Here is a 53849-nt window from a genome sequence, read left to right on the forward strand (position 1 = left end):
GCAGACGTGCGTGCTGGCGAGCGAGGGGCGGACCTGGGGCCGGAGCTACTACCGCAACACCAGCGGCCGCGCGCTGGACGCAGTGCTGACGGTGATGGGGCCGGCGGGGCGGACGGTGCAGATCCGCTGCGCGGTGGCCGCGGGGGACGAGCCGGGGCTGTGCGAGACGCCGCGCGGGGAGTCGGCGGGGGCGCCGGACGCCTACTCGGCCGTAGCGGAATTTGCAGTTCCGGACGATGAAGGGCGGCTGCTGCTGCGGTCCGGGAGCAACTCACCGGCGCCTGCGGACGGTTGAACGCCGTCGAAAGACAGAGGCCCGGTCGCTGGCGACGGGGGATGCACCAGCGACCGGGCTACAAGAACGGTAACAAGAGATCGCCTGTTCGCAAATTCGATCTCTGATATTCAGACATCGATTTGCAGGCGATTAGCGGGAGTTGTGACACCGGTCACCGGGCCCGCGCGGGGCTGCGTGCCGCGCGCGGGCCATGAGGACGCCGAGTGGGCGTCAGCTCAGCGTCACCTGGCGGTTGGTGAGTCCGCCGCGCGCCCGGCGCTCCTCCGTGGTCAGCGGGGCGTCGGTGGCCAGGGCCGTGGCCAGGCGCTCCGCGAGCTCGGCGGCGGGCTTCTCGACGTCCTCGGCGGTGACCCCGGTGGGCAGGTCCCAGACGGGGACCATCAGGCCGTGGGCGCGGAAGGAGCCGACGAGCTTGGTGCCCTCACCGAGGGAGGAGGTGCCCGCCGCGTGCAGCCGCGCGAGGGCGTCGAGCAGCTTCTCCTCGGGGTGCGGCATGACCCAGCGCAGGTGGTTCTTGTCCGGGGTCTCGCACCAGTAGGCCGCGTCCACGCCCGTCAGCTTGACGGTCGGGATGGCGGCGGCGTTGGCGCGCTCCAGCGAGGCGGCGATCTCCGGGGAGGCGTTCTGGGCGGCTTCCGCGTCCGGAATCCAGAATTCGAAGCCGGTGTGCACAACCGGCTCGAAAACGCCGTCCAGGTCGAGGAGATCCTGAAGTCGGGGACCCTCGGCCGGCACGCGGCGGGCCGGCACCGGGTTGCCCGGTTCGGCGGTGAGCGCGCGCTCCAGGGTGTCGGCCATGTCGCGGGCCAGGTCGCCGGAGGTCGACTCGTTCTGCAGGCCGAGCAGGACGGAGCCGTCCTCGCGCCGCAGGGCCGGCCAGGCCATGGGCAGCACGGTCACCAGCGTGACGGACGGGACGCCCTCGGGCAGGCCGCCCTTGAGGGTCAGCGGGACGGTGGCCGCGGGGACGAGCTCGCGCAGCGCCACCCAGTCGCACTCGCCCGGCAGTCCCTCGAAGGGGCGCCGCACGTGCTCGGTGACGGCGTGGGCGGCGGCCGCGCCGTGGCAGGCCTTGTAACGGCGCCCGGAGCCGCAGGGGCAGGGCTCGCGCGCGCCCACCACCGGGATCTCCCCGTTGTCGAGCTGCGGCTTCGCGGTCTTCGCGGCGGGGCGCTTCTTGGCCATCGTGGGTGTCTCCCGGTTGCGGCGGTACGGCGGTGTCTCTGGGCGCGAGCCTAGCCGTTCGTACCGCCGGAACCGGTGGGGTGCGGCCGGGGGCACGTCGGCGTGCGCTCCCGGACTGCCGCCCGTGCGGATGGCCGGTGTTGAGAGTCGGTGGTGCGGGTCGGTGGTGCCGGCCGGGACGTCAGGCGTCGAGATCGTCGAAGGCGGCGGCGAAGTCGATCGCCGGGGGAGCGACGCGCGTAGCGAAATCGTCGTGCCGCTGCCCTCGGGCGACGATCACCCACACGGTGACCTCACCCGCCGCCCCGTCGCGGACGCCCCAGTCCTGGGCCAGGGCGCTGATGATGTTCAGCCCGCGGCCCCCGTGCGCGGTGACCGAGGGCGTGGCCGGGACCGGACGGGTCGGGCCGCCGCCGTCCGTGACCTCGACCGTCAGCCGGCCCGCCTTGTCGACGCGCCACGCGGCGCGTATCTCGCCGTCACCGACGTCCCGGGCACCCAGCGGTCTGCCGTGTCGGCAGGCGTTGCTGAGGAGTTCGGAAAGGATCAGTACGGCGTCGTCCACGACCGATTCGGACAGGCCGCTGATGCGCAGCTGTTCGCGCATCCGGTGCCTCGCCTCGCCCACGCCCGCAGGACCATGGCGAATGTCCATGCACGACGACGTGGGCACTTCCTGTGCCATCACCAACGCCACCCCCGGAACCTCCTTAGCCCCACGCCATGGTCTGGATGCCCCAATGGCCTGGACCGGAAACCGCCGTCACACACCCCTCTGACGCATTCATGACCAACGAATGCGGAGCGGATGCGCCGGTGCACACCCTGTCACTGGCGAGGTGTCTGTGACGGGTGCGCAAAAGGGGACGTCAGCGCCTGAGCTGTGACAGAACCTGCCGCGGCCTGTTCGTGATGATCGCTTCTACGCCCAGATCAGCGCACAGCTGAACGTCTTCCGGATCGTTCACGGTCCACACGTGGACGGAGTGCCCGGCGGTCTGCAGCTTGCGGACGAAGCCGGGATGGCTGCGGACGATGCGCATCGACGGCCCGGCGATCCGCACGCCCGCGGGCAGGCGCCCGTCGCGCATCCGGGGTGACACGAACTGCATCAGGTAGACGGTCGGGACCGTCGGGGCGGCCGCGCGCACCCGGTGCAGGGAGCGGGCGGAGAAGCTCATGACCCGTACGGGGTGGGGGCCCTCGGCCGGCGGGGCGTCCAGTCCGAAGCGCTTGAGGAGGAAGAGCAGGCGCTCCTCCACCTGTCCGGCCCAGCGGGTGGGGTGCTTCGTCTCGATCGCGAGCTGAACGGGCCGGCCGGCGTCGGCCACCAGCTCCAGCAGCCGCTCCAGGGTGAGCACGGAGGTGCGCTCCGGGTCCGCGTCCCAGTCGGGGGATTCCTCGCGGTCCTTCCAGGAGCCGAAGTCGAGGGCGGCCAGATCGGCCAGCTCCAGGGCGGAAACGGCGCCCCGGCCGTTGGAGGTGCGGTTCACGCGGCGGTCGTGGACGAGGACCAGGTGGCCGTCGGCGGTCAGCCGGATGTCGCATTCGAGGGCGTCGGCGCCGTCCTCGATGGCCTTGCGGTAGGCGGCCAGGGTGTGCTCGGGGGCATCCTCCGAGGCACCGCGGTGGGCGACGACCTGGATGGGGCGCGGCGTTGCGTGGGTCACCCGGCCATGGTGCCACCGAGGGACCCCCGTATGGCGGGGTGACTCCTGGAGGTGCGTCCGATATGTCGGATATAAAGGAAGGCGGCAGACGCACAGGTCCGGCTTACAGTGCTCTGACGGGTCATGGGAAAGGCTTCGCCCTGGAACTTCTGCGGTGCATCGAACGTTCAGTCGGACCGATGCCCGGAGGGTGTCGGGTCGATATCGCCTGATTTTCCCGGCAGCAGTATTGGCCACCAAGCCGTGTGTGACGAGGAGAGAGCGCTGTGAGCACCGAGAACGAGGGCACCGCGGCCCCGACGCCCCCCGCGGCCCCGTCCGCACCCCCCGTGCCGGTGGCCGCCTCCACCCCCGACCCGGGCGCTCCCGCCGCCCCGGCGCCCCAGGACGTCCCGGCCGGGGCCCCCGCCCCGGCTCCCGGCGCCGAGCAGACCCAGCAGCTCCCGCCCACCCCGTCAGTGCCCCCCGCCGGGCCCCCGGCGTACGGCCACCAGCAGGGCCCGGCCGCCCAGCCGGCGGAGCCCGTCACGACGGTGTACGCCGCCGAGGCGTGGCCCCCGCCGCCGCCGGCGGTCCCCGCGTACGGTGCGGGTGGCGGCCAGGGCGGCGGCGCCTGGGGCGTACCGTTCACCGCCGACGGCACCCCGCAGCCCAAGCCGAAGGGCCGGGGCGGTCTGATCGCGGCGGTCCTGGTGGCGGCCCTGCTCGCGGGCGGCGTGGGCGGCGGCATCGGCTACTGGGCGGCCCAGCGCGACCACGACGGTGTCGGCTCCACCACCATCAGTGCGGCCAACACCCCGAAGGACCTCAAGCGGGACGCCGGCTCCGTCGCGGGCCTCGCCGCCTCCGCGCTGCCCAGCGTCGTCACCATCGAGGCCTCGGCCGGGGACGGCGAGGGCGGCACCGGCACCGGCTTCATCTACGACGAGCAGGGCCACATCCTGACCAACAACCACGTGGTGGCCTCCGCCGCGAACGGCGGCAAGCTCACCGCCACCTTCTCCAACGGCAAGAAGTACGAGGCCGAGGTCATGGGCCGGGCCCAGGGCTACGACGTGGCCGTCATCAAGCTGAAGAACCCGCCCGCGGGCCTCAAGCCGCTGGCGCTCGGCGACTCCGACAAGGTCGCGGTCGGCGACCCGACCATCGCGATCGGCGCCCCCTTCGGCCTGTCCAACACGGTCACCACCGGCATCATCAGCGCGAAGAACCGCCCGGTGGCCTCCGGCGACGGCTCCGGTGGCAAGAACTCGTACATGAGCGCGCTCCAGACGGACGCCTCCATCAACCCGGGCAACTCCGGCGGCCCGCTGCTCGACGGCCGCGGCGCGGTGATCGGCATCAACTCCGCTATCCAGTCCGCGGGCAACGGCGGCTTCGGCGGCGGCCAGGCCGGCTCGATCGGCCTCGGCTTCGCCATCCCGATCAACCAGGCCAAGAACGTCGCCCAGTCGCTGATCAACACGGGCAAGCCGGTCTACCCGGTGATCTCGGTCTCCGTGGACCTCCAGGCCAAGACGGACGGCGCCAAGATCTCTGAGCAGGGCGCCCCCGCCAACGAGCTGGTCGACCCCAACGGGCCGGCCGGCAAGGCGGGCCTCAAGCCCGGCGACATCATCACCGAGTTCGGCGGCAAGCAGGTCGACAGCGGCCCGACCCTGATCAGCCTGATCTGGACCTACAAGCCGGGCGACACCGTGAAGCTGACCTACCTGCGCGGCGGCAAGCCGACCACGGTCGACATCACGCTCGGCTCGCGCGTCGGCGACAAGTAGCCGCGCGGCCGCGCGCGGCGGGTACGCACCGCCGCTCGACGGTGGCTTGATGGGAGGGGCCGTGGCCGGGAATCCGCCTACGGCCCCTCCCAATATCTGCTTATGCTTCCCTGGTGTTCGATTCACGGCACATACGGACATTCCATGAAGTGGTCGCCGCAGGCTCGTACTCGGCCGCCGCTCGCGTTCTGGGCTACACCCAGCCCGCCATCACCCAGCAGATGAAGGCGCTCGAACGCGCTGTCGGCACACCGCTGTTCACCCGCGTGGGCCGGAAGATGAAGCTCACCGAGGCCGGTGAGTCCCTGGCCCGGCACGCCGAGTCCATCCTCGGCAGCCTCTCGGCCGCCGAGGCCCAGCTCAAGGCGTACACCCGGCTGCGCACCGGCCGGGTCCGGGTCTGCGGGTTCCCCAGCGCCAACGTCACCCTCGTCCCGGAGGCCCTCAGCGGCCTGGCCAAGGACCATCCCGGGGTGCAGGTCGAGCTGCTGGAAGGGGAGCCCCCGGAGTCCCTGCGCAGGCTCCAGCGCGGCGAGTGCGACATCACCCTGGCCTTCACGTATCCGGGGCTGCACGAGGAGATCCCCGAGGAGGTCGCCGAGGTCAGGCTGCTGGAGGACCAGCTGACGGTGCTGCTGCCGACCGGCCACCCGCTCGCCCGCCGCAGGGCCGTGCACCTGGCCGACCTCGCCGAGGAGCAGTGGATCGCAGGCTGCCCGCGCTGCCGGGCGAATCTGCTGCACGAGTGCGCCGAGCTGGGCTTCGTCCCCGACATCCGGTTCGCCACCGACGACAACCTGGTGGTGCAGAGCCTGGTCGGGCAGGGGCTGGGGGTGGCGATGATGCCGGCACTGGTCCTGCCCTCGCTCTCGCTGAGCCGGGTCTGCGGCCGGGTGCTGGAGCCCGCCGCCCGCCGTCACATCGCCGCGTACGTCTACCGCGACCACCTGCGGATCCCGGCGACGGCCGTGGTGCTGGACGAGCTGAAGCGGGTGGCGTCGAACCGGGTCGGCTGCTGACCTCCGGCAGCCGCCCGCAGCTCCCCATCCATAAGCAGAGTTTGGGATTTCAGGTCATAACTGTCGTTGGACGTGATGGATCCCCCGACGGACGCTGCTTGCATGACCACCACCACGCCGGCCCGTACGACCACGAGGATGGCCGCCCTCGTCCGTGAGATCCGCACGGTCGTCGACCGGGGGCTGGCCCCCGACCTGACCGCCTACCTCGTCGGTGAGCGCCTCGCCCCGCACCTGGGCACCGCCGACCTGCTGACCGCGGAGCAGCAGGAGGGCGACCCGGAGCGCTACCGGCAGCACATCCTGCACGCAGAGCCCGACGGCGGTTTCTCGGTCGTGGCCCTCGTCTGGATGCCCGGCCAGGAGACCTGTATCCACGACCACGTGTCGTGGTGCGTGGCCGGCGTGCACCAGGGCGAGGAGAGCGAGCGCCGCTACCGGCTCGCCCCCGGCGCCGACGCCGCCCGTCTGGTCGCCACCGAGGACGTGGTCAACGCCCAGGGCGAGGTCTGCGGATTCGCCCCGCCCGGGGACATCCACAAGGTGCGCAACTCCTGTACCGACAAGGCGATATCGATCCACGTCTACGGAGCCGACGTCTCCCGGCTGGGCAGCAGCATCCGCCGCGTCTACACGCTTCCCGTCGACTGATGGCCCTCCTCCACCGCCCCCGCAGCGAGGCGGACTCCCACGTTTCACGTGAAACACCCAAGCCCAAGCCCACGCCCACGTCCTGGCCCGGCCTGGGCCTGGCCGCCGCCGGCGCCCTGGTGGCCTGGGGCGTGCACCGGCTCGTCCCGGGCGTGCCGATGCTGACCGCCTCGGTGGTGCTCGGGATCGCGGTGGCCCACCTGCCCGGCGTACGGAGCATCGTCCGCGGACCGGCCCGCCCGGGCCTGTCCCTGGCCGGGAAGCGGCTGATGCGGATCGGCATCGTCCTGCTGGGCCTCGGGCTCGGCCTGGACCAGGTGCTCCGGTTGGGCTGGGCCACGGTGGCCATGGTGAGCGCCGTGGTGGCCGCCACCTTCTTCGGTACCGTCTGGCTGGGCCGCCGCCTCGGACTCCCGGGCGACCAGCCCCTGCTGATCGCCACCGGCTACTCCATCTGCGGCGCCTCGGCCATCGGCGCGGTGAGCGAGGTCTCCGGCAGCGACGAGGAAGACGTGGCGGCCTCGGTGGCCCTGGTGACCCTCTGCGGAACCCTCGCCATCGCCGTACTCCCGCTCCTCCAGGGCCCGTTGGGGCTCTCCGACCTGTCCTTCGGGCGCTGGGTGGGCGCGAGCGTCCACGACGTCGGCCAGGTGGTGGCGACGGCCCAGACCGCCGGCCCTGGCGCGCTCGGTGAGGCGGTGCTGGTCAAGCTGATGCGGGTGGCCCTGCTGGCCCCGCTGGTGGCGGCCGTGGCCTTCTCGATGCGGGCCCGGCGGCGCGGCGTGCGCACCTCCTCGGGGAAGCGTCCGGCCCCGGTGCCCCTGTTCGTCGTCGGCTTCCTGGCGGCGGCCGGGCTGCGCGCGACGGGCCTGCTGCCCCATGCGGCACTGGACTGGGCGCACACCGCGCAGGAGGCGCTGCTGGCGGCGGCCCTGTTCGGGCTGGGCAGCGCCGTGCACCTGCCGACCCTGGCCCGCACCGGCGGGCGTGCCGCACTGCTGGGCCTCGGGGCCTGGGTGGTGGTGGCCGGGGTGTCCTATGCCGGGGTGCTCGTGACCACATGACGGTTGGACACAGGGGGAGTTGGCCATTTCCTGGCCGGAACCGACCGAACGTCCGGACTCGCCCCTGACATCTCGGGGCCCTCGTGCGACTCTGCCCCCGCAAGCCGAACAGCCGATCCGCACCGACAGCTCTTCACCCCACCCTGCCCGGCTCCGACCGGTCCGGGCACGGCAGAAGGAGTCCTGCGTGAATCGTCATCGCACGGCGGCATCTGTCCTCCTCGCCGCGGGCGCCCTGCTCGCGGGCGCCCTGACGGCGGCCTCCCCCTCGGCGGCCGCGGAGTCGCCCTCCTCGTTCCGGCCGCTGCACACCCCCGGCTTCTGGACGGCCGAGCGGATGCGCCAGGCCACCCCGCTCGACGTGACGGCGGCCCCGGGCGGAGCCCGTACGGCGCCCTCCGCGACGGCCCTGCCCACGCGGGTGCCCCCGACCTCCCCCACGGCGTTCCCGCAGGCCGGCGGGGCCTGGACGGGCGGCGGGGCGGTCGTGAAGACCTCGGGCCGGGTGTTCTTCACCTTCCAGGGCCGCACGGCCTCCTGCTCGGGCGACTCCATCACCAGCCAGAACGGCAGCACGGTCATCACGGCCGGGCACTGCGTGAAGTACCAGGGAGCCTGGCACACCGACTGGATCTTCGTGCCGGGGTACGACAACGGCAACGCCCCGTACGGCCAGTGGCCGGCGACCAAGACCTTCGCCACCGACCGGTGGGCGGCGAGCGAGGACATGAACATGGACGTCGGCCTCGCCGTCGTCGCCCCGCTGAACGGACAGAAGCTCAGCCAGGTCGTCGGGGCCCAGGGCATCCAGTTCAACGGCGGCTACAACAAGAAGATGTACTCCTTCGGCTTCCCGGCGGCCGCACCCTACGACGGCACCAAGCTCATCTACTGCAGCGCCAATACGGGCAAGGACTTCCTGCTCACCAAGGACCACAGCATGTCCTGCAACATGACCGGCGGCTCCAGCGGCGGGCCCTGGTTCCAGGACTTCAACGAGTCGACGGGCCTGGGCACGCAGGTGTCGGTGAACAGCTTCGGGTACAACTTCCTGCCCAACACGATGTTCGGGCCGTACTTCGGCAACGAGGCCAAGGCGGCCTACGACAAGGCCCAGACCTCCTGACCCCGCCACCGGCAACGCCCACCCCAACCGCCCCCACATCCCGGTACTCTGTACCGGCCAGGTGGGTTGCCCGAGCGGCCTAAGGGAACGGTCTTGAAAACCGTCGTGGCGCGAGTCACCGTGGGTTCAAATCCCACACCCACCGCTGTGGAGAGGCCCCTGACCAGGATTCTGGTCAGGGGCCTCTCTGTCTGCCGGCGCTCTCGCGGACCGCCGTCCGGGTGGTGTTTGTCGGAAGATCGGCGCGGGTCGTGGAGGGCGTGCGGTTGCGGTCGCATCATGACGAATGTATGCAGATCCGCCCGTCGGAACATCGCGAATCGAGGCGTTCGTCATGACCCACCGCAGCAGCATCACGTCGATCTGGACCTCCTTCCTCGCCGCGCTCGTGGCGCTCCTGGCCGCTGTCGGCCTGGTGGGTAAGACGGCTCCGACGGGTGCTCCGGCCGCGGTGGACGCTCCTTCGGCCCCCGTCGTCGTCCGGCCGGCCGTGGTCCGGCGCTGGTCGTGGCGGGCGGCGGTGCGGGGCGGTTCGCTCCCGCCGACGATCAAGCAGCGGATCCGGGCCGAGGCCCACGGCAAGAGCCCGTCCGTACGCCGCTCCGTGACGGCCGCCGCCCTGGCGCCCGCCCCGGACCGCGAGGCGGTCGCGCTCGCGGCGTAGCGGGAGCGGCGGTACGGGTGCGTGGCGCCGCAGGCAGCGGCGCGCGGGGCACAGCGTGCGGGAGAGTCGGGCGCGGGGTCGGGCGCGGCCCGGGCGCGGTGCACAGGGGGCTCGCTCCGGCGGGTTCCGGGGGCGCGCAGGGGGCGTGAATCTTGGAACGGCAGGGCCGCAGGACCGGGAGACGGCGGACGTCCCGGACGGTGCGGCCCTTTTCGGCATGTCCGGGTCGGGCGAGTTTGCCGAAACGATTCACCTCCCGTGAGGCGCGAGTTTCCCGCCGGGCGGAGGCGCACAACAACACCGCGCAGGTCAACGGCTCCGCCAACACGGCGATCCACCAGGCCAACTCGAACGTGGCGGTGAACTTCTTCCTGTGGTGGTAGAAGCCTCCTGAACCGCGCAGACCACTGAGGGCGCTCGTACGACCGGACCGGCTGGGGTCCGGTCGGGCGGGCGCCCTTCCGCATGCCCCGTGCCGTACGGCCGCCGCCGCGTCTCCCGGCCTTGACATCCCCAGTGAATCTGACGGACAGTCAGTTCACTCGTCCGATGCGACGCCCGGGAGGCCAGCGCCGTGCACCTCGCTCCGTCCGAAGGACAGTCACGGCTACGCGCCGAACTGCGCGAGTACTTCCGGGAACTGCTGCCGGACGGGGTCCCCGACGACCCGGCGGACCAGCGCGCCCTGCTGCGCCGCATCGGCGCCGACGGGCTGCTCGGCCTCGGCTGGCCCGTCGAGTACGGAGGCCAGGGCCGCGGCCCCGACGAGCAGTTCGTGTTCTTCGACGAGGCCTACCGGGCCGGGGCCCCCGTCTCCATGGTCACCCTGAACACCGTGGGCCCCACCCTCATGAAGTACGGGACCCAGGAGCAGAAGGACTACTTCCTGCCCCGCATCCTCCGGGGCGAGACCGTCTTCGCCATCGGCTACTCGGAACCCGAGGCCGGCACCGACCTGGCCGCCCTGCGCACCCGCGCCGTCCGCGACGGAGACGACTGGCTGATCGACGGGCAGAAGATCTTCACCTCCAACGCCCAGAACGCCGACTGGATCTGGCTGGCCTGCCGCACCGACCCGCAGGCCCCCAAACATCAGGGCATATCCATCATCCTCGTGCCCACCGACAGCCCCGGCTTCTCCTGGACCCCCATCGACACCGTCGGCGGCCTCACCACCACGGCCACGTACTACGACGGCATCCGCGTCCCCGCCGGCCACCTCGTCGGTCCCGAACACGGCGGCTGGGGCCTGATCACCAACCAGCTCAACCACGAGCGCGTCGCCCTCGCCGCCATCGGCATGCAGGCCGAGGACTTCTACGAGGCCGCCCGCACCCACGCCCGCACCCCCGACCCCGCCACCGGCGAACGCCCCGCCGACCGGCCCTGGGTCCGGTCCCGGCTCGCCGAGGCCCACGCCCGGCTGGCCGCCGTACGCCTCCTCAACTGGCGCCTCGTCCAGGACGTCGGCGCGGGCACCCTCGCCCCCGGCGACGCCAGCGGCGTGAAGTTCCTCGGCACCGAGTCCACCGTCGAGGTGTACCGGATCTGCCAGGAGGTCGTCGGCGAGGAGGCCCTCGTACGCGGTCCGGAGGCCTTCCTCGGCGGCGAGCTGGAGCGGATGAACCGCGCGGCCCAGATCAACACCTTCGGCGGCGGCGTCAGCGAGGTCCAGCGCGAGATCGTCGCCATGATGCGGCTCGGCATGAAGGGAAGGAAGCGATGACCGCCGACCGGGCGACCACCGCCGACGAAGCGGAGCTGCTCCAGCGGCTCAAGGCCTTCGAAGGGCGGCCCGCCGCCACCGCCGGCCGGGCCAAGGACCCGGTCAACGAGCCGATGATCCGCCACTGGTGCGAAGCGATGGGCGACACCAACCCCGCCTACACCGGCCCGGACGCCATCGCCCCGCCCACCATGCTCCAGGCCTGGACGATGGGCGGGCTCTCCGGCCACACCGGCCGCTCCACCGCCTACGACGAACTCTTCGCGCTCCTCGACGCCGCGGGCTGCACCTCGGTCGTCGCGACCGACTGCGAGCAGGAGTACCTGCGCCCGCTGCGCCCCGGCGACACGGTGACCTTCGACGCCGTGATCGAGTCCGTCTCCCCGCGCAAGACGACCAGACTGGGCACCGGGCACTTCGTGACGACCCGGATGGACGTCCACGTGAACGGCGAGCCGGCCGGAACGCACCGCTTCCGCATCCTCAAGTACGCCCCGGCCGCCAAGCGGCCCCCCGCACCGAAGGCACCGGACGCCCCGAAGCCCCAGCGCCCGCGCCCCGTGATCAACCGCGACAACCAGGGCTTCTGGGACGGGGTCCGGGAGCACAAGCTGCTGATCCAGCGCTGCACCGCCTGTGCCACCCTGCGCTTTCCCTGGCTCCCCGGCTGCAACGCCTGCTCCTCCCCCGACTGGGACACCGTCGAGGCGGGTGGCGCCGGCACCGTCTTCTCGTACGTCGTCATGCACCATCCGCCCTTCCCGGCCTTCGACCCTCCGTACGCGGTCGCCCTGGTCGAGCTCGCCGAGGGCGTGCGCATCATCGCCAACATCGCCGGCGTCCCCTACGACAAGGTGCGCATCGGCCTCCCCGTCCGGCTGGAGTTCCTGCGCGTCGACGACACCCTCGAACTGCCCGTCTTCCGCGGAGAGGCGGGCTGACATGGACTTCCACCCCACCGAGGAACAGGCCGCGGCGGCTTCCCTCGCCGCCCGGATCTTCCACGACCGCGCCACCCACGAGCGCCTCGCCGCGGCCGGCACCGGCAGCGACGCCGAACTGTGGAAGGCCCTCACCGCCGCCGGTCTGACCGCCGCCGTCGAGGAGGTCGGCCTCCTGGGACTGGTCCTCCTCCTGGAGGAACAGGGCCGCACCACCGCCCAGGTCCCGTACGCCGCCACCTGCGCCTACGGGATCCTGCCCGTCGCCGCGCACGGCAGCCCCGAGCAGCGCGCCAGGCTGCTGCCCGCCCTCGGCTCCGGCGAGGCCGTCGCCACCGGCGCCTTCCCCGCCCGCCGGGCGGTCACCGCCACCCCCGAGGGCCGCCTCACCGGCACCGCGCCCGCCGTCCCCTGGCTGCGCGACGCCACGCACGTCCTGGTCCCGGACCGCGACCGGGCGCTGTGGCTCGTACGGACGGACGCCCCCGGCGTCGCGACGTGCCCGGTGGAGACGACCGCCCCCTGGTCGGCGGGCCGCCTCACCCTCACCGGCGCACCGGCGGAACGGCTCGGCGGTCCGGACGCCTACGAGGAGGTGCTCGCCGCCGCCCGGACCGCCTTCGCCGGCCTCCAGGCGGGCGTCTGCGCCGGCTCCCTCGCCCGCGCCGTCGAGTACACCTCCACCCGTGAGCAGTTCGGCCGCCCGCTGTCCACGAACCAGGGGGTCATGCTCCGCGCCGCCGACGCGTACATGGACACCGAGGCCATCCGGGTCACCGCCTACGAGGCGGCCTGGCGCACCGACGAGGGACTCCCGGCGCGCGAACACGCCCTCACGGCCGCCTGGTGGGCCTCGGAGGCGGGCAAGCGGGTTGTCCACGCGGGCCAGCACCTGCACGGCGGCATGGGCGCCGACCTGGACCACCCCGTCCACCGGCACTTCCTGTGGGGACGCCAGCTGGATGCCTACCTGGGCAGCGGCAGCGAGCTGCTGTCCGAGCTGGGCGCGCTCATATCCGAGGGGGAGAAGGAGGGGGAGAACGCATGAACGTCGGCGACGCGCTGCCGCCGCTGGAGATCCCGGTCACCCGCACCCTGATCGTCGCGGGCGCCATCGCCTCCCGCGACTACCAGGACGTGCACCACGACGCGGAACTCGCCCGCGAGAAGGGCTCCCCGGACATCTTCATGAACATCCTGACCACCAACGGGCTCGTCGGCCGGTACATCACCGACCACCTCGGGCCGCACGCCGTCCTGCGCAAGGTGGCCATCCGGCTCGGCGCCCCCAACTACCCGGGCGACACCATGACCCTCACCGGCACGGTCACCTCCCTCGACGGGGACACCGCCGAGATCCGGGTCGTCGGGGCCAACCGCCTCGGCCACCACGTCACGGGCACCGTGACCGTCACCCTGGGGGCCGGGGCATGAGCGTCCGCGCCCGCGACGATCTGGGCGGCCGCGCCGCCATCGCCGGCATCGGCGCGACCGAGTTCTCCAAGGACTCCGGCCGCAGCGAGCTCAAGCTCGCCGTCGAAGCGGTGCACGCCGCCCTCGACGACGCCGGACTCACCCCCGCCGACGTCGACGGCATGGTCACCTTCACGATGGACACCAGCCCCGAGATCACCGTCGCCCAGGCCGCCGGTATCGGAGAGCTCTCCTTCTTCTCCCGCATCCACTACGGGGGCGGCGCCGCCTGCGCCACCGTCCAGCAGGCCGCCCTCGCCGTGGCCACCGGGGTGGCCGAGGTCGTGGTCTGCTACCGCGCCTTCAACGAACGCTCCGGCCGCCGCTTCGGCTCCGGCGTCCAGCAGCGCGAACCCTCGGCGGAGGGCGCGGCCCTCGGCTGGTCCCTGCCCTGGGGCCTGCTCACCCCCGCGTCCTGGGTGGCCATGACCGCCCAGCGCTACCTGCACAGCTACAACCTCACCCCCGAGGCCTTCGGGCACGTCGCCGTGACCGGCCGGAAGTACGCCGCGAACAACCCCGCCGCGTACTTCCACGGCAAGCCCATCACCCTCGCCGACCACGCCGCCTCCCGCTGGATCGTCGAACCGCTGCGCCTGCTGGACTGCTGCCAGGAGACCGACGGCGGCCAGGCACTCGTCGTCACCACCGCCGAGCGGGCCCGCGACCTGCGGCAGAAGCCCGCCGTGATCACCGCCGCCGCCCAGGGCGCGGGCCGCCGCCAGGAGGGGATGACCTCCTTCTACCGCGACGACCTCACCGGACTCCCGGAGATGGACGTGGTCGCCCGCCAGCTGTGGCGGACCAGCGGGCTGCGGCCCTCGGACATCGACGTGGGCATCCTCTACGACCACTTCACGCCCTTCGTCCTCATGCAGCTGGAGGAGTTCGGCTTCTGCGGGCCGGGCGAGGCCGCCGACTTCACGGCCGCCGGCGCGCTCCCCCTCAACACCCACGGCGGCCAGCTCGGGGAGGCCTACCTGCACGGCATGAACGGCATCGCCGAAGCGGTCCGCCAGCTGCGCGGCACCTCCGTCAACCAGCTCGCGGGGGCCGAGCACGTCCTCGTCACCGCCGGCACCGGCGTACCCACCTCCGGTCTGATCCTGGGCGCCGACGGGTGATTCCGGTCCTGGTCGCGGGCCCCCTCCTCCACCTACAGGAGGTGGGGCGCCGCCCCGCCCTACAACCTGAGGGGGACCCCGCTTCGGCACTTGGGGCCGATCCCAGGAGTGCGCTCCGCTTCTAGCGTGGAGCCATGACCACGCCTGTGTGCACGCTCGCCTCGAACCCGACGCCGTACCCGTCGTTCTCGGCGTACGTCCGGACCCGTGGCACGACCCTGATGCGTACCGCGCGCTCCCTGACGGCCAATCCGTGCGATGCCGAGGACCTGCTCCAGACGGCCCTCGCCAAGACCTACGTCGCCTGGGACCGCATCGAGGACCACCGGGCCCTGGACGGGTACGTCCGGCGAGCCCTCGTCAACACCCGCACCTCGCAGTGGCGCAAGCGCAAGGTCGACGAGTTCGTCTGCGAGGAGGTCCCCGAGAGCGAGGCGCCTTCGTCCGCCGACCCCGCCGAGGCGCAGGTGCTGCGCGACGCGATGTGGCGGGCGGTGACCCGCTTGCCCGACCGCCAGCGGGCCATGGTCGTCCTGCGCTACTACGAGGACCTGAGCGAGGCGCAGACCGCCGAGCTGCTCGGCGTCTCGGTGGGCACGGTCAAGAGCGCCGTCTCCCGCGCCCTGGTCAAGCTCCGCGAGGACCCCGAGCTCACCCCGGTGCGCTGATCCGTTTCACGTGAAACAGCCGGCCCTTCCCAGCGGCAGCCGGGGGAGAAACATCGGCCAGAGAACGGGCCCGGACAGTGATTGGCCAGCCTGTTTGTACTCCCGGGTAGTGACATGCCGACCGGTACGTGCGCAGAATCGGCAGCATCCGACAGCCGCCGCAGCGCCGCAGCGCTCACCGGGAGGACGCTTTGCTGAGCACCATGCAGGATGTACCGCTGCTGATCTCGCGGATCCTGGCCCACGGGTCGACGATCCACGGAGACTCGCAGGTCACGACCTGGACCGGCGAGGCCGAGCCGCACCGGCGCAGCTTCGCGGAGATCGGCGTCCGCGCCGCGCGGCTCGCGCACGCCCTGCGCGACGAGCTCGGCGTCCAGCAGGACGAACGTGTCGCGACCCTCATGTGGAACAACTCCGAGCACGTCGAGGCGTACTTCGCGATTCCGTCCATGGGCGCGGTCCTGCACACGCTCAACCTTCGGCTGCCCCCCGAGCAGCTGGTCTTCATCGTCAACCACGCGGCCGACCGGGTCGTGCTGGTGAACGGCACCCTGTTGCCGCTGCTGGCACCGCTGCTGCCGCACCTTCCGACGGTCGAGCACGTCGTGGTCGTCGGCATCGGCGACCGCTCCGCCCTCGACGGGCTCGACGTACGGGTGCACGAGTACGAGGAGCTCCTCGAAGGCCGCCCCGCCCGCTACGAATGGCCCGAGCTGGACGAACGCCAGGCCGCCGCCATGTGCTACACCTCGGGCACCACCGGGGAGCCCAAGGGCGTCATCTACTCCCACCGCTCGGTCTACCTGCACTCCATGCAGGTCAACATGACCGAGTCCATGGGCCTCACCGACCACGACACCAGCCTGATCGTGGTCCCGCAGTTCCACGTCAACGCCTGGGGCCTGCCCCACGCCACCTTCATGACCGGCATCAACATGCTGATGCCGGACCGCTTCCTCCAGCCGGCCCCGCTCGCCGAGATGATCGAGCGGGAGAAGCCCACGCACGCCGCGGCCGTCCCCACCATCTGGCAGGGGCTGCTCGCCGAGGTCACCGCCAACCCGCGCGACCTGACCTCGATGAAGCAGGTCACCATTGGCGGCGCCGCCTGTCCGCCCTCCCTGATGGAGGCCTACGACAAGCTCGGCGTGCGCCTGTGCCACGCCTGGGGCATGACGGAGACCTCCCCGCTGGGCACCATGGCGCACCCGCCGGCCGGCCTCAGCGCCGAGGAGGAATGGCCGTACCGGGTCACCCAGGGCCGCTTCCCGGCCGGCGTCGAGGCCCGCCTCATCGGGCCCGGCGGCGACGTCCTGCCCTGGGACGGGGAGTCGGCGGGCGAGCTGGAGGTCCGCGGCAACTGGATCGCCGGCGCCTACTACGGCGGCGCCTCCGGTGAACCCCTGCGGCCCGAGGACAAGTTCAGCGCGGACGGCTGGCTCAAGACCGGTGACGTCGGTGTGATCAGCGCCGACGGCTTCCTCACCCTCACCGACCGGGCCAAGGACGTCATCAAGTCCGGCGGTGAGTGGATCTCCAGCGTCGAGTTGGAGAACGCCCTGATGGCCCACCCGGAGGTCGCCGAGGCGGCCGTGGTCGCCGTCCCCGACGAGAAGTGGGGCGAGCGCCCGCTGGCCACGGTCGTCCTCAAGGAGGGCGCCACGGCCGACTACGCCGGGCTGCGCGCGTTCCTCGCCCAGTCGATCGCCAAGTGGCAGCTGCCGGAGCGCTGGACGTTCGTCGAGTCCGTGCCGAAGACGAGCGTTGGCAAGTTCGACAAGAAGGTGATCCGCAAGCAGTACGCCGACGGCGACCTGGACGTCACCACCCTGGTCTGAAACCCGGGGCGGGTCAGCCGCGCGTGAGCCACGGCCGCAGCAGCCTGCTGACGGCGGGCATGGCCACGTAGGTCATCAGGGTGCTGAAGACGGCCGCGAAGGCGGCCGTCCGCAGCACGAAGTGCAGGTTCACCAGGAACGGCCCGAGCACCGCGTTGCCTATGAGCGAGATGGGGAAGATGGCCAGCCCCGAGCTGATCGCCATCTTCCACCGCGGCGGCGCGGGCCGGGTCGTCCCCGGCTTGGCGAACCAGGTCTCCATGCCGTGCAGCTCGCGCCGGGCTATCTCGGTGTGGTGGTGGCCCTCGCAGTGGGCGAACCACTCGGCCCGCTCGGGCGAGTCCTGCCACCGCTGGAACGCGTCCTGGTTGCGGAAGCGGTGGACGAGGAACCACGGGGCGCCCTCGGCCGCGGGCCGGAACAGCCCGTAGCCGAGGTGGTCCGGGAAGCGCGCGGCGGTTTCCAGGATGCCGCGCGCCCAGGTCTCGAACGCCTCCTCGTAGCCCGGCTCCACCTGACGTGCGATGAGCAGGCTCACCTCCCCGTTGTCGGCGGGGACGCTGTGCTCGGCGGTGTCGGTGAGGGCCATCGGACCAGGATGGCTAGTTGGTGCCGATCTTGGCCAGGAGGTCCACGATGCGGCCCTGCACGTCCGCGGTGGTCGACCGCTCGGCGAGGAACAGCACGCTCTCGCCCGACGCCAGCCGCGGCCGGTCGCCCGGCTCGATCCCGGTGGCCGTGTAGACGACCAGGGGGGTGCGGTTCAGCTGCCCGTGGGCGCGCAGCCAGTCCACGATCCCGGCCCGCCGCCGCCGTACCTGCATCAGGTCCATGACCACCAGGTTGGGCCGCATCCGGGTCGCCAGCTCCACGGCGTCGGTGTCCGCTCCCGCCCGTGCGACCTGCAGGCCGCGCCGCTCCAGCGCGGCGGTCAGCGCGGTGGCGATCTCGTCGTGCTCCTCGATCAGCAGCACGCGGGACGGGTGCTGCTCGCTGTCGCGCGGGGCGAGCGCCTTGAGCAGGACGGCCGGATCGGCACCGTACGCCGCCTCGCGCGTGGCGTGCCCCAGCCCGGCCGTGACCAGTACGGGGACCTCGGCGGCCACCGCGGCCTGGCGCAGGGACTGCAGGGCGGTCCGGGTGATCGGCCCGGTCAGCGGGTCGACGAACAGCGCGGCGGGGAAGGCCGCGATCTGCGCGTCCACCTCCTCACGGGAGTTCACGATCACCGGGCGGTAGCCGCGGTCGCTGAGCGCCTGCCGGGTCTGCGCGTCCGGCGCGGGCCACACCAGCAGCCGGCGCGGGTTGTCCAGCGGCTCGGGCGGCAGCTCGTCGTCCACGGGCGGCGGCACGGGACGGTTGACCACCTCGACGGCACCGCCGGGCCCGTCGAGCGGCTCGGGGCCCTCTGCGGCGCCCGCCTCGGGCGCCCCTATGGCGAAGGCCCGACCCTGGGGCGCGGGTTCGGCGAGCCTGCGGCGCCGGCCGGAGCCGGAACCGCCGGGGCCGGCCGTTCCCGGGTCCACGGAGATGCCCTGGCCCAGGGTGCCGAGCGCGCGCACGCTGATCGGCTGCCCGCCGGCCGGGGCGTCCGCGGACTGCCGGGCGCCGGGGACGGCGACCGCCGCGGCCTCGCCGTCCTCGGGGGCGGTCCGGGCCGCGGGAACGGGCCAGGCGGGGGCCGTGGGCAGCGCACGGCGCCGGCCGGTCGGCAGTGCGGGCTCCTCGCCGCCGGGGGCGGCCGGGACCTGCGGTTCGGGGGACGCGGGCGCGCCGAGCACCCGGCGGGCACGGCGTCCGCCCGGGCCGTCGGACTCGGCCTCACCGGAGCCGGCCGCGGCGGCCGGGGTCGGTCCGGCGGGCAGCGCGAAGCCGCCCTCGGGCGCGACCGGCCGGGGTACGGAAGGGGCGGCGAGACCGGCGGCCGGCACCGGCCCGCCGGGCTGCGCGGGTGCGGCCACCGGGCCCAGCGCACGGCGGCGCCCCGCCGGATGCTCGGTCACCGGGACGGGGGGAACGGCCGGCACGGGCGGCAGCGCCGGCATGGCGGTGCCCTGCGGGGGCACGGGCCGTCCCGCTCCGGGGCGTCCGGAGTCCGTGCCGTCGTCGCCGGCACGGCCCCGCCGGCGCCCGGTACCGAGCCCCGCCGGGTTCACCGGGGACTGCGCGAGCTCCGCCGGGCCCGAACCGGAAGCCTGGGCGGCCGCCTGCCCGGGCAGGGCCAGCGCGCCCGAAGCCTCGCGCGCCCCGGCGTCCTTCCCCTCGCCGGCGCCGTCCTCCAGGAAGGCGTCCACGCCGCGCCGGCCCCGCCGGCCGCCGGAGACCGTGGCCGGGGCGGCCTCGGGCTCCGGTGCGGGCTCCGGCTCGGGCAGCTCCACCGTCCCGGCTCCCGCGCCCAGCGGCAGCTCCAGCACATACGCCCCGCCGGGCGCCCCGGGTACCTCCACGGTCTGCAGGACACCGCCGTGCGCGGTGACGATGCCGCGCACGATCGGCTCGTGCACGGGGCTGCCGCCCTCGTAGGGGCCGCGCACCTCGATCCGTACGACCTCGCCGCGCTGTGCGGCGGCCACCACGATCGTGGAGTCGCTGTAGCCGCTGCCCTGGCGGGTCTTGCCAGTGGCGTCCACCCCGGCGACGTCTGCGACCAGGTGCGCGAGCGCGGTCGCGACCCGTGCGGCGTCCACCTCGGCCTCGATGGTCGGGGCGTGGACGGCGAACTGGGCCCGGCCGGGGCCGATCAGCTCGACCGCGCCGTCGATGCCGGCCTTGACGACCTCGTTGATCAGGACGTTCTGCTTCTTGAGCTTCTCGCTGCCCGCGTCCAGGCGCTGGTAGCCGAGGACGTTGTCCACCAGGGTGGTCATCCGCGAGTACCCGGCGGCCAGATGGTGCAGGAGCTGGTTGGCCTCGGGCCACAGCTGTCCGCCGTCGTCGGCGGCCAGCGTGGCGAGCTCCCCGCGCAGCTCTTCCAGCGGCCCGCGCAGCGAGTCGCCGAGCATGGCCACCAGCTGGGCGTGGCGCGCGGCCAGGGCGTCGTAGGGCCGCCGGTCGGTGAAGGTCATGACGGCGCCGACGAGCATCTCCCCGTCCCGGACGGGCGAGGTGGTCAGGTCGACGGCGACGGGCTGGCCGGCTTTGTTCCACAGCACCTGGCCGCGGACCCGGTGCTTGCGCCCGCTGCGCAGGGTGTCGGCGAGCGGGGACTCGTCGAAGGGGAAGGGGGAGCCGTCGGCGCGCGAGTGCTGGATCAGCCCGTGCAGCTCGCGGTTGCCGAGGTCGGTGGCGCGGTAGCCGAGGATCTGGGCGGCGGCCGGGTTGACGAGGACCACGCGGCCGTCGGTGTCGGTGCCCACGACGCCCTCGGCGGCGGCGCGCAGGATCATCTCGGTCTGCCGCTGGGAGCGGGCCAGCTCGGCCTCGGTGTCCACGGCCTCGGTGAGGTCCCGTACGACCAGCATCAGCAGCTCGTCGCCGGTGTACGGCTGGGGCTCGCGGTAGGCGTCACGGCCGTCGAGGTGGGCGCTGGTGACCTCGACGGGGAACTCGCTGCCGTCGGTGCGGCGCGCGGTCATCCGTTGCGGCTTGGAGCGGCCCGTCAGCTCGTCGCCGGGCCGGCGCATGGAACCGGGGATCAGTTTGGAGTCGAACTCCGGGAAGAGGTCGAGCACGCCGCGGCCGACCAGTCCGGTGCCGGGACTCTCCATGGCTTCGAGGGCGATCGAATTCGCGTTGACGACCGTGCCGTTGGCGTTGACGAGCAACAGCGCATCCGGGAGCGCGTCGAGTATTGCTGCGAGGCGAGCAGCGCCTCGGGATGGCCTGCTGCTCACGACGAGCGTCCTCCCTGACCACGACTACCGGCAAGTCACGGGAGGAGTCTAAGGGCACCGTCCCGTCGAGAGGGGGCGGATGAACGGGGGAAACCGTGCATCCGCCGCATCCTCCCAGGTCAGGCACCCGCACTCGGAAGCACAGGTTCCAGGTTGTCCCAGCGGGCGATGTCGCACCCGTTTTCGCGTCCGAACCTGCTGTCCACTTTCTGTCCGTGCCAGGTTCCGGTGATGTGAGCGGTGGCAGGTCCTCCGCTCTGGAAGGTGCACACCCCGGGCCCGGGCGCGGGGGCGAACGGGTCCTTCCCCTGCCGGGCCAGTTCGTCGAGGCGGGCGCAGGCCTCCTCGGCCTTGGGGTGGTCGCCGCCGACCGGCCGGCAGTCGAGGCGGTACCGGCCGTTGAGGCTGCCCGCCTTGGAGATGTCGATCGTCAGCCGGTCGGGCGAGGCCAGCAGCCGGCCCAGGGGCAGCGGCGGCAGGGGTCCGGCGGCCGCGGCGGCCAGCGCGGAGGTGACGGCGAAGGCGGCGAGACGCAGCATGGGGCACTCCAGGTCGTCCGTACGTCGTACGCCTCACCAACGACCCGCCCGCCCGGACGTTGCGTGCCGTCCGGAGTACGGGGGTGGGTACGAGACAGGTGTGGACGAGGGGGCTTAAGCCTTTGCCCTGCGGGCCCGGCTCCTTGTACCGTGGGAGCGGATTGGTGAGCGGCCCTGCGGCTGTGTCATCATCTGCACGCACCCTCATCACGGGGGTGTGCTGGAGGCGTCGCCTAGTCCGGTCTATGGCGCCGCACTGCTAATGCGGTTTGGGGCTTACACCCCATCGAGGGTTCAAATCCCTCCGCCTCCGCACCTCACCGAAGCCCCGGTCCGTATGGACCGGGGCTTCGGTGCGTTCGGGGCTCGAAAGCGGGCCCGTGGGGTTTGGGGTGGCCCTCCGTGGGTAGCCCGCGGGGCCTCCGCGCTGCGGCCGCCGCGGGGCGGACGATCTTGTTTCAGCACGTTTTCGCAGGTCAGAGGCGTTGTGGCTAATGGATTTCGCGTCCCGGCGAGGTCCATGTATTGTTGTTCTCGCAAGGCCAACGGGGCGAAAAACCCCGGGAAGCCCAAGCACTCGTAGCTTAACGGATAGAGCATCTGACTACGGATCAGAAGGTTGCAGGTTCGAATCCTGCCGAGTGCACAGCCGGAGAGGCCCTCAGGAGAAATCCTGAGGGCCTCTTGCGTATGTCCCGGCGGTGACGGTCATGTGCCCGACACCGCTGGAGCAGTACTCAAGGGGGAGGGCTCCCCCGGAAGATGTCAGGGGCGGAATGGCTCCTGCGGGGGACGTGGACCAGGGGTCCGGCCCGATACGGTTTTCGGAGATCGTTTCGAACCTTGATCGGGGGGCTCTCATGGGACTGTTCGGGAACGCGCACACCGTCGACCCGATGTCGGCGCAGCGGGACTACGCGCGTCTGCTGGGGCACGGCGAGCAGGTCCATGCCGCGTACCTGCTGGTGCGCGACACGATCCTGTTCACCGACCGGCGGCTGGTCTTCGTCGACAAGCAGGGGCTGACGGGCAAGAAGGTGGAGTACCACTCCATCCCCTACCGCAGCATCACGCACTTCTCGGTGGAGACCGCCGGGCATTTCGACCTCGACGCCGAGCTCAAGATATGGATCTCCGGCAGCGCGGCGCCGATCGAGAAGACCTTCACCAAGGGGGTCGACATCTACGAGATGCAGGCGATCCTGACGCAGTTCGTCGCGCGCTAGCCGGGTCCCGCCCGCTCAGGGGCGGCGGGCGGGCAGGACGCGGGGGAGGCCCGTCACCGACAGCACCAGCGAGTAGAGCGAGGTGGTGGCGGTGATGAAGAGGCGGTTGTTCCTCGGGCCGCCGAAGGCGATGTTCGAGACGGGTTCCGGGACGCGCAGGCGGCCGATGAGGTCGCCGTCCGCCGCGTAACAGTGCACGCCCGACTCCATGGCGGCCGCCCACAGCCGGCCCTCGTCGTCGAAGCGGATGTTGTCGACCGAGGGGCAGGCCGTGAAGACCCGGTCCCCGCTCAGTGTGCCTTCGTCGCCGACCTTGAAGGCGCGGATGTGGCCCGCGCGGGTGTCGGCCGCGTACAGCTCGCTCTCGTCGGGGGAGAAGACCAGCCCGTTCGGTCCGAGGAAGCCGTCGGCGACGAGGCGGACCTCGCCGGTGGCCGGGTCGGCCCGGTAGAGGTTGCACGCGCCGATCTCGCCGGGCGCGCGCCGGCCCTCGTAGTCGCTGGTGATGCCGAAGTCGGGATCGGAGAACCAGACCGAACCGTCGGAGCGCACCACGGCGTCGTTCGGGCTGTTGAGCCGCTTGCCGTCGTAGCGGTCGGCGATGACGGTGAGGCTGCCGTCGGGTTCGGTACGGGTGACCCGCCGGTTGCCCTGCTCACAGGTGATCAGGCGGCCTTCGCGGTCGAGGGTGTTGCCGTTGGAGTGGCCGGCCGGGGAGCGGAAGACGGACACCGCGCCCGTCGCCTCGTCCCAGCGCAGCATCCGGTCGTTGGGGATGTCGCTCCACACCAGCTGGCGCCAGGCGGGCAGGTACAGCGGGCCCTCGGCCCAGCGGCAGTCGCCGTGGAGCCGCTCCAGACGGAGGTCGCCGTTGGCGCAGCGGCCGGTCCGGAAACGCTCATCCAGGATCTCGTACACGGTGAGGTCGGCAATGCCCAACATGATTCCCCCATGAGAGTGAGGCGCCGAATCTAATTCGGTGTGATGGTGAGATTGCAGGATCCGGTACCGTCTTCGCAAGGGTGGGCAGGTATACGGGAGGAAGATCGCGTGGACGACATCGACCGGGCGCTGCTCCTGCGCCTCCAGGAGGACGCGGGGCAGTCCTACGCCGCCCTCGGGACGGCCGTGGGACTCTCGGCCGGGGCCACCCACGAGCGGGTGCGCAAACTGCGCGAGCGCGGGGTGATCCGGCGGACCACCGTCGACGTGGATCCGGCCGCTGTCGGCAGCGGGGTGCTGGCCTACGTGATGGTCGACTCCAACGCGTGGATGGGAGAGTCCGCCGAGGCCTTCGCGGCCATCCCCGAGATCCAGGAGGCGCACATCATCGCCGGCAGCGCTTCGGTCCTGGTGAAGGTGCGCACGGCCACCACCGAGCAGCTCCAGGACGTGCTGCGCCGCCTCTACGCCATCGACGGGGTCAGCGGGACGCAGGCGACCGTGGTCCTGGAGACCTTTTTCGAGCGGCCGCTGCCCCTGTGACCGGCTCCGCCGGGGGCTGGCAGTGCACGGGGATCCGGTGGAGCGGCGGGGGGCCCGCCATCGGGTGGTACGGGCGCGCGGAGCGCAGCAGCCCGCTCTCCTGCGGGCAGCCGCTGGCCTTCGCCGCCCGGGGCGAGCGGCACTGCCTGGGTGTGCGGCGGGCCGGGAAGCGGACTCCGTGCCCGGCGGGCCGGACCGTGCCCGGGCGGGCCGGGAGCGCCCAGTGTCCCGAGTGCGCGCGGCTGGACCGGTCCTTCTCGGTGGCGGCCGACACCAACGCCGCCGATCCGCGCCCGTACCGGGTGTACCTGGCGTGGTTCGGACCCGGGATGGTCAAGGTCGGCATCACCGCCGAGGAGCGCGGCCCGGTCCGGCTGCTGGAGCAGGGGGCGGTGACCTGGGCCTGGCTGGGGCGCGGGCCGCTGATGGCGGCACGCCGGACCGAGGAGCTGCTGCGCGCCGCCCTCGGGGTGCCGGACCGGATCGCCTACGCCCGCAAGCGCGCGGTACGGGCCGGGCTGCCGGGGGAGCCCGAGCGGGCGCGGGAGGTGGCCGAGCTGCACGCGCGGGCCGCGGGGCTGGCGGGGTGGCCGGAGTCGCTGGAGCGGCTGGGGTGCGAGATCACCGACCATGCCGGGCCGTTCGGGCTGGCCGGGCTGCCCGTTCCGGCGCGGGTGGTCACGGAGCTGGTGCCCGGTGCGGCCGTCGTGGGGCGGCTGGTGGGGGCCGCGGGGCCGGACCTGCACTTCGCGGACGGGCTCGTGGTCGACACCCGGCTGCTGGCCGGCTGGGAACTGGCCGCCGCCCCCGAACGGGCGGTGACCGACGCGCCGCTGACGGACATCGCCCCGCCGGCGGAGGCGGGCGGGCAGGACGGGCTGTTCTGACGCCTGGATGGTCAAAAGTTGGATCCCTTTGGGCTTCCGGGGACGTTTCCGGTGGACATGCCAAGGGGCTTCCGCGGAGGGTGGAGGGCATGAGCATCCAGCCCGTTCAGGCGTTCGAACCGCCTTATGTCATGGCCGTATTCAGCAATGTGCGCACCCCCGACGACAGCGGATATCCGGAGACCAACGCCCGGATGAACGAGCTCGTCCGCGACAACCCCGGCTTCCTCGGCTACGAGTCCGCGCGCACCCCCGGAGGCCTCGGGATCACCGTCGCCTACTTCCGCGACCACGAGTCCCTCGCCGCGTGGCGCACGGACCTGGAGCACCAGGCGGCCATGAAGCACGGCCGCGCCCACTGGTACGAGAGCTACACCCTGCACGTCGCGACCGTCGAGCGGAGCCACGGCTTTGCCCGCAACGGCTGAGGCCGTCCGGGCCTTCCGCGAGCGGCTGGGCCTGCCCGGCCTGGTGGACGTGCACACCCACTTCATGCCGGACCGGGTGATGCGCAAGGTGTGGGACTACTTCGACGCCGCCGGCCCGCTGACCGGCGTCGAGTGGCCCATCACCTACCGGCACGAGGAGGAGCAGCGGGTGGCGCTGCTGCGGGAGTTCGGGGTCCGGGCGTTCACCTCGATGCTCTACCCGCACAAGCCCGCGATGGCCGCCTGGCTCAACGCGTGGGCCGAGGACTTCGCCGCCCGCACCCCCGACTGCCTGCACACCGCGACCTTCTACCCCGAGGAGGACGTGGCGGCGTACACCGCGCGGGCCGTGGAGCGGGGGGCCCGCGTCTTCAAGGCACACCTCCAGGTCGGCGCGTACGACCCGAACGACGCCCGGCTCGAACCGGTGTGGGGACTGCTGGCCGAGGCGCGGATCCCGGTCGTGATCCACTGCGGCTCCGGGCCCGCCCCGGGCAAGCACACCGGGCCCGGGCCGATCGCCCGCCTGCTGGCCCGCCACCCCCGGTTGCCCTTGATCGTCGCGCACATGGGGATGCCCGAGTACGCCGACTTCCTCGACCTGGCCGACCGCCATCCCGAGGTACGCCTCGACACCACCATGGCCTTCACCGACTTCTCCGAGCGGTTCAGCGGCTTCCCGCCCGGGGACCTCGGACGGCTCGCCGACCTCGGGGACCGGATCCTGCTGGGCACCGACTTCCCCAACATCCCCTACCCCTACGAACACCAGCTGGAGGCCCTGGAACGCCTCGGGCTCGGGGACGACTGGCTGCGCGCGGTCTGCCACGACAACGCCGCCCGGCTCTTCTCCCTGCCCGGCTGAGGCCCGCAGCCGCCCGGCGCCCTTTCTCAGGAGATTCACAGGTTGGGGCAAGAACGCTCTCAGGGGCGCGGGCCAGCGTGGGGGTATGACAGCGACGACCACCTCCCCCGCGTCCCCGTCCACCGCCAACCCGACGGCGCTGATGCGCCCCGACGGCGGGGCCTGCCGGGTCCTCGTCGTCGACGACGAGGCCTCGCTCTCCGAGCTGCTGTCCATGGCCCTGCGCTACGAGGGCTGCGAGGTCCGCAGCGCCGGTGACGGAGCGGGTGCCGTGCGGGCGGCGCGGGAGTTTCGGCCGGACGTGGTGGTCCTCGACGTCATGCTCCCGGACATGGACGGGCTGGCCGTGCTGGGCCTGCTGCGCCGGGAGATCCCGCAGGTCCCGGTGCTGTTCCTGACCGCCAAGGATTCCGTCGAGGACCGCATCGCGGGCCTGACGGCAGGCGGCGACGACTACGTCACCAAGCCGTTCAGCCTGGAGGAGGTCGTGGCCCGGCTGCGCGGCCTGGTCCGCCGCTCCGGTGCCGCGCAGGCCGCGCGCGGCGGCTCGGTCCTCTCCGTCGGCGACCTGAGCCTCGACGAGGACAGCCACGAGGTGGTCCGGGGCGGCCAGGAGGTCCACCTGACCGCCACCGAGTTCGAGCTGCTGCGCTACCTGATGCGCAACCCGCGCCGGGTGCTGAGCAAGGCGCAGATCCTCGACCGGGTCTGGTCGTACGACTTCGGCGGCCAGGCCAACGTGGTGGAGCTCTACATCTCCTACCTGCGGCGGAAGCTGGAGGGCGGCACCGGACTGCCCCCGATGATCCACACCCGGCGCGGTGCCGGCTACCTGATCAAGCCGGCCAAGTAGTGGCACTCCGACTGCCCGGGCCGCCGCCCCGCCGGCTCGGACCCCGCCGGCGGCGGCCGTGGTCGCTGCGGACGCGGCTGGTCGTGTCGGCGGTGGCGCTGATCGCCGTGGTGGGCGCGGCCATCGGAACCGTCACCACCCTCGCCATGCGCTCCCGCCTGATGGGCGAGCTGGACAAGCAGCTGACCACCTCCGTCGAGATGGCCGTCAGAGGCCCCGGCGCCGGCAAAGCGGCCCGCGAGAGCAGCCTCGGCTTCGTCTTCGCCCCCGGCTCCCCCATGGGCGCCGCCGGGATCCGGCTCGACCCGGCCCGGAAGGTGCTCGGCGGCGCACGCATCGCCCCCGTGGAGGGCCCCGGCCTCGACCACCGGGAGGTCCTCACCGAGGCCCAGACCGCCGTGCTGGCCCAGGCCGCGCGGACGGCCGGCCCGGGCGGGTCCCGCCCGGTGGACGTGGACCTCCCCGGCCTCGGCGCCTACCGGGCACTGTCCGCGCCCGACGGCGCCCTGGTGCTGGCCTTCCCGCTCAAGGGCGTCGACTCCACCGTGAACACCCTGATCGCCGTGGAGGTCTGCGTCACCCTGGCCGGCCTGATCGCCGCCTCCCTCGCCGGACAGGCGCTGGTCGCGGTCGCCCTGCGCCCGCTGCGCCGGGTCGCCGCCACCGCCACCCGCGTCTCCGAACTCCCCCTGCACAGCGGGGAACCGGCCCTGCACGAGCGGGTGCCCGACGCCGAGGCGGATCCCCGTACGGAGGTGGGCCAGGTCGGGGCGGCCCTCAACCGGATGCTGGGGCACGTCTCCTCGGCGCTGACGGCCCGCCAGCAGAGCGAGACGCAGGTCCGCCAGTTCGTCGCCGACGCCTCCCACGAGCTGCGCACCCCGCTCGCCTCCATCCGCGGGTACGCCGAACTCACCCGCCGGGGACGGGAGGAGCCCGGGCCCGACACCCGCCACGCGCTGGCCCGGATCGAGTCCGAGGCCACCCGCATGACCGGGCTGGTTGAGGACCTGCTGCTGCTGGCCCGGCTGGACGCCGGCCGCCCGCTGTCCCGTGAGGACACCGACCTGGCCCCGCTCGTCGTCGACGCCGTCAGCGACGCCCGGGCCGCCGGCCCCGGACACCACTGGCACCTGGCCCTGCCCGAGGAACCCGCTCCCGTCCTGGCCGACCCGGCCCGCATCCAGCAGGTCCTCGTGAACCTCCTCGCCAACGCCCGCACCCACACCCCGCCGGGCACGACCGTCACGGCCCGTGTTTCACGTGAAACATCCGCCGTCCGGCTGCGGATCGAGGACGACGGGCCCGGCATCCCCGCCGAGCTGATGCCCCACGTCTTCGAGCGCTTCGCCCGGGGCGACGCCTCCCGCTCCCGGGCGGCGGGCTCCACCGGCCTGGGCCTGGCCATCGTCCAGGCCGTGGTCACGGCCCACGACGGACGGGTGGACGTACGCAGCGAACCCGGCCGCACCTGCTTTGAGGTACTGCTCCCCCTCGCCCCGGACCCCCGGCCCGTCCCGCGGACGGACTCACAGAGCGGCCACAGGCTCAGCACATCGAGGTGACAGGGCGCCCGGTGAGGGTCGGACCATGCCAACCGACACCTCTTCCGACGCCCTCCCGGCCCGGGCGCCCCTCGCGCCCGCGCCTGGCGAGCCCGTACTCGACGTGGTGATCCCGGTCTACAACGAGGAAAAGGACCTCGGCCCCTGCGTGCGCCGACTGCACGCACACCTCACCCGGACCTTTCCGTACCCGTTCCGCATCACCATCGCCGACAACGCCAGCACCGACCGCACCCCCGCGTGCGCGGCCGAACTCGCCGCCGGCATCCCCGGCGTACACAGCGTCCGGCTGGAGGAGAAGGGCCGCGGCCGCGCCCTGCGCACCGTCTGGAGCCGGTCGGAGGCCCCCGTCCTCGCCTACATGGACGTGGACCTCTCCACCGACCTGAACGCGCTGCTGCCGCTGGTCGCCCCGCTCATCTCCGGCCACTCCGACCTGGCCATCGGCACCCGGCTCGCCCGCTCCTCACGGGTGGTGCGCGGAGCGAAGCGGGAGTTCGTCTCCCGCGCCTACAACCTGCTGCTGCGCTCCTCGCTCGCCGCCCGTTTCAGCGACGCCCAGTGCGGCTTCAAGGCCATCCGCCGGGAGGTCGCCGAACGGCTGCTGCCCCTCGTCGAGGACACCGGCTGGTTCTTCGACACCGAGATGCTGGTCCTCGCCGAACGGGCCGGGCTGCGCATCCACGAGGTGCCCGTGGACTGGGTCGACGACCCCGAGTCCACGGTCCACATCGTGAAGACCGCCACCGAGGACCTGAAGGGCGTCTGGCGGGTGGGCCGGGCGCTGGCCCTCGGGGCGCTCCCCCTCGACCGGCTAGCCCGCCCCTTCGGCGACGACCCCCGCGACCGCACCGCCCTGCCCGGGGTGCCACGCGGGCTGGCCCGCCAGCTGCTCGGCTTCTGCGCGGTCGGCGCGCTGTCCACCCTCTGCTACCTCGCCCTGTACTCCCTCTTCCGGCTCGGCACCGGACCGCAGGCCGCCAACGCCGCCGCCCTGCTGGTCTCCGCCGTGGCCAACACCGCCGCCAACCGCCGGCTCACCTTCGGCGTCCGGGGCCGCGCCCGCGCCCTGCGCCACCAGGCCCAGGGCCTCGTCGTGTTCGCCATCGGACTCGCCCTGACCAGCGGCTCGCTCGCCGCCCTCGGCGCGGCCACCGACGACCCCGCCCACGGCACCGAACTGGCCGTGCTGATCACCGCCAACCTCGCCGCCACCGTGCTGCGGTTCCTGCTCTTCCGCGCCTGGGTCTTCCCCGAGCGCCGCACCGCCCCCGTTCCCACGAAGGACGACCACCGATGACCACCGCCCTACCGCCCGTCGACTCCCCGTTCCCCGAACGGGCCCCCGCCCCGGCCCGGGACGTGGCCGCGCACCGCGCCGCCACCGGCCGGCCCCGCTGGGAACGGCCCGCGTACGCGGCGCTGCTGCTCGCCACCGCCGTGCTCCTGCTGTGGAACCTGGGCGCGTCCGGCTATGCCAACTCCTTCTACTCCGCCGCCGTGCAGGCCGGTTCCGAGAGCTGGAAGGCCTTCTTCTTCGGCTCCTCCGACGCCGGGAACTCCATCACCGTCGACAAGCCCCCGGCCGCCCTGTGGCCGATGATGCTGTCCGTCCGGATGTTCGGGCTCGGATCCTGGCAGATCCTTATCCCGCAGGCCCTGATGGGCGTCGCCACCACCGCCGTCCTGTACGCCGCCGTGCGCCGCCAGTTCGGGCCCGCGGCCGCGCTGCTGAGCGGGGCCGCGTTCGCGCTCACACCCGTCGCCGCGCTGATGTTCCGCTTCAACAACCCCGACGCGCTGCTGACCCTGCTGCTCACGGTCACCGTGTACTGCGTGCTGCGGGCCCTCGACGGGGCACGGACCGGGTGGCTGGTGGGGGCAGGGGTGGCCATCGGTCTGGGCTTCCTGACCAAGACCCTCCAGGCCTTCGTCATCCTGCCGCCGCTGGCCCTGCTGTACGCCGTCTGCGCGCCGACCCGGCTGCGCAGGAGGCTCGGGCAGCTGCTGCTCGCCGGGGCGGCCATGGTGGTGGCCGGCGGCTGGTGGGTGGCCGTCGTGGAGCTGTGGCCCGCCTCCTCGCGCCCGTACATCGGGGGCTCGCAGCACAACTCCTTCCTGGAGCTGACCTTCGGCTACAACGGGCTCGGCCGCCTCAACGGCAACGAGACCGGCAGCGTGGGCGGCGGGCGGACCGGCGGGGCCGCGGGCGCCTTCGGCGGGTACGGGATGCCCGAGGGCGGGCCGGGCCCGCGGGGCGGCGGCTGGGGGGAGACCGGCGTCGGCCGGTTGTTCTCGGACACCGTGGGCGGCCAGATCTCCTGGCTGCTACCCGCTGCACTGGTGCTGCTGGTGGCCGGGCTGGTGGTGACCTGGCGGGCCGGCCGGGCCGCCGACTCCCTCCAGGGCATGGCCCGCGCGGCCTTCCTGGCCTGGGGCGGCTGCCTGCTGATCACCGCCGTGGTGTTCAGCTGGATGCAGGGCATCTTCCACGAGTACTACACGGTGGCGCTCGCGCCGTTCGTGGCCGCGCTGGTGGGCATGGGCGTGGCCGTGCTGTGGGAGGAGCGGGGCGCCGGGGCCGCCGCGTTCACCCTGTCCGCGACCCTCGCCCTGACCGCCGTCTGGTCGTACGTGCTGCTCGGCCGCGCCTCCGGCTATCTGCCGTGGCTGCGCTGGGCGGTGCTCGTCGGCGGGCTGCTCGCCGCCGCCGCGCTGCCGTTCGCCGCCCGGCTGGGACACCGGGTGCTGCTGGGGGCGGCGGCGCTGGGACTGGGCGCGGCCCTCGCGGGCCCGTTCGCGTACTGCCTGACGACCATCGGCACCGGCCACACCGGGTCGATCGTGACGGCCGGTCCGGCGGTGGCCGGCGGGCGGGGCGGTCCGGGCGGGATGCGCTTCGGGCCGGGCGGGGAGCGGCTCGCGGGCGGCCTGCCGGGCATGTTCGGGGGCGGTCCGGGCGGCGGTGCGCCGCAAGGGGCCCCGCAGGGAGTGCCGCAAGGCGGCCAAGGGGGCCCGGGCGGTCAGGGCGGCGTGCCGCAGGGGGGTCCGCAGGGCTTCCCGCAGGGCGCCGGACCGGGCTCCCTCCCGCTCGGCGGCGCGGCCGGAGCGGCGGGCGGGCCCGGGGCGGGCCGGGGGATGCAGGGCGGTGCCGGCGGGCTGCTCGACGGGGCCCGGGTCTCCGCCGAGGCCAAGGCCGCGCTGCGAGCGGACTCCGGCCGCTACACGTGGGCCGCGGCCGCCATCGGCTCGCAGAACGCGGCCAGTTACCAGCTGGCCTCCGGCCGGCCGGTGATGCCCCTCGGCGGCTTCAACGGCAGCGACCCCTCGCCGACCCTGGAGCAGTTCAAGGCGTACGTGAAGACGGGGAAGATCCACTGGTTCATCGCCCAGGGCGGCCTCGCGGCCGGCGGCGAGTCCCGGACGACGGGCCGCCAGGGCGGCCCGGGCGGGTCGGTCAGTACGGCCATCGACAGCTGGGTGAAGGCCACGTTCACGTCCACCACCATCGGCGGGGCCACGTTCTACGACCTCACGGCCCCGTCGGCCGGCACGTCCTGAAGCGGCCCCGATCCACGCGCCACCCCCTAGCATCAAGAGGGCGGACCGGGCATTCCGGGCTGATCCCCTTGTGATGAGGAGGGCACCTCGATGGTGACCGAGGCTGATCCGGGCGAGGCCAGGACCAGTGTGTGGCTGGCCGTACGGCCGGCCGCCCCCGTCAGACGCCGCACCGAGGCCCCTTCGGGGCTGGACCGGGACCGGATCACCGCCGCCACCGTGCGGCTGCTGGACGCCGAAGGGCTCGGCCGCTTCTCCATGCGGAGGCTGGCGGCCGAGCTCGGCGTCACCGCGATGTCCCTGTACTGGTACGTGGACACCAAGCACGATCTGCTGGAACTGGCCCTGGACAGCGCCCTGGGCCAGCAGCGGCTGCCGGCCGGGCCGCCCCCGGAGGAGCCCTGGCCGAGCCGGCTGCGGGCCCTGGCCCGCGGCTACCGGAGGGTGCTGGCCGAGCACCCGTGGGTGGCTCCGCTCAGCGTTGCCTACCCGAACATCGGCCCGCACGCGCGGGCCTTCGACGCCGCCCTGCACCAGCTGCTGGAGGCGGCCGGGCTGGCGGACGCCGGCCGGACCGGCGCCCACCTGGCCGTCTCGCAGTTCCTGGGCGGCTGCGCCCTGCACGGCTGCGGGGGCACGGTGCGGCGGGCGCCCGAGGCGGACTTCGCCCTGGCCCTCGATGTCCTGATCGCGGGCATCGAGGCCAAGGCCGCCGCCCACCGGCCCCAGGCCTGACGGCCCACAGGCCCCAGGCCTGACGGCCCCCGGCCCCAGGCCTGACGGACACAGGCCCCAGGCCTGACGGACACAGGCCCCAGGCCTGACGGCCGCCGGACTCAGGCCTGCGACGAGGCCTCCGCGTCCGGGGCGTGCACGGCCGGCTTCGACTTCAGCGCGACCTCCTTGATGAAGAGCACCAGCACCAGCCCGAGCAGCGCGGTGGGCGCGGCGTAGAGGAAGACGTCGCCGACGCCGTGCCCGTACGCGGACTCCATGACCTGCCGGAGCGGCGCGGGCAGCTTGTCGAGGTCGGGGATGCCGCCCCCGCCGGTGCCGCCGTGCCCCAGGGCCGCCGCCTTCGGGCCGAGTGCGGCCAGCCCGTCCTTGACGTAGTGGGTGACCCGGTTGGCCATGACCGCGCCCAGCGCGGAGACGCCCATGGCGCCGCCGAGGGAGCGGAAGAACGTCACGACGGAGCTGGCGGCGCCGAGGTCCTCGGGGGCCACCTGGTTCTGGGTGGCGAGGACCAGGTTCTGCATCATCATGCCGAGGCCGAGGCCGGTCAGCGCCATGAAGAGGGCGATGCGCCAGTACGGGGTGTCGTAGCGCAGGGTGCCCAGGAGCCCGAGTCCGGCGGTCAGCAGCACGCCGCCGGAGACCAGGAACGCCTTCCACCGGCCGGTCTTGGTGATGATCTGGCCGGAGACGGTGGAGGAGACGAACAGGCCGCCGATCATCGGGATGGTCAGGATGCCCGACATGGTGGGGGACTCGCCCCGGGCCAGCTGGAAGTACTGGCTGAAGAAGACCGTGCCGGAGAACATCGCGATGCCGACGAACAGCGAGGCGGCCGAGGCCAGACTGATGGTCTTGTTGCGGAAGAGCCGCAGCGGGATGATCGGGTCGCTCGCGCGGGACTCGACGAGGAGGAAGAGCAGGCCGAGCACGACGGCGCCGCCGGTCATCGCCAGGGTGGTCCAGGAGATCCAGTCGTACGAGTCGCCGGCCTGCGTGACCCAGATCAGCAGCAGCGAGACGGCGCCGCTGATCAGGAAGGCGCCCAGCCAGTCCACCTTCACGTCCCGGCGGACCACCGGCAGGTGCAGGGTGCGCTGGAGGACGATCAGGGCGATGACCGCGAAGGGCACGCCGACGTAGAAGCACCAGCGCCAGCCCAGCCAGTCGGTGTCGGTGATGACGCCGCCGAGCAGCGGGCCGCCGACGGTGGCGACGGCGAAGACCGCGCCGAGGTAGCCGCTGTAGCGGCCGCGCTCGCGCGGGGAGATCATCGCGGCCATCACGATCTGGGCGAGGGCGGAGAGACCGCCGACGCCGATGCCCTGGACGACGCGGCAGGCGATGAGCATGCCGGTGTTCTGGGACAGGCCCGCGACCACCGAGCCGAGGACGTAGATCACCAGGGATATCTGGACCAGCAGCTTCTTGCTGAAGAGGTCGGACAGCTTGCCCCACAGCGGGGTCGCGGCCGTCATCGACAGCAAGGCGGCGGTGACGACCCAGGTGTAGGAGGACTGGGTGCCGCCGAGGTCGCTGATGATCTGGGGCAGGGCGTTGGAGACGATCGTGGAGGACAGGATCGCCACGAACATGCCGAGCATGAGCCCGGACAGCGCCTTCATGATCTGGGAGTGGGTCATGGGCGCGCCGTCGGACGTGGTCTCCGACTGGCCGCCTCCCCGCACACCGGAGGGTGTGGTCGTAGCCATGTGGTTCCTTTGCCTAGAAGCTCGATCGGAGTCGGGCCAGCAGGGTGTTGAGTGCGTCGATGTCCTCGGCCGACCAGTCGGCCAGGGCCTTCTCCAGCGCGTGCGTGTAGCGGGCGCCGAGCTCGGCGAGCATGGCGCGGCCGTCGTCGGTCAGGCGCAGGATCCGGCAGCGGCCGTCGCCGGGGTCGGTCTCCCGGTCGATCAAGCCGCGCTGTGCCACGTGGGCGACGTGCCGGCTGCTGACGGAGATGTCGACGGCCATGAACTCGGTGAGCCGGCTGAGCCGCATCTCGCCGTACCGGTCGAGCAGGGTGAGGACGGCGGCGGCGCCGGGCGGGCAGTGCGGGGGCAGGGTCCGGGCCAGGTCGCGTTTGACCGCGCCGACGCCGGTGAGCTGGCGGGCCAGCTCCTCGTAACGGGTGTTCTGCGCCGTCTGTGTGGCCACCGGACCGCCCCCATCTCGTTGCTTAGGGCAACCATAGAAGAGCATGGTTGCTACAGGCAAATGAATCTGGAGGGTGGGGCGGTAAAGGAATCGGAAAACCCGCTAGGGTCCTGAGCCATGTCGGCACACCACAACTCACCTGACGCCGAGGGCTCGTACGACCCCGCAGGCAGCACTCAGATGTTCCGCGCGTTCGTGGCGGAGGGCGAGGGCCAGGCGGCCCGGACGCCGTCCGTGCCGGGCTCGCGGCGCCGGGTCAAGGAGTCCGGTCCGAAGGCGCGCGGCTGGCTCATGCTGGTCTTCGGGCTGGTGCTGATGTTCGGGGCGGCGCTGTGGGTGGTGCTGCGCTGACGCCTGCGATCCGGGTTCAGCTCCAGGTCGCGGTGACCCCGCGGGTCTCCACGTGCATGCCCAGGGGGACCCGCCAGGCCTCGACGCAGACCGTGTAGGCCGCCGTCCTGGAGGTCCCGCCCGCGATGGGGGCGGGCAGGGGCTGGGTCGTGGTGATCGTGGCCCAGTCGATGCCGAGGGCGCCGATGATGTGGGTCGCGAAGCCGACCGTGCCCGAACGGGCGGCGGTGGAGCCGGTGTTGGTGAAGGTCACGGTGACGCGGTCGCACCAGCGGTCGGAGGCGGCCGCGCGGGCCGGGGCGCTCAGCGTGAGGGCGGCCGGAGTGGCCGGAGTGGCCGGCGGGGACGGGGCGCCTCCCGAGCCCCCAGTGCCCCCTGTGCCGCCCGAGCCCCCTGTGCCGCCCGTGCCGCCGGTTCCGGGCGTCGGTGTGCCCGGTGTGCCCGGAGAGCCGGTTCCGCCGCCCGTGCCGTCGCCGCCGCCCGCGCCCCCGGCGCCGGGAGCGGTCGCGGGGTTGCCCGGGGCCGGCGGGGTGCCGGGGGCGGGGTCGGAGCCGGCCGGGGCGGTGGCCGTCGCTCCGCCCTGGGCGGAGCCCCCGGGTGCCAGGGACCCCGGCGCGCCGGGGGTCGTAGGGACGGAGGCGCTCGTGGAAGGGGCCGAGCCCGCCGACGCGATCGGCTGGAACTCCACCTGCCCCCGCGGCGGTACGTTCTCCCCCGCGCCCCGCTCGGGCCCGGGGGGCGCGGCGCCCACGGCGGCGTAGCCCTCGCGGGCCGGGCCGCCGCATCCGGTGAGGGCGGCGGCGGCCGTGCAGCACAGGGTCAGGGCGAGGGTGCGGACCGTGCGGGATCCCGTTCGCATCGCGCCAGTTTTCCTGACGCCATGTCAAATGTGAACCCCGCGCCCGCCGGTGAGCGGGGCGCTACTCGCCGATCAGGCCGGTCCGCAGCTGTGCCAGCGTCCGCGTCAGCAGCCGGGAGACGTGCATCTGGGAGATGCCGACCTCCTCGCCGATCTGCGACTGGGTCATGTTCGCGAAGAACCGCAGCATGATGATCTGCCGCTCCCTGGGCGGGAGTTTGGCCAGAAGCGGCTTGAGCGACTCGCGGTACTCGACGCCCTCCAGCGCGCTGTCCTCGTACCCCAGCCGGTCCGCGAGCGAGCCCTCGCCGCCCTCGTCCTCCGGGGAGGGGGAGTCGAGCGAGGAGGCGGTGTAGGCGTTGCCGACGGCGAGGCCGTCGACGACCTCCTCCTCGGACACGCCGAGGACGGCCGCCAGCTCCGGCACGGTCGGGGACCGGTCGAGGCGCTGGGCGAGTTCGTCGCTGGCCTTGGTCAGCGCGAGGCGCAGTTCCTGGAGCCGGCGCGGGACGCGGACGGACCAGGAAGTGTCCCGAAAGAATCGTTTGATCTCGCCCACGACGGTCGGCATGGCGAACGTCGGGAACTCGACTCCGCGTTCGCAGTCGAACCGGTCGATCGCCTTGATCAGGCCGATCGTGCCGACCTGGACGATGTCCTCCATCGGCTCGTTGCGGCTGCGGAACCGGGCCGCCGCGTAGCGCACCAGTGGCAGGTTCAGCTCGATCAGGGTGTCGCGTACGTACGTCCGTTCGGGGCTGTCCGGGTCCAGGGTGGCGAGTCGCTGGAAGAGGGAGCGGGAGAGGGTGCGGGTGTCGATGGCTTCCGAGCGGTCGGCCACTGCCGGCAGCTCACGCGTTTCGAGCGTGAGCACCTTGGAGCTGCCCTGGTCTACGGACATGCCACCCCCTTGAGGTCGCGGACGGTCGCGTATCGGCGCGCCCGTCGGAGGAACGCAGCCTCCACCTGAATACCGGAGGCGGGGCTGCGGCAAACGCGGTTCCAGCAGAATGTCACATGTCGGCAACACGCTGTAGCGCCATGTCGACAAGTATCTCCAGCGACAGAGATCCGACCGAGCGGAATGAGCCGGTTCTGTAGGGAATCGCGGGCGGGCCTCCACCCGATCCGGTTAAGCCTCGATCCTGTTTGCGGATCTCAGACGGGCGAAGCTGCGGGCGAGCAGCCGGGAGACGTGCATCTGGGAGACCCCGAGCTCGGCGCTGATCTGCGACTGCGTCAGGTTGTTGTAGTACCGCAGCAGGAGGATCCGCTGCTCCCGTTCGGGCAGCTGTACGAGCAGGTGGCGGACGAGGTCGCGGTGTTCGACGCCGGCCAGCTCGGGGTCCTCGTAGCCGAGCCGGTCGAGCAGCCCGGGCATCCCGTCGCCCTCCTGGGCGGCTTCGAGGGAGGTCGCGTGGTAGCTGCGGCCGGCCTCGATGCAGGAGAGCACCTCGTCCTCGCTGATCCGCAGCCGCTCGGCGATCTCGGGGGTGGTGGGGGTGCGGCCGTGGAGGGTGGTGAGGTCCTCGGTGGCGGCGTTGACCTGCACCCACAGCTCGTGGAGGCGGCGCGGGACGTGGACGGTGCGGACGTTGTCGCGGAAGTACCGTTTGATCTCGCCCACGACGGTCGGCATGGCGAAGGTCGGGAACTGCACCCCGCGCTCGGGGTCGAACCGGTCGATCGCGTTGATCAGCCCGATGGTGCCGACCTGGACCACGTCCTCCATCGGCTCGTTGCGGCTGCGGAAGCGGGCGGCCGCGTAGCGCACCAGCGGGAGGTTGGCCTCGATCAGGGCCCCGCGCACCCGGTTGTGCTCGCTGGTGCCCGGTTCCAGGCCCTTCAGCTGGCCGAAGAGGACCTGGGTCAGGGCCCGGGTGTCGGCGCCCCGGCTCTGCGGTCTCGGGGCGGTGGCCGCCGGTTCCGGGGGGTCGGCGGGCTGCTCGTGCGGCTCCTGGCGGGGTTCTTGCTGGGGAGGCACCTGAGGCGCAGTACTGGCCGGCACGGTCACGCCACCCCTTCGGTCAACTCATCCGTCTCATCCGTCAAAAGCGGTCATAGCATCACAAGAGATGTGCACTATGCGCAAGCACCGTATATAGCCGTGTTGAGGGCAAGTTGGGCATTTAGGGGTATTCTTTTTACCGTCGTGAACGCGAAAGGCCCCCCACCCGCGGAGTGGGGGGCCTGGATGTCCGGAAATCGCTTCAGCGTACGGGTTCAGGTCACCAGTTCGGTGATGAACTCGCCGATGCCGGATGCGGCATCCGATATGCCCTGGAAGCCTATTCCCACCATCTCGGCAGCCCGCTTGGGCTGGGTGATGATCACGAAGAGGACGAACACCGTGAGGGCGCCCGTGATGAGCTTCTTGGTGTCCATGAGCGGTGTCGGCCTCCCCAACCGGTACTGCAAAGTCGGGTGAGTCTAACCGGTCAGGTTTGGACACTCACCTGTCCTTTAAGGACCAATGACCCTGTCGTACGGGCCCTTTGCCGCTGGGTGTCCGGTCGTGGGAGGCGCAGGATGGGACACGAGCCCACCGGTTCTGGCAGGAAACCGGTGGGTGAGGGACAGGACCTCACTGCGGGGTCCGAGCCGCAGGCTTCCCCCTGACTGCGGCTCGGGCCGGCAGGTTCCGTCCTCCTCGGGGGAGGTGACGTGTCCCCCCGTTGTCACTTCCCCCGTCCGCGTGGAAGGCCCCGGCTCCGGCCGGGGCCTTCTTCGTGTTCCCGGCCCGTTCTCCCGTGTTCCCGCTGTTACTGGACGGCGCCCAGCAGGCCCATCAGGGGCTGTACGGGGGCGATCGCGGGCTGGAGCTGGTCCGGCAGCGTCATCAGCTGGTTGAGCTGGTTGGCCCCCTCGCCGACCTTCGCCCCGATGTCCTGGACGGAGGCCGGCTGGGCCCCCGCCGGCATGCCCGGGGCGGCCGTCGGCAGGTCCGGGAGGGTGAGCGGGGCGGGCGGGGCGGCCGAGGCGGCAGGAGCGGCGAGGCCCGCGGCGGCCCCCGCGAGGGCGAAGGCGGCGAGGATGCGCTGGGTCTTGGTCATGCCGTGTCAACGGCCGAGGGGACGCCCGGTCACGGCGGGCATGCACGAGAGCCCCGGTTCGTACGAACCGGGGCTCTCGGTCAAGAGCGGTGGTGGAGGGATTTGAACCCCCGATGGGTTGCCCCATACTCGCTTTCGAGGCGAGCTCCTTCGGCCACTCGGACACACCACCGAGAGAGATCCTAGCCGAAGGTGGGGAGTGCTTTGCAACTCCGGGTCACGTGGCCCTGCTCACCCCTCCGTCTCAGCGCTCCCGGAAGAAATCCGTCAGCTGCCGCGCGCACTCCTCTTCCAGCACTCCGCGGATCACCTCCGGCCGGTGGTTGAGCCTGCGGTCGCGTACGAGGTCCCACAGCGACCCGGCCGCGCCCGCCTTCTCGTCCCCCGCGCCGTAGACGACCCGGGCCACCCGGGACTGGACGAGGGCACCCGCGCACATCACGCACGGCTCCAGGGTGACCACCAGGGTGCACCCCGTGAGCCGCCACTCCCCGAGCCGGGCGGCCGCCCGGCGCAGCGCCAGGACCTCGGCGTGCGCCGTGGGATCGCCGACGGCCTCCCGCTCGTTGTGCCCGGTGGCGAGGACGGTCCCGTCGGGCCCGAGGACCACGGCACCGACCGGCACGTCGCCGGCCGGTACCGCGAGGGCCGCCTCGTCCAGCGCGAGGCGCATGGAGTCCCGCCAGGGGTCCCGTACCGGGTCGGGGGCGTACGGGGTGTCGTGCGCGGTGATCACTAGCGGACGGCCTCCAGGACCTCGGTGGCGCCGAGGGCCTCGGCGATCTCCGAGAGGGCGTCCGAGTCGAGGGACATCAGCTCCTTGTTGCCGACCCCGAGGTCCTCCAGCAGGCGGGGATCGCCGAGCGGCCCGGCCGGTACCGGCTCGGAGCCGGTCCCCACCGCGTCGTCCGCGTCCGCGTCCTCGTCCGTGAACGCGGAGACCGCTTCGTCCTCGCCGTCCTCGGTGCCGTCCAGGTCCAGGTCGTCGAGTTCGTCGACCTCCTCGTCGTTGCCCAGCAGCTCCTTGGTCAGCATCGATCCGTAGGAGCTTCGGTTCGCCACGGAGGCGTTCGACACGTAGTACCGGGGGTCCTCCTCCCCGTCCACGCGGATGACGCCGAACCAGGCGTCCTCCTGCTCGATGAGGGCGACCACCGTGTCGTCGTCGACAGCGGCGGACCGGGCGAGATCGATCAGATCACTGAGGGACTCGACGTCGTCGAGTTCCATGTCGCTCGCTTCCCACCCGTCTTCGGTGCGCGCGAGCAGTGCGGCGAAATACACCGTGACTCTCCCACTGGTCATAGGCGTGCCGGTTGGAGGTCCCCCCGGCCGGAGGTTGGGGTGTGAACGGTCGTGACACAAGCTGTTCGCACCCCGCCCAATCGGCATCGTGGCAGAAACAGCGGCTTTGCGAGAGGTCTTCCGCGCGGCGGCCGTGTCGCGGCGCCGGTCGGAGGGCCGGTCAGGAGCCGGTCGCTGCCGTGGGCATCGTGCCCGTCACCAACGGAACGTACGCATCCGCATCTGCTGGCGCATCCGGGCCGCGCGGGCACGCCGGGGCTGCACCCGGTCGCGCAGCGCCCGGGCTTCCATCAGGTCGCGCAGGAACTGGGCACGTCGCGCCCTGCGCTGCGCCGCCGTCTCCGGCGCTCTGTCCGCCTCGCTCCCCTTGTTGTCCTTCTCGGGCTGCGTCTTGGGCATCGGCCACCATCCCCGGCTGGTCCGGTCGTCCTCCTCCGCCGTCGCGAAGCAGACCCCCCGGCTCCCACCTTCCCCCCGTCGGCGCGTTTGATGCCACCCTCTTCCGGATCGCCCCAGGTCAGGGCCGGGCCCATCTGAGGGCTCAGGTCACGCCGGGTGGTCTCAGGCGACCTCGTCGTCCGTGAGCGCCGGGACGACGGCCACCGGCCCGTGCGCGTGCTGGAGCACCGCGTGCGCCACCGACCCGATCAGCAGGGACCGCCGGCGCGGGTGGTGGCGGCCCACCACGACCAGCGCCGCCGACCGGGAGGCCTCGACCAGCCGCCCCGCCGCGTCCCCGGGTACGGCGGCCTGCTCGACCGGCACGTCCGGCCACCGGGCCCGCAGCGGGGCCAGGCGCTCCGTCTGCGCCCGCAGCATCTCCCGTTCGGCGGGCACCCCGTCCGCGCCGTCGGCGAGCGCCTCGGGCGGGACCACCGCGAAGGGGCTGTCGATCACCATCATCGGACCGGGCGGCAGGACGTACGCCGAGACCACCTGGACGGTGGTCCCCCGGGCGGCGGCTTCCGCGAACGCGAAGGCCAGTACGTCCTCGGGCGTCTCGGCGGCGTGCAGCCCGAGCACCACCCGCCCGGCCGAGGCCCCCTCGGCGTCCTCCGCCGCGCGCTCCTCGTGCGGGACCACCACCACGGGGCAGGTCGCGGTGGTGGCCACGGCCCTGCTGCTCGACCCGAGCAGCAGGGTGGCGAACCCGCCGCGGCCCCGGGAGCCCATGACCAGCATCAGGGGCGCGGTCTCCGCGCTGATGGCCCGCAGCGCCTCGGGTACGGAGCCCTCCAGGGCCTCGTAGCGCACCTCCCGCGGGAGCTCCGGGCCCGACTCCAGCAGGGCGCGGACGCGGTCGCCCACGGGGTCGGCGTACTCCTCGGGTTCGTTCGGGTCGTGCAGGGCCGAGCGGCGCCCCGCGTACAGCTGGGAGAGCTCGGGCAGGACGTGCGCGACCAGCAGGCCGGTGCCGTGGCGCAGGGCGGCCAGGCGGGCCCATTCCAGGGCGCGCAGGCTGTGGTCGGATCCGTCGACGGCGGCGATGACCGGTCCCTTGCGCACATGGCCGTTGCTCATCAGTCAAGGGTGCTGGGCATCGGGGCGGCCCGCATCTCGGGCCCACCCGATGCCGTGGGGGGACGCGCCGCGCCCGCTGCACCGCGTAGCCTTTTGGCAGCAGGTCGCGAACAGCGGCCGTTTTTCGCAGGTAGCAGGGTCGCGGTCGCCGATCGCAGGTCGAAACCCGGCTGAGTCTTGGAGGATGTTGTGCGTTTGCAGGTCGTCGATCACCCCTTGGTGGCGCACAAACTCACCGCACTGCGCGACAAGCGCACCGACTCCCCCACGTTCCGGCGGCTCGCCGACGAGCTGGTGACGCTCCTCGCGTACGAGGCCACCCGCGACGTGCGCACCGAGCAGTCCGACATCGAGACCCCGGTCGGCCCGACCACCGGCGTCAAGCTGTCGCACCCGCGCCCGCTGGTGGTGCCGATCCTGCGCGCCGGCCTCGGCATGCTGGACGGCATGGTCCGGCTGCTGCCGACCGCCGAGGTGGGCTTCCTGGGCATGGTCCGCAACGAGGAGACCCTGGAGGCCTCCACGTACGCGACGCGCATGCCCGAGGACCTCTCCGGGCGCCAGGTCTACGTCGTCGACCCGATGCTGGCCACCGGCGGCACGCTGGTCGCCGCGATCCAGGAGCTCATCAAGCGCGGCGCCGACGACGTGACCGCCGTGGTGCTGCTGGCCGCGCCCGAGGGCGTCGAGGTCATGGAGCGCGAGCTCGCGGGCACGCCGGTGACGGTGGTGACGGCCGCCGTGGACGAGCGGCTCAACGAGCACGGCTACATCGTGCCGGGCCTGGGCGACGCGGGCGACCGCATGTACGGCTCGGCCGAGTAGGGGGCCGGCTCTCCGGTCAGCACTTCGGGGAGGGCGCGGGCGCGGGGTTGGCCAGGACGGCCAGCGCCTTGTCCGCGTCCTCCTTCGCGTTCAGCTCCTTGAAGGAGTCGCCCAGGATCAGGTCGATGTCCGCGCCCTCGCGGGTGTCGGTCTGCTGGACGACGCCGGTGAGCTGGGCGCCGAGGACGGAGTACGCCGCCTTGTCGGTCCGCGGGGAGCCGAGCAGTATCCCGGGCCCGGGGACCTTCTTGTCGAAGTCGGCGGGGGCGTTGCCGACGTGGCCGATGGTGAAGCCGCGCTTCTTCAGCTCGTCGCCGACGGCCTTGGCGAGGCCTGCGCGGGGGGTCGCGTTGTAGACGTTGACGGTGATCTGGCCGGGCTGCGGGAGCGCGACGGCGGGGGCGGCAGAGGCGGCCGGGCCGGGGTTCGCGGCCTTGGTCGGGCAGTCCTTCGCGGCGGCCGCGGCGGCCTGCTTGCCGCCGCCGCGGAACACGTCGATGAGCTGCAGTGCCCCGTAGCCGAGCAGGGCCAGCGCGAGGACCGATCCGAGCACGGCGAACACGATCTTCCGACGACGCCGCGGCCGGCTCATGCGGGGATAAGCGGTACCCGTGACGCGGTACTTTCCGCCCATGCCGGGGGGAGTGAGCATGCTCATGGGCGCAGCGTAGTGCCGTACCGGAACGATGCCTACTAAATGATCTGTTGATCGGGTAAGGCAGACCCGAAAGGCGCAATCGGCCCGCGGTCGGCCCGCGATCAGTCCATTTCGAGGACGCGCGCGTGCAGCACCTGCCGCTGCTGGAGGGCCGCGCGCACGGCGCGGTGCAGCCCGTCCTCCAGGTACAGGTCGCCCTGCCACTTCACGACGTGCGCGAAGAGGTCGCCGTAGAACGTGGAGTCCTCGGCGAGCAGCGTCTCCAGGTCCAGCTGTCCCTTGGTCGTCACGAGCTGGTCCAGCCGGACCGGGCGCGGGGCGACGTCCGCCCACTGCCGGGTGGTTTCCCTGCCGTGGTCGGGGTAAGGCCGGCCGCTTCCGATGCGCTTGAAGATCACACGGAAAGCCTACCGGGCCGGTGCCTCCGGGCGCAGCCTCGCTCCAGCGGTGCAAAAGTGGCGCACAGGGATATTCCGGGAGGGACGCATGAGCCAGAGCACCGACCCGGCCGACCCGGCCGCCACCGCGGCGGGACGAACGGAAGCGAAGGATCCGGCTGCCGCGATCGCGGCCGGGTACGCCTTCACCGGGCCCGCGCTGGAGCTCGGGGCCCTGCTCTGGGACGGGACCTGCCTCCCTGACCGGCAGATCCGCGTCCCGCTGTCGGTGCTCAACCGCCACGGGCTCGTCGCCGGCGCCACCGGAACCGGCAAGACCAAGACCCTCCAGCTGATCGCCGAGCAGCTGTCCGCCCACGGCGTACCCGTCTTCCTCGCCGACATCAAGGGCGACGTCTCGGGGATCTCCGCCCCCGGCGCGCCGGGCGGGCGGACCGCGGACCGGGCGCGGGAGGTCGGCCAGGCGTGGGAGGCCACCGGCTACCCCGCGGAGTTCTACTCGCTCGGCGGGATCGGCCCCGGGATCCCGGTCCGGGCGAGCGTGACCGCGTTCGGGCCGGTCCTGATGTCGAAGGTGCTCCGGCTGAACCAGACGCAGGAACAGTCGCTCGGCCTGATCTTCCACTACGCCGACTCCAAGGGCCTGGAGCTGATCGACCTCAAGGACCTGCGGGCCGTCGTCGCCTTCCTCGTCTCCGACAAGGGAAAACCGGAGCTGAAGGGGATCGGCGGGCTCTCCACCGCCACCGCCGGGGTGATCCTGCGGGCATTGACCGCATTCGAGCCGCAGGGCGCCTCGGAATTCTTCGGCGAACCCGAATTCGACACCATTGAATTCCTGCGAACGGCACCGGACGGGCGCGGGCTGATTTCCGTACTGGAACTTCCCGCCGTGCAAGACAAACCACAGCTTTTCTCGACATTTCTGATGTGGCTGCTCGCCGATCTCTACGCCGACCTCCCGGAAGTCGGCGATCTGGAGCGGCCCAAACTCGTCTTCTTCTTCGACGAGGCCCACCTCCTCTTCAACGGGGCCTCGAAAGCCTTCCTGGAATCCATCACCCAGACCGTGCGGCTCATCCGCTCCAAGGGGATCGGCGTCTTCTTCGTCACCCAGACCCCCAAGGACGTCCCCGCCGACGTCCTGGCCCAGCTCGGCAACCGCGTGCAGCACGCGCTGCGCGCCTTCACCCCCGACGACGCCAAGGCCCTCAAGGCCACCGTGCGCACCTTCCCCCGCTCCGCCTACGACCTGGAGGAGCTGCTCACCGGGCTCGGCACCGGCGAGGCCGTCGTCACCGTGCTCGGCGAGCAGGGCGCCCCCACCCCCGTCGCCGCCACCCGGCTGCGCGCCCCGCAGTCCCTGATGGGCCCGGTCGACGCGGCGGCCCTCGACGCGGCCGTCAAGGCCTCGCTCCTGTACCCCCGTTACGCGCAGCCCGTCGACCGCGCATCGGCGTACGAGAAGATCACCGCCGAACAGGCGGTCGCGGAGGCCGAGGCGGAGGCGGCGGCCGCGGCGGCGGAGGCCGAGAAACAGGCCAGGGCGGAGGAACGGGCCGCGCGCGGCGCCCCCAAGCCGGAACCCTCGCTGGCCCAACAGGTCGTCGGCAGCGGCCTGTTCCGCTCACTGGCGCGCTCGATCGGCACGCAGCTGGGGCGCGAGATCTCCCGCTCCCTCTTCGGCACGGCCCGCAGGCGCCGCTGACGGCGGCCCTCCAGGGGGAATCGAGCGAACCGGTTGTCCGCGTTACGGCAGCCGCTGACAGACTCATACGCATGCGGACCGAACTCACCGACACCACGTCCAGCAAGATCGACCGGGCCCTGCTGGCGGCCCGTCGAGCCGTGGGGAGCCCGACCATGGGGCTCGTGCTGACCCTCGTCATCGTCACCGACGAGGAGAACGCCTACGACGCCGTGCGCGCGGCCTCGGAGGCCTCGCGCGAGCACCCGTGCCGGATCATCGCGGTGATCAAGCGGACCCACCGCGGCCCCGAGCGGCGCCGGCAGACCCGGCTGGACGCCGAGCTGCGCGTGGGATCGGACGCCGGGTCCGGGGAGATCGTGATCCTGCGCCTGCACGGCGACCTCACCACCCAGGCCGGCTCGATCGTGCTGCCGCTGCTGGTGCCGGACGCGCCGGTGGTGGCCTGGTGGCCGGCCGACGCCCCCGCCGACCCGGCCCGCGACGAGCTGGGCGTACTGGCGCAGCGGCGGATCACCGACGCGCAGGCGGCGGCGGACCCGGTCGGCGTCCTGGCCGACCGCGCGGGCGCGTACGCCCCCGGCGACACCGACCTGGCCTGGACCCGGCTCACGCCCTGGCGCTCGCTGCTGGCCTGCGCCTTCGACCAGAAGGCGCTGCCGGTGACCGCGGCGGCGGTGGAGAGCGAGCCCGACAACGCGAGCGCCGAGCTGCTGGCGCGCTGGCTGGAGGACCGGCTCGGGGCGCCGGTGGCCCGGGTGGCCACCGACGGGCCGGTCATCACCCGGGTCCGGCTGGAGACCTCCGCCGGGGAGGTCGTGGTGGACCGGCCCACCGGCTCGCTGGCCACCCTGGTCCTGCCGGGCTGGCCCGACCGGAAGGTCGCCCTCAAGATCCGCAGCACGGCCGAGCTCATCGCGGAGGAGCTCCGGCGCCTCGACGCCGACGAGGTCTACGCCTCGGCGCTGCGCAGCCGGCCGGCCCAGGCGTCGCTCTCGGCGTAGTGGTTGTCGTAGACGGGCTGGCTGTCGATGATGTCCTGCACGGTGGCCTCGCCCGCGCGCACCCGGCCGAGGAGGCGGTAGTAGTCGAAGCGGGCCATGCCGGGGGTGAACCCGACGAACACCTCGGCGGTGTGGCCGGCGGCCGGGGCGAAGGCGTGCTTCACGCCGGGGGCGATGCTGATGAAGTCGCCCTTGGAGAGGGTGTGCACCTCGTCGCCGACGAGGACGTCGAGGCGGCCGTCGGTGACGTGGAAGAACTCGGTGGCCTTGGTGTGGAAGTGCACCGGCGCGCCGGCCGCGCCGGCCTCGAAGCTGGCGGTGTTGCAGGTGAGCTCCGCGGTGTCGGTGAGCAGGGTGATGGTGCTGCCGGGGGCGTCGGAGATGCGTTCGGCGGTGGTGGCGCGGGTGAGGTTCTCGGTCATAGCGGGAACGCTACGCGGGCCCTCGTTCCCGGACCGACCTGGTACGGCGGTCCGTCAAGTACCGTGCGGCGTCCGAGCGCTACGGGCCCTACTTGCTTCCGGAGGCCTTGGCGGCGGCCTTTGCCGCCTGCTTGTACTCGCGGACCTTCGCCAGCGACTCCGGCCCCGTGATGTCCGCCGCCGACCGGTACACGTTCGCCGCCCCGTACCCGCCGGCCGCCTCCCGCCACCCTTGCGGGCGCACCCTGTACCGCTTGCCCAGCAGCGCCAGGAAGATCTGCGCCTTCTGCTCCCCGAACCCCGGCAGCGCCTTCAGCCGCTTCAGCAGCTCCGCCCCCGTCCCCGCGTCCGTCCAGACCGCCGCCGCGTCCCCCTCGTAGTGCTCCACCAGGTACGCGCACAGCTGCTGGATCCGCTTCGCCATCGACCCCGGGTACCGGTGCACCGCCGGCTTCTGTGACAGCAGCGCCGCGAACGCCTCCGGGTCGTACGCGGCGATGGCGTGCGCGTCCAGGTCGTCGGCGCCCAGCCGCTGCGCGATCGTCCACGGCCCGGAGAACGCCCACTCCATCGGCACCTGCTGGTCGAGCAGCATCCCCGTGAGCGCGGCCAGCGGGCTGCGGGCGAGCAGGGCGTCGGCCTCGGGCTGCTGCGCGAGCCGGATGGTGATGTCGTCCATGCCCCCAGCCTCCCCCGGGACCACCCCCCACGCGCGTTCGGCGCGCGGTTGTCAGACCCCCGCCCTAGCGTGGGAGGGCGACAAGGACGACGCACAGACGACGCACAGGAGTCGATCGACCATGGCCGAGTTCCCGGAAGGCACCCCCTGCTGGGTGGACGCGATGTTCACCGACGTGGAGGCCGCCAAGGAGTTCTACGCCGATGTGCTGGGCTGGACCTTCGGCGAAGCCAGCAGTGAGTACGGCAACTACACGCAGGCCTACTCCGACGGGAAGGCGGTCGCGGCCGTCGTACCGCCGATGCCCGGGGGCGACGCGCCCTCGCAGTGGTGCCTGTACTTCGCCTCGGACGATGCCGCCGCCACCGCCGCGAAGATCAAGGCGGCGGGCGGCGAGCTGATGATGGAGCCGATGCAGGTGGGCGCGTTCGGCACGATGGCCATCGCCAAGGAGCCGAGCGGCGCCGTCTTCGGCGTCTGGCAGCCGGGCGAGCACAAGGGCTTCGAGAAGCAGGGCGAGGCGGGTTCGTACGCCTGGGCCGAGGTCTACACCCGCGAGCCGGAGAAGGCGGACCCGTTCCTGGAGCGGGTCTTCCCGTACGGCTCGCAGCAGATGGACGCCGGGGACGACCCGGAGACGGCGGGGATGGACTTCAAGGTCTTCAGCGTGGGCGGCGCCGACCATCCGGTGCTGGGCCGCATGAAGATGGGGGACGAGTTCCCGGCGCACGTCCCGTCCTACGTCCAGGTCTACTTCGGCGTCCCGAACTGCGATGTGGCGGTCGAGAAGGCGACGGCGCGCGGCGGGAGGGTGTACTTCGGCCCGATGGACAGCCCCTTCGGCCGTTTCGCCGCGGTCGGCGACCCGCAGGGCGCGGTGTTCGCGGTGATCGACATGGACACGCGGGTCGGCGAGATGCCGAAGTTCGGCTAACCCCGGCCGGAACCGGAACCGGAGCCGGGCCCGTGCGCCCGTGTCCCCCGGCCGGGGCACGGGCGCACGGGGGTCTCACCGTAACCGTCCGCCAGCCGAGGACACGCTCCGTCACCCGTCTGCCGGAACCGGTTCACCACAGAAAGGATCATCCACCGCTCGGGGCGGCTCAGGAGCAGCCCGGGCAGGTGCCGGGGGACGGGGCTGCGGAAGGCCTTGTCGCACGTGGTGCAGGACACGAGGGGGTCGGGCGGTACGAAGGCGGCCCGGCGGAAGAGCGGGGCGAGCTCGGGGGGTTCCTGGGCGTCGAGGCGGTGGGCGATCAGTCCCGCCGGGTTGGTGACGGGGTCGGGGATCCTCGCCGTGAGGACGGCGATCACCGCCTCCTTGGTCGCGCCGCGTTCCAGCCAGGTTTCGAGGCGGGGGGCGAGGCGTTCGATGTCCTTGCGGCCGAGGAGCAGGCGGTGGTCCGTGCGGCGCAGCTCGGCGAGGACCGTCATGGCCGCCCGGAGGGAGGGCGAGGGGGAGGGCGAGGGGGCAGGCGTGGGGTCGCAGGGGGGTTCCGGCTCGGGGGCGGGGGGTGCCGGTTCCGGGTCCGGGGTCGGCTCCGGGGTCGGCTCCGGGGTCGGCTCCGGCTTCGGGTCCGGGAGGGCGCGGGGCGGCAGGGTCGGGCGGGTGGCCGTGGCCTTGGGGTGGTTGTAGGACACCGTGTGGGTGACGAAGCGTCCGTCGGGCAGTTGTTCGCGGACCCGCTGCAGGTAGCCGTACGCCTCCAGCTCGCGCAGGGCCGACGCGATGCGGATCTCGCCCTCCGGCAGGCGCCTGGCCAGGTCCTTGATGCCGATGGGCGTTCCGGACGGCAGCGACTGGATGTACGCGGCCAAGCCGCGGGCGGTCAGCGTCAGATGGGGATGCTGCGCCAGGTGGTTCCCGATGACGGTGTACCGGGTCGTGTGACGGACGTTGGAGTGACGAACGCCGTACGTGGTGCGCGCAGGCGCGTTAGGGTGCGAGAGAGCCATGGGGAAGGTGTTGCTTCCTACTTGGTTAGGCCCTCGTCAGGGATTGCCGTCCCGACGGGGGCCGTCTTCGTTTGCGGGGTGGTCGGGGCGAGCATATGCCCGGCAACCCGGCCGAAATCCAACTGAGTTGGACTTATTCACCCGTGTGAGTGAGACGGCCCGTCGGGGGAGGCTGGTGGGGTTGGGAAAGGTTCTTTCTCCGGTACTGGCGAAGCAAAAGAAACGTACGGGCCGACCGGATCGTGGGCTGCCAGGAGTCGGGAGACCCCCGGGGCCGACTGGTCGGCGCAGCCGGTCAGTTGCTGCGGGCGGTGATGTCGCCATAGGCGGTGGTCGCGTGGATGGTGAGGGAGGCGGCAGCGCCCGCGGCGTTGTTGAGGGCGTTGTGGATGCGGCCGTAGCCGGTGCCGGCGTCGAGGGTCGCGGAGGCTTCGCGGGCGGCGCCGACGGTGATGTCGCCGTGCTGGGTGGTCAGGGTGAGCGTGCCGCTGACGGCTTCGGCGATGCGGATGGCGCCCTGCTGGGTGCGGATGTCGGCCGGGCCGCCGAGGCGGCCGAGCGTGACGTCGCCGGTCTGGAGGGTCAGGCGGGCGGAAGCGGTCTCCTCCAGCTGGACCTCGGCCTGCGCGCCTTCGAGGACGACGTTCCCGAGCCGTCCGGAGCCCCGGAGTTCGGCGGTGGCGACGTTCGCCTCGACGTGCGAGCCGGCCGGCAGCTGGACGGTCACGTTCACGAAGCCCGAGTTGTCCATGATCCGGTTCTTGGCCGGCGCGGCCGCGATCCGCAGGACCCCGTCGAGGTACTCGACCGTGGTCTCCTTGGCGGCCTTCACGTCGCGGCTCTTCGAGGCGTCCGCGGGGCGGACCTCGACCGTGGTGTCGGAGCGGTCCGCGGCGATGAACTGGATGCGCCCGGCGGGGATGTCCAGGACGGCCGAGACGGGGGCGGCGGTGGCGAACTTCTGCATGATGGTCTCCTGTGTCAGCGGCTTGCTTTCCGGTGTTTCCGACAGGAGAAACGCTATGTTGCGTTCGAGGTATGGGCAACAGGTTCGTTGCGTGTTGATGTTGTTTCCACAGGTCAAAGCCGGTAAATCGTTGCAGTGGGTCTGGATTTAATGCAACGTTTTCCGGCTGGATGTTGCAATGGAATGAAGGTGAACGCGACGCGTGACAGGACATCACGACGAGACGGGGGCGGCCTATGACGGGGTCGTCGAGCTGTATGCGGCGATGTTCGCCAACCGGCTGGAGGAGCACCCGTTCGCCCGGGCCGTGATCGGCACCTTCGCCGAGCTGGTGCGCGGGACGGGATCGGGCAACCTGCGGGTGGCCGACGTCGGGTGCGGGCCCGGGCACCTGACGGCCATGCTGGGCGAACTGGGCCTGGACGCCTCCGGGTTCGACCTCTCCCCCGGCATGGTCGACCACGCCCGGCGGGCCCATCCCGAGCTGCGGTTCGACGAGGCGCGGATGGAGGCGCTGCCGGTCGGCGACGGGGCGCTGGGCGGCGTACTGGCCCACTACTCGATGATCCACACCCCGCCGGGGGAACTGCCCGCGCTGCTCGCCGAACAGGTGCGCGTCCTGGCGCCGGGGGGCCTGCTCCTGGTCTCGTTCTTCGGGACGGACGGGCCGGAGCCGGTCCGCTTCGACCACAAGGTGACGCCCGCCTACAGCTGGCCGGTGGACCGCTTCGCCGCGCTGCTGGCCGGGGCCGGGCTCGTCACCGTCGCCCGGCTGGTCCACGACCCGGCCACCGAACGGGGCTTCCTCGACGCCCACTTGCTGGCCAGGCGCCCCGAGGGGGCGGGTCAGTCGCAGGACTCCGCGAGGTAGGTCGCCGCCAGGGCGCCCGCGCGGGTGAACCAGTCGTGGATCACCGCCACTTCCTCGGGGCTGTACTGGGAGAAGAGTTCCCCGAGGAGTACGTAGTACGGCTCGTACACGTCGCGGACGCGCTGCGCGGCCTCGGGGACGGCGACCACGCGCACCCGTCGCCCGTCGGCGGGATCGGGCTGCCGGGTCACGAACCCGCCGCGCTCCAGCCGGTTGACGATGCCGGTCACCGCGCCGGTGGTGACGTGCGCACGGGCGGCGAGGTCGCCGGCGGTGACGGGGGTGTCCCCGGCCTGGAGGACGTACGCGAAGCAGATCAGGTCCGTCGGACCCAGCCCCAGGTTCTTCGCGAACTCCTGCTGGGCGACCATGCTCGTCGCGATCAGGTCGTCCATCGCGCCGATCGCCGCCGGGACGGAGGCGGCGGGGCGGGGCGTGCCCTCCATTGAAAATCCCTTAGCGCCTAAGATAAATTGCTCACTGACTAAGACATCATAAGTCGGAGAGGGCTGACGCATGAGCGGGCACGGGTACGACGAGGGGCACACGGTCGCCGGATGGGCGGGAACGGCCGTCGCCGCCGTGGGAGCCGCGGTGGTGGGTCTGGGCGTGTGCGGCTGGACGCCGGGGATATGGATCGGGACCGGCGTCCTCGCGGCGGCCGGCGTGCTGACGTGGGCCCTGCACCTGGCGGGCTGGGGCAAGGGGCCCGGGCCGCGCCCGAAGGCCCACTGGCCGATGGGGGCCCGCGACCACACCGTGCGCGAGGGACACCCCGAGTGCCTCGGGTGCCGGATGGCCGGACGGCGGCCCGCCGTAGCGGCCGTCCGGTCGCGCTAGCTGCGAACTGGGCTCCGCCCGGGCCGTCTTGCGCGGGGCGCAGGGGCGAGCCGCTCGGGTGGTTCCGGGCCGTGGATGCGAGGGGCGGTCGGCGGGGTGATCCATTCGGTCCTACGGTCAAACCCGTGCGGGTCTGCCCGGATCGCGCGAAGTGACTACGTAAGAGGTCGAACCACCCATGAGCCTGAGCATCCGCAACCAGATCGCCGGCACCGTCACCGCCATCACCACCGGTGAGGCCATGGCGACGGTCAAGGTTCGTCTCGAAGGCGGCCAGGACATCACCGCCGCCATCACCGCCGACGCCGTCAAGGAGCTGGGTCTGGCCGCCGGTTCCTCCGTGAAGGCCCTGGTCAAGGCCACTGAGGTGGCCCTGGCCACCGGGCCCGTCGAGGGGCTGTCCATCCGCAACCAGATCGCCGGCACCGTCGCCGAGGTCGCCACCGGTCCGGCCATGGCCTCCGTCAAGGTGGACGTGAACGGCGGCGGGCTGACCGCCGCGATCACCGCCGACGCCGTCGACGCCCTCGGGCTGGCCGCCGGCTCCTCCGTCGTCGCGCTGATCAAGGCGACCGAGGTCTCCCTCCAGACCGCGTAAGGCCCGCCGGGGGCGCGGCCGGGACCCTCACTCGATGTAGAGGCTCCGGCCGCGGCCGATGGCGGTCGTGCCGGGTGCGATCTCCTGCTTCACCTCGCCGTCGCAGTTCGGGCCGGACCACACCCACGCCGTTTCGTCCGTGAGGTTGGTGACCTTCGGCGGGGCGAAGTCGCCCAGCGGGTAGCAGCCCGACGGCTCCTCGTGCTCGGTCCCGTCGATGTAGAGCAAGCCCTCCGCCGCCTGCGCCGTGCCCGCCGGGGACGCCAGCGCCAGCAGCGCGGCCGCCGCGCACGCCCCCAGGGCCTTCCCCGCCCGTCGTGCCGTTCGCATCATCGTCCGTCCACCTCTTCCGACCCGACCGACCAGCTGTCGTCGCTGATGGTAGCGAGAGGTGGCTCTACGTGACGGCGTGTCCGGCATTCGGACCACGGAAACCAGCCACTCCGGGAAGGGTCGCGCTCGATGATTCACCGCG

General features: G+C 72.5%; 59 protein-coding genes and 4 tRNA genes (1 of these 63 only partly in view). 36 read left to right on the plus strand and 27 right to left on the minus strand.

What is annotated here, in order from left to right; translation table 11 throughout:
- Nucleotides 1–295, plus strand: partial view of a hypothetical protein gene (locus tag AB0F18_RS00510; protein WP_362052915.1) — the 3' portion only. 266 nt of this gene lie to the left of the window's left edge; the window shows 295 of its 561 coding nt (coding positions 267–561); its start codon lies off the left edge, out of view; the stop codon is at nucleotides 293–295.
- A gap of 213 nt (nucleotides 296–508) precedes the next feature.
- Here the strand turns inward: AB0F18_RS00510 and AB0F18_RS00515 are convergent, their stop codons facing one another.
- From AB0F18_RS00515 to AB0F18_RS00525, 3 genes are all read right to left on the minus strand, one after another.
- A complete protein-coding gene (locus AB0F18_RS00515) occupies nucleotides 509–1483 on the minus strand; it encodes a DUF5926 family protein (protein WP_362052918.1) in 975 nt (324 codons plus the stop codon).
- A 181-nt stretch (nucleotides 1484–1664) separates the two neighbouring features.
- Nucleotides 1665–2225: an ATP-binding protein gene (locus AB0F18_RS00520; protein WP_362053132.1), complete on the minus strand. Its 561-nt coding sequence runs from the start codon at nucleotides 2223–2225 to the stop codon at nucleotides 1665–1667.
- A gap of 127 nt (nucleotides 2226–2352) precedes the next feature.
- Nucleotides 2353–3153 carry a glycerophosphodiester phosphodiesterase gene (locus tag AB0F18_RS00525; RefSeq protein ID WP_362052921.1) on the minus strand — a complete coding sequence of 267 codons (801 nt, stop codon included), beginning with the start codon at nucleotides 3151–3153 and terminating at the stop codon, nucleotides 2353–2355.
- Between the two features lie 266 nt (nucleotides 3154–3419).
- Here AB0F18_RS00525 and AB0F18_RS00530 point away from each other — a divergent pair, with 266 nt between their 5' ends.
- The 15 genes from AB0F18_RS00530 to AB0F18_RS00600 all read left to right on the plus strand — a co-directional run bounded on the left by AB0F18_RS00530 (nucleotide 3420) and on the right by AB0F18_RS00600 (nucleotide 17225).
- On the plus strand, nucleotides 3420–4928 hold the full coding sequence (locus AB0F18_RS00530; RefSeq protein WP_362052924.1) for a trypsin-like peptidase domain-containing protein: 1509 nt from the start codon (nucleotides 3420–3422) through the stop codon (nucleotides 4926–4928).
- A gap of 113 nt (nucleotides 4929–5041) precedes the next feature.
- A complete protein-coding gene (locus AB0F18_RS00535; RefSeq protein ID WP_362052927.1) occupies nucleotides 5042–5947 on the plus strand; it encodes a LysR family transcriptional regulator in 906 nt (301 codons plus the stop codon).
- Nucleotides 5948–6049: 102 nt separating this feature from the next.
- Nucleotides 6050–6598, plus strand: a complete 549-nt coding sequence (locus AB0F18_RS00540; protein WP_362052930.1) for a cysteine dioxygenase family protein — start codon at nucleotides 6050–6052, stop codon at nucleotides 6596–6598.
- Entirely contained in the window at nucleotides 6598–7662 is a 1065-nt protein-coding gene (locus AB0F18_RS00545) for a putative sulfate exporter family transporter (protein WP_362052933.1), read from the plus strand. Before AB0F18_RS00540 ends, AB0F18_RS00545 begins: the two co-directional genes overlap by 1 nt.
- A gap of 187 nt (nucleotides 7663–7849) precedes the next feature.
- Entirely contained in the window at nucleotides 7850–8788 is a 939-nt protein-coding gene (locus AB0F18_RS00550) for a peptidase (protein WP_362052936.1), read from the plus strand.
- Between the two features lie 60 nt (nucleotides 8789–8848).
- Nucleotides 8849–8933: transfer RNA gene (locus AB0F18_RS00555), tRNA-Ser, on the plus strand.
- Nucleotides 8934–9122: 189 nt separating this feature from the next.
- Complete coding sequence (locus AB0F18_RS00560) at nucleotides 9123–9452, plus strand: DUF6344 domain-containing protein (protein WP_362052939.1); 330 nt, start codon at nucleotides 9123–9125, stop codon at nucleotides 9450–9452.
- Nucleotides 9453–9688: 236 nt separating this feature from the next.
- The gene (locus AB0F18_RS00565) at nucleotides 9689–9835 is read left to right on the plus strand and encodes a hypothetical protein (RefSeq protein WP_362053138.1); all 147 of its coding nucleotides are present in this window, start codon (nucleotides 9689–9691) and stop codon (nucleotides 9833–9835) included.
- A 191-nt stretch (nucleotides 9836–10026) separates the two neighbouring features.
- A complete protein-coding gene (locus AB0F18_RS00570; RefSeq protein ID WP_362052942.1) occupies nucleotides 10027–11178 on the plus strand; it encodes an acyl-CoA dehydrogenase family protein in 1152 nt (383 codons plus the stop codon).
- Nucleotides 11175–12119 carry an OB-fold domain-containing protein gene (locus AB0F18_RS00575; RefSeq protein ID WP_362052945.1) on the plus strand — a complete coding sequence of 315 codons (945 nt, stop codon included), beginning with the start codon at nucleotides 11175–11177 and terminating at the stop codon, nucleotides 12117–12119. The genes AB0F18_RS00570 and AB0F18_RS00575 overlap by 4 nt, the downstream gene beginning before the upstream one ends.
- 1 nt (nucleotide 12120) lies before the next feature.
- A complete protein-coding gene (locus tag AB0F18_RS00580) occupies nucleotides 12121–13167 on the plus strand; it encodes an acyl-CoA dehydrogenase family protein (RefSeq protein ID WP_362052948.1) in 1047 nt (348 codons plus the stop codon).
- The gene (locus AB0F18_RS00585) at nucleotides 13164–13553 is read left to right on the plus strand and encodes a MaoC family dehydratase (protein WP_362052951.1); all 390 of its coding nucleotides are present in this window, start codon (nucleotides 13164–13166) and stop codon (nucleotides 13551–13553) included. The genes AB0F18_RS00580 and AB0F18_RS00585 overlap by 4 nt, the downstream gene beginning before the upstream one ends.
- Nucleotides 13550–14716 carry a lipid-transfer protein gene (locus tag AB0F18_RS00590; RefSeq protein ID WP_362052954.1) on the plus strand — a complete coding sequence of 389 codons (1167 nt, stop codon included), beginning with the start codon at nucleotides 13550–13552 and terminating at the stop codon, nucleotides 14714–14716. Before AB0F18_RS00585 ends, AB0F18_RS00590 begins: the two co-directional genes overlap by 4 nt.
- 134 nt (nucleotides 14717–14850) lie before the next feature.
- A complete protein-coding gene (locus AB0F18_RS00595) occupies nucleotides 14851–15384 on the plus strand; it encodes a SigE family RNA polymerase sigma factor (protein WP_362052957.1) in 534 nt (177 codons plus the stop codon).
- Nucleotides 15385–15575: 191 nt separating this feature from the next.
- Nucleotides 15576–17225: a long-chain fatty acid--CoA ligase gene (locus tag AB0F18_RS00600; RefSeq protein ID WP_362052960.1), complete on the plus strand. Its 1650-nt coding sequence runs from the start codon at nucleotides 15576–15578 to the stop codon at nucleotides 17223–17225.
- Nucleotides 17226–17238: 13 nt separating this feature from the next.
- On the opposite strand, the gene AB0F18_RS00605 is transcribed toward AB0F18_RS00600, so the two are convergent.
- The 3 genes from AB0F18_RS00605 to AB0F18_RS00615 form a co-directional block, all read right to left on the minus strand.
- Nucleotides 17239–17814: an antibiotic biosynthesis monooxygenase gene (locus AB0F18_RS00605; protein WP_362052962.1), complete on the minus strand. Its 576-nt coding sequence runs from the start codon at nucleotides 17812–17814 to the stop codon at nucleotides 17239–17241.
- 13 nt (nucleotides 17815–17827) lie between these two features.
- The gene (locus AB0F18_RS00610) at nucleotides 17828–21058 is read right to left on the minus strand and encodes a PAS domain-containing protein (RefSeq protein WP_362052965.1); all 3231 of its coding nucleotides are present in this window, start codon (nucleotides 21056–21058) and stop codon (nucleotides 17828–17830) included.
- A 119-nt stretch (nucleotides 21059–21177) separates the two neighbouring features.
- Nucleotides 21178–21597: an SSI family serine proteinase inhibitor gene (locus AB0F18_RS00615; protein WP_362052968.1), complete on the minus strand. Its 420-nt coding sequence runs from the start codon at nucleotides 21595–21597 to the stop codon at nucleotides 21178–21180.
- Nucleotides 21598–21819: 222 nt separating this feature from the next.
- On the opposite strand from AB0F18_RS00615, the gene AB0F18_RS00620 reads away from it, so the two are divergent.
- From AB0F18_RS00620 to AB0F18_RS00630, 3 genes are all read left to right on the plus strand, one after another.
- Nucleotides 21820–21910 (plus strand) — tRNA-Ser (locus AB0F18_RS00620).
- Between the two features lie 260 nt (nucleotides 21911–22170).
- Nucleotides 22171–22243 (plus strand) — tRNA-Arg (locus AB0F18_RS00625).
- Nucleotides 22244–22457: 214 nt separating this feature from the next.
- Complete coding sequence (locus AB0F18_RS00630; protein ID WP_362052971.1) at nucleotides 22458–22823, plus strand: PH domain-containing protein; 366 nt, start codon at nucleotides 22458–22460, stop codon at nucleotides 22821–22823.
- Between the two features lie 15 nt (nucleotides 22824–22838).
- Here the strand turns inward: AB0F18_RS00630 and AB0F18_RS00635 are convergent, their stop codons facing one another.
- Nucleotides 22839–23765 carry an SMP-30/gluconolactonase/LRE family protein gene (locus AB0F18_RS00635; RefSeq protein ID WP_362052974.1) on the minus strand — a complete coding sequence of 309 codons (927 nt, stop codon included), beginning with the start codon at nucleotides 23763–23765 and terminating at the stop codon, nucleotides 22839–22841.
- A gap of 108 nt (nucleotides 23766–23873) precedes the next feature.
- Between AB0F18_RS00635 and AB0F18_RS00640 the strand changes: the two genes are divergently transcribed.
- The 9 genes from AB0F18_RS00640 (at nucleotide 23874) to AB0F18_RS00680 (ending at nucleotide 33202) form a co-directional block, all read left to right on the plus strand.
- A complete protein-coding gene (locus tag AB0F18_RS00640) occupies nucleotides 23874–24308 on the plus strand; it encodes an Lrp/AsnC family transcriptional regulator (protein ID WP_362052977.1) in 435 nt (144 codons plus the stop codon).
- Nucleotides 24305–25195: a DUF2797 domain-containing protein gene (locus tag AB0F18_RS00645; RefSeq protein WP_362052980.1), complete on the plus strand. Its 891-nt coding sequence runs from the start codon at nucleotides 24305–24307 to the stop codon at nucleotides 25193–25195. The genes AB0F18_RS00640 and AB0F18_RS00645 overlap by 4 nt, the downstream gene beginning before the upstream one ends.
- 89 nt (nucleotides 25196–25284) lie before the next feature.
- Nucleotides 25285–25623 (plus strand): antibiotic biosynthesis monooxygenase, encoded by a 339-nt coding sequence (locus AB0F18_RS00650; RefSeq protein ID WP_362052983.1) that lies wholly within the window; start codon nucleotides 25285–25287, stop codon nucleotides 25621–25623.
- The gene (locus AB0F18_RS00655) at nucleotides 25607–26488 is read left to right on the plus strand and encodes an amidohydrolase family protein (protein WP_362052986.1); all 882 of its coding nucleotides are present in this window, start codon (nucleotides 25607–25609) and stop codon (nucleotides 26486–26488) included. The genes AB0F18_RS00650 and AB0F18_RS00655 overlap by 17 nt, the downstream gene beginning before the upstream one ends.
- An 85-nt stretch (nucleotides 26489–26573) precedes the next feature.
- Nucleotides 26574–27341, plus strand: coding sequence for a response regulator transcription factor (locus AB0F18_RS00660; protein ID WP_362052988.1), 768 nt, complete (start codon nucleotides 26574–26576; stop codon nucleotides 27339–27341).
- Nucleotides 27341–28906 carry a HAMP domain-containing sensor histidine kinase gene (locus tag AB0F18_RS00665; protein WP_362052991.1) on the plus strand — a complete coding sequence of 522 codons (1566 nt, stop codon included), beginning with the start codon at nucleotides 27341–27343 and terminating at the stop codon, nucleotides 28904–28906. The genes AB0F18_RS00660 and AB0F18_RS00665 overlap by 1 nt, the downstream gene beginning before the upstream one ends.
- Nucleotides 28907–28931: 25 nt before the next feature.
- Nucleotides 28932–30206 carry a bifunctional glycosyltransferase family 2/GtrA family protein gene (locus AB0F18_RS00670; protein ID WP_362052994.1) on the plus strand — a complete coding sequence of 425 codons (1275 nt, stop codon included), beginning with the start codon at nucleotides 28932–28934 and terminating at the stop codon, nucleotides 30204–30206.
- Nucleotides 30203–32467, plus strand: coding sequence for a glycosyltransferase family 39 protein (locus AB0F18_RS00675; RefSeq protein WP_362052997.1), 2265 nt, complete (start codon nucleotides 30203–30205; stop codon nucleotides 32465–32467). Before AB0F18_RS00670 ends, AB0F18_RS00675 begins: the two co-directional genes overlap by 4 nt.
- Before the next feature lie 90 nt (nucleotides 32468–32557).
- Nucleotides 32558–33202: a TetR/AcrR family transcriptional regulator C-terminal domain-containing protein gene (locus AB0F18_RS00680; RefSeq protein ID WP_362053000.1), complete on the plus strand. Its 645-nt coding sequence runs from the start codon at nucleotides 32558–32560 to the stop codon at nucleotides 33200–33202.
- A gap of 101 nt (nucleotides 33203–33303) precedes the next feature.
- Here AB0F18_RS00680 and AB0F18_RS00685 read toward each other — a convergent pair whose 3' ends face one another.
- Nucleotides 33304–34914: an MDR family MFS transporter gene (locus tag AB0F18_RS00685; RefSeq protein WP_362053003.1), complete on the minus strand. Its 1611-nt coding sequence runs from the start codon at nucleotides 34912–34914 to the stop codon at nucleotides 33304–33306.
- A 13-nt stretch (nucleotides 34915–34927) separates the two neighbouring features.
- On the minus strand, nucleotides 34928–35404 hold the full coding sequence (locus AB0F18_RS00690) for a MarR family transcriptional regulator (protein ID WP_362053005.1): 477 nt from the start codon (nucleotides 35402–35404) through the stop codon (nucleotides 34928–34930).
- A 72-nt stretch (nucleotides 35405–35476) separates the two neighbouring features.
- Between AB0F18_RS00690 and AB0F18_RS00695 the strand changes: the two genes are divergently transcribed.
- Complete coding sequence (locus AB0F18_RS00695) at nucleotides 35477–35710, plus strand: hypothetical protein (protein ID WP_362053008.1); 234 nt, start codon at nucleotides 35477–35479, stop codon at nucleotides 35708–35710.
- 16 nt (nucleotides 35711–35726) lie between these two features.
- On the opposite strand, the gene AB0F18_RS00700 is transcribed toward AB0F18_RS00695, so the two are convergent.
- The 10 genes from AB0F18_RS00700 to AB0F18_RS00745 all read right to left on the minus strand — a co-directional run bounded on the left by AB0F18_RS00700 (nucleotide 35727) and on the right by AB0F18_RS00745 (nucleotide 42448).
- The gene (locus AB0F18_RS00700; protein WP_362053011.1) at nucleotides 35727–36569 is read right to left on the minus strand and encodes a hypothetical protein; all 843 of its coding nucleotides are present in this window, start codon (nucleotides 36567–36569) and stop codon (nucleotides 35727–35729) included.
- Between the two features lie 61 nt (nucleotides 36570–36630).
- Entirely contained in the window at nucleotides 36631–37470 is an 840-nt protein-coding gene (locus AB0F18_RS00705; RefSeq protein ID WP_362053014.1) for an RNA polymerase sigma factor SigF, read from the minus strand.
- Between the two features lie 231 nt (nucleotides 37471–37701).
- The gene (locus AB0F18_RS00710; RefSeq protein WP_362053017.1) at nucleotides 37702–38577 is read right to left on the minus strand and encodes an RNA polymerase sigma factor SigF; all 876 of its coding nucleotides are present in this window, start codon (nucleotides 38575–38577) and stop codon (nucleotides 37702–37704) included.
- A 215-nt stretch (nucleotides 38578–38792) separates the two neighbouring features.
- A complete protein-coding gene (locus AB0F18_RS00715; RefSeq protein ID WP_167747595.1) occupies nucleotides 38793–38954 on the minus strand; it encodes a hypothetical protein in 162 nt (53 codons plus the stop codon).
- Nucleotides 38955–39331: 377 nt separating this feature from the next.
- The gene (locus AB0F18_RS00720; protein ID WP_362053020.1) at nucleotides 39332–39622 is read right to left on the minus strand and encodes a hypothetical protein; all 291 of its coding nucleotides are present in this window, start codon (nucleotides 39620–39622) and stop codon (nucleotides 39332–39334) included.
- An 87-nt stretch (nucleotides 39623–39709) separates the two neighbouring features.
- A tRNA-Ser gene (locus tag AB0F18_RS00725) sits at nucleotides 39710–39794 on the minus strand.
- A gap of 72 nt (nucleotides 39795–39866) precedes the next feature.
- A complete protein-coding gene (gene tadA, locus AB0F18_RS00730; RefSeq protein WP_362053135.1) occupies nucleotides 39867–40295 on the minus strand; it encodes a tRNA adenosine(34) deaminase TadA in 429 nt (142 codons plus the stop codon).
- 62 nt (nucleotides 40296–40357) lie between these two features.
- Complete coding sequence (locus AB0F18_RS00735; protein WP_362053023.1) at nucleotides 40358–40906, minus strand: hypothetical protein; 549 nt, start codon at nucleotides 40904–40906, stop codon at nucleotides 40358–40360.
- A gap of 216 nt (nucleotides 40907–41122) precedes the next feature.
- Nucleotides 41123–41326: a hypothetical protein gene (locus AB0F18_RS00740; RefSeq protein ID WP_362053026.1), complete on the minus strand. Its 204-nt coding sequence runs from the start codon at nucleotides 41324–41326 to the stop codon at nucleotides 41123–41125.
- A gap of 162 nt (nucleotides 41327–41488) precedes the next feature.
- Nucleotides 41489–42448 carry a universal stress protein gene (locus AB0F18_RS00745; RefSeq protein ID WP_362053029.1) on the minus strand — a complete coding sequence of 320 codons (960 nt, stop codon included), beginning with the start codon at nucleotides 42446–42448 and terminating at the stop codon, nucleotides 41489–41491.
- A gap of 189 nt (nucleotides 42449–42637) precedes the next feature.
- Between AB0F18_RS00745 and upp the strand changes: the two genes are divergently transcribed.
- Nucleotides 42638–43273 (plus strand): uracil phosphoribosyltransferase, encoded by a 636-nt coding sequence (upp, locus tag AB0F18_RS00750; protein ID WP_045949275.1) that lies wholly within the window; start codon nucleotides 42638–42640, stop codon nucleotides 43271–43273.
- Nucleotides 43274–43289: 16 nt separating this feature from the next.
- Here the strand turns inward: upp and AB0F18_RS00755 are convergent, their stop codons facing one another.
- Entirely contained in the window at nucleotides 43290–43931 is a 642-nt protein-coding gene (locus AB0F18_RS00755; RefSeq protein WP_362053033.1) for a LytR C-terminal domain-containing protein, read from the minus strand.
- 101 nt (nucleotides 43932–44032) lie between these two features.
- Nucleotides 44033–44329, minus strand: coding sequence for a type II toxin-antitoxin system VapB family antitoxin (locus AB0F18_RS00760; protein ID WP_008740979.1), 297 nt, complete (start codon nucleotides 44327–44329; stop codon nucleotides 44033–44035).
- A gap of 88 nt (nucleotides 44330–44417) precedes the next feature.
- On the opposite strand from AB0F18_RS00760, the gene AB0F18_RS00765 reads away from it, so the two are divergent.
- Together AB0F18_RS00765 and opcA are read left to right on the plus strand one after the other, a co-directional pair.
- The gene (locus tag AB0F18_RS00765) at nucleotides 44418–46037 is read left to right on the plus strand and encodes a helicase HerA-like domain-containing protein (RefSeq protein ID WP_362053036.1); all 1620 of its coding nucleotides are present in this window, start codon (nucleotides 44418–44420) and stop codon (nucleotides 46035–46037) included.
- 71 nt (nucleotides 46038–46108) lie between these two features.
- Nucleotides 46109–47041 carry a glucose-6-phosphate dehydrogenase assembly protein OpcA gene (gene opcA / locus AB0F18_RS00770; protein WP_362053039.1) on the plus strand — a complete coding sequence of 311 codons (933 nt, stop codon included), beginning with the start codon at nucleotides 46109–46111 and terminating at the stop codon, nucleotides 47039–47041.
- Here opcA and AB0F18_RS00775 read toward each other — a convergent pair.
- Nucleotides 46990–47463: a cupin domain-containing protein gene (locus tag AB0F18_RS00775; protein ID WP_362053042.1), complete on the minus strand. Its 474-nt coding sequence runs from the start codon at nucleotides 47461–47463 to the stop codon at nucleotides 46990–46992. The genes opcA and AB0F18_RS00775 overlap by 52 nt on opposite strands.
- 88 nt (nucleotides 47464–47551) lie before the next feature.
- The gene (locus AB0F18_RS00780) at nucleotides 47552–48142 is read right to left on the minus strand and encodes an HhH-GPD-type base excision DNA repair protein (RefSeq protein ID WP_362053045.1); all 591 of its coding nucleotides are present in this window, start codon (nucleotides 48140–48142) and stop codon (nucleotides 47552–47554) included.
- A 121-nt stretch (nucleotides 48143–48263) separates the two neighbouring features.
- Here AB0F18_RS00780 and AB0F18_RS00785 point away from each other — a divergent pair, with 121 nt between their 5' ends.
- On the plus strand, nucleotides 48264–49076 hold the full coding sequence (locus tag AB0F18_RS00785) for a VOC family protein (protein WP_362053048.1): 813 nt from the start codon (nucleotides 48264–48266) through the stop codon (nucleotides 49074–49076).
- On the opposite strand, the gene AB0F18_RS00790 is transcribed toward AB0F18_RS00785, so the two are convergent.
- A complete protein-coding gene (locus AB0F18_RS00790; RefSeq protein ID WP_362053050.1) occupies nucleotides 49073–50098 on the minus strand; it encodes a helix-turn-helix domain-containing protein in 1026 nt (341 codons plus the stop codon). The two genes, AB0F18_RS00785 and AB0F18_RS00790, sit on opposite strands and share 4 nt — an antisense overlap.
- Before the next feature lie 295 nt (nucleotides 50099–50393).
- A complete protein-coding gene (locus tag AB0F18_RS00795) occupies nucleotides 50394–51065 on the minus strand; it encodes a DUF4097 family beta strand repeat-containing protein (RefSeq protein WP_362053052.1) in 672 nt (223 codons plus the stop codon).
- Between the two features lie 202 nt (nucleotides 51066–51267).
- Between AB0F18_RS00795 and AB0F18_RS00800 the strand changes: the two genes are divergently transcribed.
- A complete protein-coding gene (locus tag AB0F18_RS00800) occupies nucleotides 51268–51936 on the plus strand; it encodes a class I SAM-dependent methyltransferase (protein ID WP_362053055.1) in 669 nt (222 codons plus the stop codon).
- Here AB0F18_RS00800 and AB0F18_RS00805 read toward each other — a convergent pair.
- A complete protein-coding gene (locus tag AB0F18_RS00805) occupies nucleotides 51912–52382 on the minus strand; it encodes a MarR family transcriptional regulator (RefSeq protein ID WP_362053058.1) in 471 nt (156 codons plus the stop codon). The genes AB0F18_RS00800 and AB0F18_RS00805 overlap by 25 nt on opposite strands.
- Nucleotides 52383–52452: 70 nt before the next feature.
- On the opposite strand from AB0F18_RS00805, the gene AB0F18_RS00810 reads away from it, so the two are divergent.
- Together AB0F18_RS00810 and AB0F18_RS00815 are read left to right on the plus strand one after the other, a co-directional pair.
- The gene (locus AB0F18_RS00810; protein WP_362053061.1) at nucleotides 52453–52776 is read left to right on the plus strand and encodes an HGxxPAAW family protein; all 324 of its coding nucleotides are present in this window, start codon (nucleotides 52453–52455) and stop codon (nucleotides 52774–52776) included.
- Nucleotides 52777–52954: 178 nt separating this feature from the next.
- Entirely contained in the window at nucleotides 52955–53374 is a 420-nt protein-coding gene (locus AB0F18_RS00815) for a TOBE domain-containing protein (RefSeq protein WP_362053064.1), read from the plus strand.
- Nucleotides 53375–53401: 27 nt separating this feature from the next.
- On the opposite strand, the gene AB0F18_RS00820 is transcribed toward AB0F18_RS00815, so the two are convergent.
- Nucleotides 53402–53704, minus strand: a complete 303-nt coding sequence (locus tag AB0F18_RS00820; RefSeq protein ID WP_362053067.1) for a hypothetical protein — start codon at nucleotides 53702–53704, stop codon at nucleotides 53402–53404.
- Nucleotides 53705–53849 lie beyond the last annotated feature (145 nt).

Origin of the sequence: Streptomyces sp. NPDC029216 (genome assembly GCF_040648015.1) — a bacterium.
GTDB lineage: Bacteria > Actinomycetota > Actinomycetes > Streptomycetales > Streptomycetaceae > Streptomyces.

What these genes read in the sequence shown, in the direction of transcription:
- AB0F18_RS00515 (WP_362052918.1), bottom strand. Translation starts at nt 1,483, where the DNA reads ATGGCCAAGAAGCGCCCCGCCGCGAAGACCGCGAAGCCGCAGCTCGAC.
- AB0F18_RS00540 (WP_362052930.1), top strand. Translation starts at nt 6,050, where the DNA reads ATGACCACCACCACGCCGGCCCGTACGACCACGAGGATGGCCGCCCTC.
- AB0F18_RS00545 (WP_362052933.1), top strand. Translation starts at nt 6,598, where the DNA reads ATGGCCCTCCTCCACCGCCCCCGCAGCGAGGCGGACTCCCACGTTTCA.
- AB0F18_RS00560 (WP_362052939.1), top strand. Translation starts at nt 9,123, where the DNA reads ATGACCCACCGCAGCAGCATCACGTCGATCTGGACCTCCTTCCTCGCC.
- AB0F18_RS00575 (WP_362052945.1), top strand. Translation starts at nt 11,175, where the DNA reads ATGACCGCCGACCGGGCGACCACCGCCGACGAAGCGGAGCTGCTCCAG.
- AB0F18_RS00580 (WP_362052948.1), top strand. Translation starts at nt 12,121, where the DNA reads ATGGACTTCCACCCCACCGAGGAACAGGCCGCGGCGGCTTCCCTCGCC.
- AB0F18_RS00585 (WP_362052951.1), top strand. Translation starts at nt 13,164, where the DNA reads ATGAACGTCGGCGACGCGCTGCCGCCGCTGGAGATCCCGGTCACCCGC.
- AB0F18_RS00590 (WP_362052954.1), top strand. Translation starts at nt 13,550, where the DNA reads ATGAGCGTCCGCGCCCGCGACGATCTGGGCGGCCGCGCCGCCATCGCC.
- AB0F18_RS00595 (WP_362052957.1), top strand. Translation starts at nt 14,851, where the DNA reads ATGACCACGCCTGTGTGCACGCTCGCCTCGAACCCGACGCCGTACCCG.
- AB0F18_RS00605 (WP_362052962.1), bottom strand. Translation starts at nt 17,814, where the DNA reads ATGGCCCTCACCGACACCGCCGAGCACAGCGTCCCCGCCGACAACGGG.
- AB0F18_RS00615 (WP_362052968.1), bottom strand. Translation starts at nt 21,597, where the DNA reads ATGCTGCGTCTCGCCGCCTTCGCCGTCACCTCCGCGCTGGCCGCCGCG.
- AB0F18_RS00630 (WP_362052971.1), top strand. Translation starts at nt 22,458, where the DNA reads ATGGGACTGTTCGGGAACGCGCACACCGTCGACCCGATGTCGGCGCAG.
- AB0F18_RS00635 (WP_362052974.1), bottom strand. Translation starts at nt 23,765, where the DNA reads ATGTTGGGCATTGCCGACCTCACCGTGTACGAGATCCTGGATGAGCGT.
- AB0F18_RS00650 (WP_362052983.1), top strand. Translation starts at nt 25,285, where the DNA reads ATGAGCATCCAGCCCGTTCAGGCGTTCGAACCGCCTTATGTCATGGCC.
- AB0F18_RS00660 (WP_362052988.1), top strand. Translation starts at nt 26,574, where the DNA reads ATGACAGCGACGACCACCTCCCCCGCGTCCCCGTCCACCGCCAACCCG.
- AB0F18_RS00670 (WP_362052994.1), top strand. Translation starts at nt 28,932, where the DNA reads ATGCCAACCGACACCTCTTCCGACGCCCTCCCGGCCCGGGCGCCCCTC.
- AB0F18_RS00675 (WP_362052997.1), top strand. Translation starts at nt 30,203, where the DNA reads ATGACCACCGCCCTACCGCCCGTCGACTCCCCGTTCCCCGAACGGGCC.
- AB0F18_RS00680 (WP_362053000.1), top strand. Translation starts at nt 32,558, where the DNA reads ATGGTGACCGAGGCTGATCCGGGCGAGGCCAGGACCAGTGTGTGGCTG.
- AB0F18_RS00685 (WP_362053003.1), bottom strand. Translation starts at nt 34,914, where the DNA reads ATGGCTACGACCACACCCTCCGGTGTGCGGGGAGGCGGCCAGTCGGAG.
- AB0F18_RS00690 (WP_362053005.1), bottom strand. Translation starts at nt 35,404, where the DNA reads ATGCTCTTCTATGGTTGCCCTAAGCAACGAGATGGGGGCGGTCCGGTG.
- AB0F18_RS00695 (WP_362053008.1), top strand. Translation starts at nt 35,477, where the DNA reads ATGTCGGCACACCACAACTCACCTGACGCCGAGGGCTCGTACGACCCC.
- AB0F18_RS00700 (WP_362053011.1), bottom strand. Translation starts at nt 36,569, where the DNA reads ATGCGAACGGGATCCCGCACGGTCCGCACCCTCGCCCTGACCCTGTGC.
- AB0F18_RS00705 (WP_362053014.1), bottom strand. Translation starts at nt 37,470, where the DNA reads ATGTCCGTAGACCAGGGCAGCTCCAAGGTGCTCACGCTCGAAACGCGT.
- AB0F18_RS00715 (WP_167747595.1), bottom strand. Translation starts at nt 38,954, where the DNA reads ATGGACACCAAGAAGCTCATCACGGGCGCCCTCACGGTGTTCGTCCTC.
- AB0F18_RS00720 (WP_362053020.1), bottom strand. Translation starts at nt 39,622, where the DNA reads ATGACCAAGACCCAGCGCATCCTCGCCGCCTTCGCCCTCGCGGGGGCC.
- tadA (WP_362053135.1), bottom strand. Translation starts at nt 40,295, where the DNA reads ATGCGCCTCGCGCTGGACGAGGCGGCCCTCGCGGTACCGGCCGGCGAC.
- AB0F18_RS00740 (WP_362053026.1), bottom strand. Translation starts at nt 41,326, where the DNA reads ATGCCCAAGACGCAGCCCGAGAAGGACAACAAGGGGAGCGAGGCGGAC.
- AB0F18_RS00745 (WP_362053029.1), bottom strand. Translation starts at nt 42,448, where the DNA reads ATGAGCAACGGCCATGTGCGCAAGGGACCGGTCATCGCCGCCGTCGAC.
- AB0F18_RS00755 (WP_362053033.1), bottom strand. Translation starts at nt 43,931, where the DNA reads ATGAGCATGCTCACTCCCCCCGGCATGGGCGGAAAGTACCGCGTCACG.
- AB0F18_RS00765 (WP_362053036.1), top strand. Translation starts at nt 44,418, where the DNA reads ATGAGCCAGAGCACCGACCCGGCCGACCCGGCCGCCACCGCGGCGGGA.
- opcA (WP_362053039.1), top strand. Translation starts at nt 46,109, where the DNA reads ATGCGGACCGAACTCACCGACACCACGTCCAGCAAGATCGACCGGGCC.
- AB0F18_RS00775 (WP_362053042.1), bottom strand. Translation starts at nt 47,463, where the DNA reads ATGACCGAGAACCTCACCCGCGCCACCACCGCCGAACGCATCTCCGAC.
- AB0F18_RS00780 (WP_362053045.1), bottom strand. Translation starts at nt 48,142, where the DNA reads ATGGACGACATCACCATCCGGCTCGCGCAGCAGCCCGAGGCCGACGCC.
- AB0F18_RS00785 (WP_362053048.1), top strand. Translation starts at nt 48,264, where the DNA reads ATGGCCGAGTTCCCGGAAGGCACCCCCTGCTGGGTGGACGCGATGTTC.
- AB0F18_RS00790 (WP_362053050.1), bottom strand. Translation starts at nt 50,098, where the DNA reads ATGGCTCTCTCGCACCCTAACGCGCCTGCGCGCACCACGTACGGCGTT.
- AB0F18_RS00795 (WP_362053052.1), bottom strand. Translation starts at nt 51,065, where the DNA reads ATGCAGAAGTTCGCCACCGCCGCCCCCGTCTCGGCCGTCCTGGACATC.
- AB0F18_RS00805 (WP_362053058.1), bottom strand. Translation starts at nt 52,382, where the DNA reads ATGGAGGGCACGCCCCGCCCCGCCGCCTCCGTCCCGGCGGCGATCGGC.
- AB0F18_RS00810 (WP_362053061.1), top strand. Translation starts at nt 52,453, where the DNA reads ATGAGCGGGCACGGGTACGACGAGGGGCACACGGTCGCCGGATGGGCG.
- AB0F18_RS00815 (WP_362053064.1), top strand. Translation starts at nt 52,955, where the DNA reads ATGAGCCTGAGCATCCGCAACCAGATCGCCGGCACCGTCACCGCCATC.
- AB0F18_RS00820 (WP_362053067.1), bottom strand. Translation starts at nt 53,704, where the DNA reads ATGCGAACGGCACGACGGGCGGGGAAGGCCCTGGGGGCGTGCGCGGCG.